This window comes from Mesorhizobium sp. WSM4833 (assembly GCF_055811095.1).
The window spans coordinates 169,150-224,057 of sequence record NZ_JBVVQG010000005.1; the positions used below are offsets into that span (position 1 = coordinate 169,150).

General features: G+C 63.6%; 58 protein-coding genes, 1 tRNA gene and 1 pseudogene (2 of these 60 only partly in view). 34 read left to right on the top strand and 26 right to left on the bottom strand.

Annotated features, from left to right (window positions below; translation table 11 throughout):
- From coaA to hisB, 9 genes are all read right to left on the bottom strand, one after another.
- On the bottom strand, positions 1–822 hold the 5' portion of the coding sequence (gene coaA / locus AC0L2D_RS11520; RefSeq protein ID WP_013528342.1) for a type I pantothenate kinase. It extends 138 nt beyond the left edge of the window; only the first 822 of its 960 coding nucleotides appear in the window; its start codon is at positions 820–822; its stop codon lies beyond the left edge, outside the window.
- A 24-nt stretch (positions 823–846) separates the two neighbouring features.
- The gene (locus AC0L2D_RS11525; protein ID WP_063170995.1) at positions 847–1,170 is read right to left on the bottom strand and encodes a phosphoribosyl-ATP diphosphatase; all 324 of its coding nucleotides are present in this window, start codon (positions 1,168–1,170) and stop codon (positions 847–849) included.
- 70 nt (positions 1,171–1,240) lie between these two features.
- Positions 1,241–2,035: an imidazole glycerol phosphate synthase subunit HisF gene (gene hisF / locus AC0L2D_RS11530; protein WP_024501998.1), complete on the bottom strand. Its 795-nt coding sequence runs from the start codon at positions 2,033–2,035 to the stop codon at positions 1,241–1,243.
- On the bottom strand, positions 2,032–2,868 hold the full coding sequence (locus AC0L2D_RS11535) for an arginase family protein (RefSeq protein WP_473541075.1): 837 nt from the start codon (positions 2,866–2,868) through the stop codon (positions 2,032–2,034). The genes hisF and AC0L2D_RS11535 overlap by 4 nt, the downstream gene beginning before the upstream one ends.
- Positions 2,865–3,608, bottom strand: coding sequence for a 1-(5-phosphoribosyl)-5-[(5-phosphoribosylamino)methylideneamino]imidazole-4-carboxamide isomerase (gene hisA, locus AC0L2D_RS11540; protein WP_013528346.1), 744 nt, complete (start codon positions 3,606–3,608; stop codon positions 2,865–2,867). Before hisA ends, AC0L2D_RS11535 begins: the two co-directional genes overlap by 4 nt.
- Positions 3,609–3,612: 4 nt before the next feature.
- On the bottom strand, positions 3,613–3,903 hold the full coding sequence (locus tag AC0L2D_RS11545; RefSeq protein ID WP_013528347.1) for a DUF1330 domain-containing protein: 291 nt from the start codon (positions 3,901–3,903) through the stop codon (positions 3,613–3,615).
- An 86-nt stretch (positions 3,904–3,989) separates the two neighbouring features.
- Positions 3,990–4,640, bottom strand: a complete 651-nt coding sequence (gene hisH / locus AC0L2D_RS11550) for an imidazole glycerol phosphate synthase subunit HisH (protein ID WP_473541077.1) — start codon at positions 4,638–4,640, stop codon at positions 3,990–3,992.
- A 23-nt stretch (positions 4,641–4,663) separates the two neighbouring features.
- A complete protein-coding gene (locus tag AC0L2D_RS11555) occupies positions 4,664–5,140 on the bottom strand; it encodes a DUF2628 domain-containing protein (protein ID WP_337123129.1) in 477 nt (158 codons plus the stop codon).
- A 4-nt stretch (positions 5,141–5,144) separates the two neighbouring features.
- The gene (gene hisB, locus AC0L2D_RS11560; RefSeq protein ID WP_063169777.1) at positions 5,145–5,744 is read right to left on the bottom strand and encodes an imidazoleglycerol-phosphate dehydratase HisB; all 600 of its coding nucleotides are present in this window, start codon (positions 5,742–5,744) and stop codon (positions 5,145–5,147) included.
- 242 nt (positions 5,745–5,986) lie between these two features.
- Here hisB and hslV point away from each other — a divergent pair, with 242 nt between their 5' ends.
- From hslV to AC0L2D_RS11590, 6 genes are all read left to right on the top strand, one after another.
- Positions 5,987–6,538, top strand: a complete 552-nt coding sequence (gene hslV / locus AC0L2D_RS11565; protein ID WP_013528351.1) for an ATP-dependent protease subunit HslV — start codon at positions 5,987–5,989, stop codon at positions 6,536–6,538.
- Complete coding sequence (locus tag AC0L2D_RS11570; protein WP_127369768.1) at positions 6,528–7,043, top strand: GNAT family N-acetyltransferase; 516 nt, start codon at positions 6,528–6,530, stop codon at positions 7,041–7,043. Before hslV ends, AC0L2D_RS11570 begins: the two co-directional genes overlap by 11 nt.
- Positions 7,040–8,200 (top strand): hypothetical protein, encoded by a 1,161-nt coding sequence (locus AC0L2D_RS11575; RefSeq protein ID WP_473541080.1) that lies wholly within the window; start codon positions 7,040–7,042, stop codon positions 8,198–8,200. Before AC0L2D_RS11570 ends, AC0L2D_RS11575 begins: the two co-directional genes overlap by 4 nt.
- 52 nt (positions 8,201–8,252) lie before the next feature.
- Entirely contained in the window at positions 8,253–8,852 is a 600-nt protein-coding gene (locus AC0L2D_RS11580) for a DUF2585 domain-containing protein (RefSeq protein WP_013528354.1), read from the top strand.
- A gap of 4 nt (positions 8,853–8,856) precedes the next feature.
- Positions 8,857–10,167: an ATP-dependent protease ATPase subunit HslU gene (gene hslU / locus AC0L2D_RS11585; protein ID WP_024502005.1), complete on the top strand. Its 1,311-nt coding sequence runs from the start codon at positions 8,857–8,859 to the stop codon at positions 10,165–10,167.
- 231 nt (positions 10,168–10,398) lie between these two features.
- Positions 10,399–11,358: a DUF1402 family protein gene (locus tag AC0L2D_RS11590; protein ID WP_473541082.1), complete on the top strand. Its 960-nt coding sequence runs from the start codon at positions 10,399–10,401 to the stop codon at positions 11,356–11,358.
- 116 nt (positions 11,359–11,474) lie between these two features.
- On the opposite strand, the gene AC0L2D_RS11595 is transcribed toward AC0L2D_RS11590, so the two are convergent.
- The 3 genes from AC0L2D_RS11595 to AC0L2D_RS11605 all read right to left on the bottom strand — a co-directional run bounded on the left by AC0L2D_RS11595 (position 11,475) and on the right by AC0L2D_RS11605 (position 14,211).
- Positions 11,475–12,713, bottom strand: a complete 1,239-nt coding sequence (locus tag AC0L2D_RS11595; protein WP_473541083.1) for an NAD(P)/FAD-dependent oxidoreductase — start codon at positions 12,711–12,713, stop codon at positions 11,475–11,477.
- Complete coding sequence (locus AC0L2D_RS11600; protein ID WP_027161041.1) at positions 12,710–13,024, bottom strand: Rieske (2Fe-2S) protein; 315 nt, start codon at positions 13,022–13,024, stop codon at positions 12,710–12,712. The genes AC0L2D_RS11595 and AC0L2D_RS11600 overlap by 4 nt, the downstream gene beginning before the upstream one ends.
- Before the next feature lie 95 nt (positions 13,025–13,119).
- Positions 13,120–14,211, bottom strand: a complete 1,092-nt coding sequence (locus tag AC0L2D_RS11605; RefSeq protein WP_473541085.1) for a fatty acid desaturase family protein — start codon at positions 14,209–14,211, stop codon at positions 13,120–13,122.
- 170 nt (positions 14,212–14,381) lie between these two features.
- Between AC0L2D_RS11605 and AC0L2D_RS11610 the strand changes: the two genes are divergently transcribed.
- From AC0L2D_RS11610 to AC0L2D_RS11640, 7 genes are all read left to right on the top strand, one after another.
- Positions 14,382–15,413, top strand: a complete 1,032-nt coding sequence (locus AC0L2D_RS11610) for a LacI family DNA-binding transcriptional regulator (protein ID WP_027161043.1) — start codon at positions 14,382–14,384, stop codon at positions 15,411–15,413.
- Positions 15,414–15,713: 300 nt separating this feature from the next.
- Positions 15,714–16,655, top strand: a complete 942-nt coding sequence (locus tag AC0L2D_RS11615) for a sugar ABC transporter substrate-binding protein (RefSeq protein ID WP_024502009.1) — start codon at positions 15,714–15,716, stop codon at positions 16,653–16,655.
- Between the two features lie 114 nt (positions 16,656–16,769).
- Positions 16,770–17,846 carry an ABC transporter permease gene (locus AC0L2D_RS11620; RefSeq protein ID WP_013528362.1) on the top strand — a complete coding sequence of 359 codons (1,077 nt, stop codon included), beginning with the start codon at positions 16,770–16,772 and terminating at the stop codon, positions 17,844–17,846.
- Positions 17,847–17,848: 2 nt separating this feature from the next.
- Positions 17,849–18,616 (top strand): ATP-binding cassette domain-containing protein, encoded by a 768-nt coding sequence (locus AC0L2D_RS11625; RefSeq protein WP_023810655.1) that lies wholly within the window; start codon positions 17,849–17,851, stop codon positions 18,614–18,616.
- A 112-nt stretch (positions 18,617–18,728) separates the two neighbouring features.
- Positions 18,729–19,721 (top strand): inositol 2-dehydrogenase, encoded by a 993-nt coding sequence (gene iolG / locus AC0L2D_RS11630; RefSeq protein WP_473541086.1) that lies wholly within the window; start codon positions 18,729–18,731, stop codon positions 19,719–19,721.
- Positions 19,722–19,897: 176 nt separating this feature from the next.
- The gene (locus tag AC0L2D_RS11635; RefSeq protein ID WP_473541087.1) at positions 19,898–20,692 is read left to right on the top strand and encodes an SDR family oxidoreductase; all 795 of its coding nucleotides are present in this window, start codon (positions 19,898–19,900) and stop codon (positions 20,690–20,692) included.
- 517 nt (positions 20,693–21,209) lie between these two features.
- A complete protein-coding gene (locus AC0L2D_RS11640; protein ID WP_473541088.1) occupies positions 21,210–22,301 on the top strand; it encodes a 3-deoxy-7-phosphoheptulonate synthase in 1,092 nt (363 codons plus the stop codon).
- A 34-nt stretch (positions 22,302–22,335) separates the two neighbouring features.
- On the opposite strand, the gene AC0L2D_RS11645 is transcribed toward AC0L2D_RS11640, so the two are convergent.
- The gene (locus AC0L2D_RS11645) at positions 22,336–22,971 is read right to left on the bottom strand and encodes a LysE family translocator (RefSeq protein ID WP_027161048.1); all 636 of its coding nucleotides are present in this window, start codon (positions 22,969–22,971) and stop codon (positions 22,336–22,338) included.
- A gap of 129 nt (positions 22,972–23,100) precedes the next feature.
- Between AC0L2D_RS11645 and AC0L2D_RS11650 the strand changes: the two genes are divergently transcribed.
- Positions 23,101–23,802, top strand: coding sequence for a helix-turn-helix transcriptional regulator (locus AC0L2D_RS11650; RefSeq protein ID WP_127370704.1), 702 nt, complete (start codon positions 23,101–23,103; stop codon positions 23,800–23,802).
- An 11-nt stretch (positions 23,803–23,813) separates the two neighbouring features.
- On the opposite strand, the gene AC0L2D_RS11655 is transcribed toward AC0L2D_RS11650, so the two are convergent.
- On the bottom strand, positions 23,814–24,923 hold the full coding sequence (locus AC0L2D_RS11655) for a Gfo/Idh/MocA family protein (protein ID WP_127367483.1): 1,110 nt from the start codon (positions 24,921–24,923) through the stop codon (positions 23,814–23,816).
- Between the two features lie 155 nt (positions 24,924–25,078).
- Between AC0L2D_RS11655 and AC0L2D_RS11660 the strand changes: the two genes are divergently transcribed.
- The 9 genes from AC0L2D_RS11660 (at position 25,079) to phnN (ending at position 34,809) form a co-directional block, all read left to right on the top strand.
- On the top strand, positions 25,079–25,924 hold the full coding sequence (locus AC0L2D_RS11660; RefSeq protein WP_024502014.1) for a MurR/RpiR family transcriptional regulator: 846 nt from the start codon (positions 25,079–25,081) through the stop codon (positions 25,922–25,924).
- Between the two features lie 141 nt (positions 25,925–26,065).
- On the top strand, positions 26,066–28,000 hold the full coding sequence (locus AC0L2D_RS11665) for a bifunctional 5-dehydro-2-deoxygluconokinase/5-dehydro-2-deoxyphosphogluconate aldolase (RefSeq protein WP_473541089.1): 1,935 nt from the start codon (positions 26,066–26,068) through the stop codon (positions 27,998–28,000).
- A 34-nt stretch (positions 28,001–28,034) separates the two neighbouring features.
- Positions 28,035–29,885: a 3D-(3,5/4)-trihydroxycyclohexane-1,2-dione acylhydrolase (decyclizing) gene (gene iolD, locus AC0L2D_RS11670; protein ID WP_064993025.1), complete on the top strand. Its 1,851-nt coding sequence runs from the start codon at positions 28,035–28,037 to the stop codon at positions 29,883–29,885.
- A 114-nt stretch (positions 29,886–29,999) separates the two neighbouring features.
- Positions 30,000–30,917, top strand: a complete 918-nt coding sequence (gene iolE / locus AC0L2D_RS11675; RefSeq protein ID WP_473541090.1) for a myo-inosose-2 dehydratase — start codon at positions 30,000–30,002, stop codon at positions 30,915–30,917.
- A gap of 58 nt (positions 30,918–30,975) precedes the next feature.
- Positions 30,976–31,194 (top strand): hypothetical protein, encoded by a 219-nt coding sequence (locus AC0L2D_RS11680; protein ID WP_027161053.1) that lies wholly within the window; start codon positions 30,976–30,978, stop codon positions 31,192–31,194.
- Between the two features lie 150 nt (positions 31,195–31,344).
- Positions 31,345–32,157, top strand: a complete 813-nt coding sequence (gene iolB, locus AC0L2D_RS11685; RefSeq protein ID WP_275953237.1) for a 5-deoxy-glucuronate isomerase — start codon at positions 31,345–31,347, stop codon at positions 32,155–32,157.
- 153 nt (positions 32,158–32,310) lie between these two features.
- On the top strand, positions 32,311–33,018 hold the full coding sequence (locus AC0L2D_RS11690) for a DUF1045 domain-containing protein (protein ID WP_013528376.1): 708 nt from the start codon (positions 32,311–32,313) through the stop codon (positions 33,016–33,018).
- Positions 33,019–33,031: 13 nt separating this feature from the next.
- A complete protein-coding gene (locus AC0L2D_RS11695) occupies positions 33,032–34,183 on the top strand; it encodes an alpha-D-ribose 1-methylphosphonate 5-triphosphate diphosphatase (protein WP_473541091.1) in 1,152 nt (383 codons plus the stop codon).
- The gene (gene phnN, locus AC0L2D_RS11700) at positions 34,180–34,809 is read left to right on the top strand and encodes a phosphonate metabolism protein/1,5-bisphosphokinase (PRPP-forming) PhnN (RefSeq protein WP_473541093.1); all 630 of its coding nucleotides are present in this window, start codon (positions 34,180–34,182) and stop codon (positions 34,807–34,809) included. Before AC0L2D_RS11695 ends, phnN begins: the two co-directional genes overlap by 4 nt.
- Positions 34,810–34,814: 5 nt before the next feature.
- Here phnN and AC0L2D_RS11705 read toward each other — a convergent pair whose 3' ends face one another.
- The 3 genes from AC0L2D_RS11705 to AC0L2D_RS11715 form a co-directional block, all read right to left on the bottom strand.
- Complete coding sequence (locus tag AC0L2D_RS11705; RefSeq protein WP_027161057.1) at positions 34,815–35,810, bottom strand: ABC transporter permease; 996 nt, start codon at positions 35,808–35,810, stop codon at positions 34,815–34,817.
- Positions 35,811–35,861: 51 nt separating this feature from the next.
- The gene (locus AC0L2D_RS11710) at positions 35,862–37,406 is read right to left on the bottom strand and encodes a sugar ABC transporter ATP-binding protein (protein ID WP_081714222.1); all 1,545 of its coding nucleotides are present in this window, start codon (positions 37,404–37,406) and stop codon (positions 35,862–35,864) included.
- Positions 37,407–37,578: 172 nt separating this feature from the next.
- A complete protein-coding gene (locus AC0L2D_RS11715; RefSeq protein ID WP_013528381.1) occupies positions 37,579–38,541 on the bottom strand; it encodes a sugar-binding protein in 963 nt (320 codons plus the stop codon).
- Between the two features lie 558 nt (positions 38,542–39,099).
- Here AC0L2D_RS11715 and AC0L2D_RS11720 point away from each other — a divergent pair.
- The 3 genes and pseudogenes from AC0L2D_RS11720 to AC0L2D_RS11730 form a co-directional block, all read left to right on the top strand.
- On the top strand, positions 39,100–40,218 hold the full coding sequence (locus AC0L2D_RS11720) for a LacI family DNA-binding transcriptional regulator (protein WP_024502024.1): 1,119 nt from the start codon (positions 39,100–39,102) through the stop codon (positions 40,216–40,218).
- Positions 40,219–41,228: 1,010 nt separating this feature from the next.
- Complete coding sequence (locus tag AC0L2D_RS11725) at positions 41,229–41,621, top strand: MAPEG family protein (RefSeq protein ID WP_013528384.1); 393 nt, start codon at positions 41,229–41,231, stop codon at positions 41,619–41,621.
- 198 nt (positions 41,622–41,819) lie between these two features.
- Positions 41,820–41,933: pseudogene (locus AC0L2D_RS11730) on the top strand (DUF899 family protein); the annotation flags it as partial.
- A 52-nt stretch (positions 41,934–41,985) separates the two neighbouring features.
- Here the strand turns inward: AC0L2D_RS11730 and AC0L2D_RS11735 are convergent.
- The 3 genes from AC0L2D_RS11735 to AC0L2D_RS11745 form a co-directional block, all read right to left on the bottom strand.
- Positions 41,986–42,062, bottom strand: a tRNA-Arg gene (locus AC0L2D_RS11735).
- Positions 42,063–42,193: 131 nt separating this feature from the next.
- Positions 42,194–43,120 (bottom strand): DUF1003 domain-containing protein, encoded by a 927-nt coding sequence (locus AC0L2D_RS11740; protein ID WP_127371143.1) that lies wholly within the window; start codon positions 43,118–43,120, stop codon positions 42,194–42,196.
- A 686-nt stretch (positions 43,121–43,806) separates the two neighbouring features.
- Complete coding sequence (locus tag AC0L2D_RS11745; RefSeq protein ID WP_473541095.1) at positions 43,807–44,697, bottom strand: D-alanyl-D-alanine carboxypeptidase family protein; 891 nt, start codon at positions 44,695–44,697, stop codon at positions 43,807–43,809.
- A gap of 216 nt (positions 44,698–44,913) precedes the next feature.
- Here AC0L2D_RS11745 and AC0L2D_RS11750 point away from each other — a divergent pair, with 216 nt between their 5' ends.
- From AC0L2D_RS11750 to AC0L2D_RS11760, 3 genes are all read left to right on the top strand, one after another.
- Positions 44,914–46,728 (top strand): methyl-accepting chemotaxis protein, encoded by a 1,815-nt coding sequence (locus AC0L2D_RS11750; RefSeq protein WP_473541096.1) that lies wholly within the window; start codon positions 44,914–44,916, stop codon positions 46,726–46,728.
- Positions 46,729–46,846: 118 nt separating this feature from the next.
- Entirely contained in the window at positions 46,847–47,947 is a 1,101-nt protein-coding gene (locus AC0L2D_RS11755; RefSeq protein WP_473541097.1) for a hypothetical protein, read from the top strand.
- Positions 47,948–48,057: 110 nt separating this feature from the next.
- Complete coding sequence (locus tag AC0L2D_RS11760; protein WP_013528389.1) at positions 48,058–48,678, top strand: nucleoside triphosphate hydrolase; 621 nt, start codon at positions 48,058–48,060, stop codon at positions 48,676–48,678.
- A 42-nt stretch (positions 48,679–48,720) separates the two neighbouring features.
- On the opposite strand, the gene AC0L2D_RS11765 is transcribed toward AC0L2D_RS11760, so the two are convergent.
- The 4 genes from AC0L2D_RS11765 to AC0L2D_RS11780 form a co-directional block, all read right to left on the bottom strand.
- On the bottom strand, positions 48,721–49,029 hold the full coding sequence (locus AC0L2D_RS11765) for a hypothetical protein (protein WP_473541098.1): 309 nt from the start codon (positions 49,027–49,029) through the stop codon (positions 48,721–48,723).
- A gap of 105 nt (positions 49,030–49,134) precedes the next feature.
- The gene (locus AC0L2D_RS11770) at positions 49,135–49,839 is read right to left on the bottom strand and encodes a glutathione S-transferase N-terminal domain-containing protein (RefSeq protein WP_473541099.1); all 705 of its coding nucleotides are present in this window, start codon (positions 49,837–49,839) and stop codon (positions 49,135–49,137) included.
- Between the two features lie 163 nt (positions 49,840–50,002).
- Positions 50,003–51,211, bottom strand: a complete 1,209-nt coding sequence (locus AC0L2D_RS11775) for a beta-ketoacyl-[acyl-carrier-protein] synthase family protein (RefSeq protein ID WP_063170976.1) — start codon at positions 51,209–51,211, stop codon at positions 50,003–50,005.
- Between the two features lie 5 nt (positions 51,212–51,216).
- The gene (locus AC0L2D_RS11780; RefSeq protein WP_013528393.1) at positions 51,217–51,471 is read right to left on the bottom strand and encodes an acyl carrier protein; all 255 of its coding nucleotides are present in this window, start codon (positions 51,469–51,471) and stop codon (positions 51,217–51,219) included.
- A 215-nt stretch (positions 51,472–51,686) separates the two neighbouring features.
- On the opposite strand from AC0L2D_RS11780, the gene AC0L2D_RS11785 reads away from it, so the two are divergent.
- From AC0L2D_RS11785 to AC0L2D_RS11805, 5 genes are read left to right on the top strand one after another with little or no spacing between them, the layout of a single operon-like run.
- Entirely contained in the window at positions 51,687–52,520 is an 834-nt protein-coding gene (locus AC0L2D_RS11785) for an urease accessory protein UreD (RefSeq protein ID WP_473541100.1), read from the top strand.
- A gap of 28 nt (positions 52,521–52,548) precedes the next feature.
- Positions 52,549–52,851, top strand: coding sequence for an urease subunit gamma (locus AC0L2D_RS11790; RefSeq protein ID WP_013528395.1), 303 nt, complete (start codon positions 52,549–52,551; stop codon positions 52,849–52,851).
- 10 nt (positions 52,852–52,861) lie between these two features.
- Entirely contained in the window at positions 52,862–53,116 is a 255-nt protein-coding gene (locus AC0L2D_RS11795; protein ID WP_027161066.1) for a DUF1272 domain-containing protein, read from the top strand.
- A 33-nt stretch (positions 53,117–53,149) separates the two neighbouring features.
- Positions 53,150–53,737 (top strand): HupE/UreJ family protein, encoded by a 588-nt coding sequence (locus AC0L2D_RS11800; RefSeq protein WP_473541102.1) that lies wholly within the window; start codon positions 53,150–53,152, stop codon positions 53,735–53,737.
- A gap of 8 nt (positions 53,738–53,745) precedes the next feature.
- Positions 53,746–54,051 carry an urease subunit beta gene (locus tag AC0L2D_RS11805; RefSeq protein ID WP_013528398.1) on the top strand — a complete coding sequence of 102 codons (306 nt, stop codon included), beginning with the start codon at positions 53,746–53,748 and terminating at the stop codon, positions 54,049–54,051.
- 20 nt (positions 54,052–54,071) lie between these two features.
- Here AC0L2D_RS11805 and AC0L2D_RS11810 read toward each other — a convergent pair whose 3' ends face one another.
- Both AC0L2D_RS11810 and AC0L2D_RS11815 read right to left on the bottom strand, forming a co-directional pair.
- Positions 54,072–54,560 (bottom strand): hypothetical protein, encoded by a 489-nt coding sequence (locus AC0L2D_RS11810; protein ID WP_473541103.1) that lies wholly within the window; start codon positions 54,558–54,560, stop codon positions 54,072–54,074.
- A 129-nt stretch (positions 54,561–54,689) separates the two neighbouring features.
- Positions 54,690–54,908: the 3' portion of a hypothetical protein gene (locus AC0L2D_RS11815; RefSeq protein WP_064992829.1), read on the bottom strand. Its footprint extends 165 nt past the window's final position; 219 of the gene's 384 nt are visible here — the last part of the coding sequence; its start codon lies off the right edge, out of view; the stop codon is at positions 54,690–54,692.

Genomic DNA, 54,908 nt, shown 5'->3' on the forward strand with positions numbered 1-54,908 from the left:
GGCGCGCGCCGAACCCTCCGACAGCTGCGAGTAGCGGTGAAAGAAGGAGTCCGGATTGCGGAAGGCGGTCTCACGCAGCCGCATGAAGCGGGAAATGTACCAGTTGTGGATCAGCTTCTCGTCGGCATCGATGTAGATGGCGAAGTCGAAGAAGTCCGACAGGAAAGGCACGATCTTGCCGTCCTGCGGCAGCTTGCCGGGCTGCAGGACATTGATGCCTTCGAAGATCAATATGTCGGGCCGGTCGATGGTGACGAACTCGCCGGGAATGACGTCATAGGTGAGGTGCGAATAGACCGGCGCGCGGACATCGGGCAGCGCCGACTTGATGCCCGACAGGAAGCGCAGCAGCGCGCCGACATCGTAGCTGTCTGGAAAACCCTTGCGCTCCATCAGGTTCTCGCGGCGCAGGACCTCGTTGGGCAGCAGGAAGCCGTCGGTGGTGATGAGATCGACCTTGGGGCTCGACGGCCAGCGCGCCAAAAGCTCCTTCAGCACGCGTGCGGTGGTCGATTTGCCGACCGCGACGGAACCGGCGATGCCGATGATGAAGGGCGTCTTGACCACGTCGACCGCGTTGAAGAAGGCCTGGCGTTGCCGGAACAGCAGCTGGCTCGCTTCGACATGAGCCGACAACAGCCGCGACAGCGACAGATAGATGCGCGTGACCTCTTCGAGATCGACCGGATCGTTGAGCGAGCGCAGGCGGCGGAATTCGTCCGCGCTCAGCGTCAGCGGCGTGTCGGCGCGGAATTGCGACCATTGCTCGGCGGAGAAGAAGCGAAACGGGGAATACTTCTCGGTCGGCGCGAGCTGATCCATCGAGATACCTGCCCTTCCTCGCGGTCAGCCCTTGGGCCGTGACGCCTTCTCGGCGATGCCCGAACGCCGGGTGCGGCCTTCAAGCTCCTTGAGCACGTCGCTCAGCGAAACCCCCGAGAGGCCGAGAACGACGAGCCAATGATATATAAGATCGGCACTTTCCGAAACGAGGGCCTGTTTGTCGCCCTTGACGGCGGCAATCACCGTCTCGACCGCTTCCTCGCCGAGTTTCTGCGCCGCCTTGTCGATGCCGCGCGCGAACAGTTTTGCCGTCCACGAGTCCGGGTCGCCGGAATGGGCGCGTTCCCTGATGGTTTCTTCAAGATCTGACAGCGAAAACTCAGCCATGGCGCCATCTATCTGCTTGTTTAGGCATGATCTTTTCCGAAAACCGGTTCCCACTTTTCGGGATCATGCTTTAGGGCCGATTATTCACAGAGTCCAGCCGCATCGGCAGCCCTGCGGCGGCCATATGCGCCTTGGCCTGCGCTATTGTGTAGGTACCGAAATGGAAGATGGACGCGGCCAGCACCGCACCGGCATGGCCGTCGCGAATGCCTTCGACCATGTGGTCGAGCGTGCCGACGCCGCCGGAAGCGATGACCGGCGCGCGCACGGCGTCTGATATCGCGCGGGTCAGCGCGATGTCGTAGCCGGCCTTGGTGCCGTCGCGATCCATCGAGGTCAGCAGGATCTCGCCGGCGCCGCGATCGACCATTTTCCGCGCGAACTCGACCGCGTCGATGCCGGTCTTTTCGCGCCCGCCATGGGTGAAGATTTCCCAGCGGTCGGCCTCACCGGTGGCGGACACTTTCTTGGCGTCGATGGCGACGACGATGCACTGGTTGCCGAACTTGTCGGCGGCCTCGGCAACGAAATCCGGGTTCTTCACCGCCGCCGTGTTGATCGACACCTTGTCGGCGCCGGCCAGCAGCAGCTTCCTGATGTCGGCGACCTGGCGCACGCCGCCGCCGACGGTCAGCGGCATGAAGCATTGTTCGGCGGTGCGTGCGATGACGTCGAAGATGGTTTCGCGATTGTCCGACGAAGCAGTGATGTCGAGGAAGCAAAGCTCGTCGGCGCCGGCCGCGTCATAGGCCTTGGCCGCCTCGACCGGATCGCCGGCGTCGACGAGATCGACGAAGTTGACGCCCTTGACGACACGGCCGTTCTTGACGTCGAGACAGGGGATGACACGGGCTTTCAGCATCAGCGGCCCTCTATCGTGGCGATGAGATCGTTCAGCAATTGACCGACCAGCGGCGGCACATCGGCCTGCGCGTCGAAAGCCGGGTCGTAGGCGGAGACGGTGATGCCGACGACCGGCACCGCAATCGCCATGGCGCAAGTGGCGTCGCGCAACTGCTCCGGGCTCGGGCCGCCCGAAGTGATATAGCGGTTGGCCTGCAACTCGCGGGGATCATGCACGTCCATGTCGAGATGCATGTGCACGCGTTTGGCGCCGGCGATCTTCAGTCTTTCGGTCGCCTGGGCCACCCCGGAGCATTCCGTCCGCACGATCGGCAATGTCTCCAGCAGCCGCTTCTCGTCCGGATCGAGATCGCGCGCGTTGACGAGCACGCAACGCGACGGATCGATCGGCTTGAAGCCGGGAATGGCCGACGCCATCGGCCTCCAGCACAGGCCAAGCACCGTCGCCAGCGCCATGCCGTCGAGAAACCCGTACGCCGATGTCTCGGGCGTGTTGAGGTCGCCATGCTGGTCGGCCCAGATGATCGCATCGGCGTCCTCGCCGGCGACCGCACCGGCTGATGTCAGGCAGTTTCCCGCAAGGACGATGGGAAACCGGCCGGCGTCACGGGCAAGGCGAACCTCGGTCGCAACCGCGTTGCAGACAGCAAAGCCGGTGGCGATCTCGCGCTCCTGGATGTCTCCGACCCTGCCGATGTCTTTCACCGTAACGTCATGGCCGGCCATGCTCAGCGCGTCGACGAGCCCGCCTGATATCAGTGCGTCCGGGCCCTGGCCCATGCCGCCATGGTAATGGCCGCTGTCGTAGGAGGCCAGGATGATGGAGATTTTCACGTCCGCGTCTCCGCCCTGCCCTGCAGGATCGCCAGGGCCTCGGCCGGATCGATGCGGCCGTCATAGAGCGCGCGCCCGGAGATCGCCCCTTCGAGCTTCTGCGCATCGGGCATGGTCATGCGCACGATGTCGGCGATCGAGGCGAGGCCGCCCGACGCGATGACCGGGATCGATACGGCATCGGCGAGATCGATGGTGGCGTCCCAGTTGATGCCGGTCAAAACGCCGTCGCGGTCGATATCGGTGTAGATGATGGCGGCGACTCCGGCGCCCTCGAATTTCCTCGCCAGTTCGACGACGCCGAGGCTCGACGCCTCGGCCCAGCCCTCGACGGCGACCTTGCCGCCCTTGGCGTCGATGCCGACGGCGACCTTGCCCGGAAACGCCTTGCAGGCCTGTCTGACTAGGTCCGGGTCACGCACCGCCACCGTGCCGAGGATGACACGGGCCAGCCCGCGATCGAGCCAGTCCTCGATCTGCGCCAGCGTGCGGATGCCGCCGCCGAGCTGCACAGGGTTCTTCGTCGCCTTGAGGATGGCGCCGACCGCCGCGCTGTTGACGCTCTGGCCCTGGAAGGCGCCGTTGAGGTCGACGACATGCAGCCATTCGAAGCCCTGTTGCTCGAAGGCCCGCGCCTGCGCTGCAGGATCATCGTTGTAGATGGTCGCGGTGGCCATGTCGCCGTGCTTCAGGCGCACGCACTGGCCGTCCTTGAGATCGATGGCGGGGAAAAGGATCATCCGTTCAGGCGCCTTCCACAATGGCGAAATGCGATGTCGAATAGAGACGTCGGAACTTCAGCGCCGCCTGGTATTCGGGCGAATGGAAGCAGGCGAGTGCGACCGCGTAGCTCTCGAACTCGATGATGACATGGCGATTGCCCGACGACCCTTCCGGGCTCGACGACTGACCGCCGCGGGTCAGGAATTTTGCGCCATATTTGTCGAAAGCCGCTTTGTTGGCGGCAATGTATAGCGGATAGTTTTCCGGATCGGTCACCTCGACCATCGCCATCCAGTAACCCTTCTTGCTCATCGGTTTCCCCTTTGCTTGAGCATGATCTCGGGACAAACGGGACCGTTTGTCCGAGAAAACCGGGGTCCACTTTTCGGGATCATGCTCTAGGGCCTCCAGCGCAGGAAATTGGTGATCAGGGCGAGGCCCAGCGCCTGGCTCTTTTCCGGGTGGAATTGCGTGCCGACGAGATTGTCGCGGGCGACGGCCGCCGTCACCGGGCCGCCATAATCGGCGACCGCCAGCACTTCGTCCGGCTTGCGCGCATCGAGGTGGTAGGAGTGCACGAAATAGGCGTGCAGCCCGTTGGTCCCGGTGGGAATGCCGGCAAACAGTGGATGCTGGCGTTTGAGTTCGATCGTGTTCCAGCCGATCTGCGGGATCTTCAGCGCCGAATCGGAAGGCATGATCTCCTTGACGTCGCCCGATATCCAGCCGAAGCCCTCGGTAATTGTCTTTTCAAGGCCGCGCTGCGACATCAGTTGCATGCCGACGCAGATGCCGAGGAAGGGCCGGCCCTTGACGATCGCGACATCCTCGACGGCTTCCCGCATGCCTTCGACGGCCTGCAGGCCGGCCGCGCAATCGGCATAGGCGCCGACGCCGGGCAGGACGATGCGATCGGCCGTGCGCACCCGCTCGGCATCGGCCGTCAGGTCGATCTGCGCCGCGATGCCGGCTTCGCGCGCGGCGCGCTCGAAGGCCTTGGTGGCCGAGCGCAGATTGCCCGAGCCGTAGTCGATGATCGCAACCCGCATATCAGCTTCTTCCCGGAATCATGTCAGTTTCTTCCCGGTATGTGGGTCAGCCCCAGCGCAATGCCCGGCTGCGCTGGCCGCGCGAAGGCAGCATCGGGGACCATGCGCGGCGCCGGCACAACCTCATCGGCAAGCGCTTCCGCCTCCAGCGCATAGCGTGTGTCGGCATCGTCGAGCCAACCGGCTTCGACCGCGCCCCACTCGTGCCAACCACGCCGGCGAAGTGCCGCGATGCGCAGGCCTTGCCCTTCCAGGCCGACATAGAGCGAAACCAGCAACGACAGCAGCGACCCGGCCAGACCAAGGCCGAGCTTCTGGCCCAGCATCGAAAGCAGGCCCATGACGACGAAGGCAAGTGCTGCTTCGATCCACAGCCGATGCCAGGCGAACCATAGCGGCGGCACCAGGAGGCCCAGCCAGGTGAAGCCATCGCGGACAAAGGCCGTCGCATCAGCCTTTTCGCTGCGGCCTGGCGGTTCCATCACGACGTAGGTGGCCATGGCCTTATCCCTTCAACGATCCCTTGGTGGAGGGAACCGCATCCGGCTGGCGCGGATCGCGTTCGAGAGCAGCGCGCAGCGCGCGCGCCACCGCCTTGAAGCAGGTCTCGGCGATGTGATGGTTGTTGGCGCCATAGTGGTTGGTGACATGCAGCGTAATGCCGGCATTTTGCGCCAGCGCCTGGAAGAACTCGCGCACCAGTTCGGTGTCGAAGGTGCCGATCTTCGGCGACGAGAAGGAAACGTTCCAGACCAGGAAGGGACGGCCGGACACATCGATCGCGGCGCGCGTCAGCGTCTCGTCCATGGCAAGGTCGATCGAGGCATAGCGCATGATGCCGCGCCGCTCGCCGAGCGCCTTGGTCAAGGCCTGGCCGAGCGCGATGCCGGTGTCCTCGACCGTGTGGTGATCGTCGATATGCAGGTCGCCCTTGGCCCTGACCGTCATGTCGATCAGGGAATGGCGCGACAGCTGGTCCAGCATATGATCGAAGAAGCCGACCCCCGTGGCGATATCCGACTTGCCGGAACCGTCGACATGGACCGACACGGAGATGTCGGTTTCCTTGGTCTTACGGCTCGCTTCGGCGGAACGGGGCGGCATCACTCTATCCTTGTCCAGAGGTTCACATCGTGACCGGCTCAGAGGCTTCAAGCGCTCGCAGGCTTGAAAACGAAAGCCTTCTAGCAGCATGATCCGGCGATTGCCAGTTGCCTCCGGCATCGGTATCGGCCTTGCCAGAGAACGATTTGCAATCACCGGCCCCATGCATACATATGGCCGATCAAAGTTACTCGTACCGCGCCAATCGCCTTATCGGGATGGCGCTGCTCGGAGCCCAAGAAATGTCCAATGAACTGACCATGCACGCCACGACCATCGTGACGGTGCGCAAGGGCAACAAGGTGGTGATCGCCGGCGACGGCCAGGTCAGCCTTGGCCAGACCATCATGAAGGGCAACGCCAAGAAGGTGCGCCGCATCGGCAAGGGCGGCAATGTGATTGCCGGTTTCGCCGGCGCCACCGCCGACGCCTTCACGCTTCTGGAGCGGCTCGAGGCCAAGCTCGAACAATATCCCGACCAGCTGACGCGCGCCTGCGTCGAGCTCGCCAAGGACTGGCGCACCGACCGCTATCTGCGCCGGCTGGAAGCGATGATGCTGGTGGCAGACAAGTCAGTCTCGCTGGCGCTGACCGGCACCGGCGACGTGCTCGAGCCCGAATTCGGCGTCATGGCCATCGGTTCGGGCGGCAATTACGCGCTGGCCGCGGCCCGCGCGCTGATGGACAGCGACAAGGATGCCGAGGAGATCGCCCGCAAGGCGATGCAGATCGCATCCGACATCTGCGTCTACACCAACAACAATTTCGTCGTCGAAACGCTCGATGCCGCCTGAAGAGGTGGTGACCTATGATTTTCGGCCGGTGACGGAGAAAGACCTGCCGATGATCGCCGGCTGGCTTGCCCAGCCGCATGTTGCAGAGTGGTGGGACGATCCGGAGACGGAAATCGCCGGGATTAGCGATCATATCGACTCGATTTCCGTCGAGCCGCTGATCGTCGAGCTCGACGGCAAGCCGATCGCCTATCTGCAGAGCTACGATCCGCATCTGGAAGACGACCACCCCTACGCCGACCAGCCGTTCGGCACGCTCGGCATCGACGTGTCGATCGGCGTGCCGGAGCTGGTCGGCCGTGGCCATGGCTCGGCGATCGTGCGCCAATTTGTCGAACAGCTTTTCGAGGAAGGTGTTCCGCGCGTCATCATCGACCCGGATCCCGCCAATGTCAGGGCGATCCGCGCCTACGAAAAGGCCGGCTTTGTTGCCTTTGACACCAGAACATCGGAGTACGGGCCAGCCCTGTTGATGGCGCGCGACGCGACGCAGGAGCCCAATTGATCAGCGCCGAAACCCTCGACAAGGCAGTCGCGAAAGGTTTGATCTCGCAGACCTTGCGCGATCAGTTGGAGGCCATGGAACGCGCGGTCGCTCTCGCCCCCGAGGCCAGGCCCGCCGATGACGAGGGTGACGAGGAAAACCTGCGGCTGGTCGGCGGCGGCAACGATCTGTTCGTCACCGTGGGAACCGTTCTGCTCAGCGCCGGCTTCTTCTTTGTCCTAACCACCTTGCTTCCAGGCCAGACATTCTGGATCGCCGGCATCCTCGCGGTTTTCGCCTGGGGGCTCGCCGAAATCGTCACGCGTCAGCACCGGATGAAGCTATCGTCGTCCGTGCTTGCCCTGATTTTCATGGCCGCCATTCTGGCCGCTCTGGCGCTGCAAGTGGAGGCCAGCTTCGGCATACGCAAGCCGGAAACCATCTGGCAGCTATTGGCGTTGCGCCAGACGGCGTCCCGGGCCGGATATCTGTTCCTGGGCGGAGGAATAATCGCGGCGGCGATCTATTTCTGGCGCTTTCGCGTCCCCATCCTTGCCGGGACCATCGCCATCGCCTTCACACTGCTTGCCTTCCTGCAAACGGCGATAATCCTGTATGACAGCGTGACAACCGGCGCGATTGCGCCGCCGCGCCTCGAGGACGTTCCCGAATTGCTTCGCGCGGCCCTTTACATGCCGCTGATCTGCGGCCTGATCGTGTTCGCAACGGGTGTCGCTTTTGACATTTACGACAGGGATCGACGCAAGATCTGGTCCGATTGCGCTTTCTGGCTGCATGTCGTCTCGGCGCCGATGCTGGTGCATCCGCTCTTTATCATGGCAACCGGCCAAAACGTCGTATTCGGACATATCGCGCCGGATGCCAATGCAACCATCATGCTGACGATTCTGATCCTTGGCTTCCTCTATGTCGCGCTGGCCATAGACCGCCGTTCGCTTCTGGTTCCTACATTGGCTTACTTCGGCTCGCTGGGCATCTATTATCTGGTGAATTCCGCCTCCGATTCGACGGGCATCCCGCCTTTTGCCTTGATCCTGGTCGTTGTTGGCGCACTGATTATTCTGTTCGGGGCCGGCTGGCAGCGTATCCGGCGGATTGTGGTCAACCCCACCTTGCCGGCGGCCGTGATCCGCCGGCTACCGCCGCTGAAGGCGTGACAGGACTTTGTGATGGTCGAGACGGCGACGCGAAACGAGGGGGAATGAACCGATGACGACACCGGCCACGGAAAACAGCTATTCGGCCTACGAAGACAGCTGGCGGATGGGGCTTCTGCTGGTGCTTGCCCTGGTCATCTTCCAGGCCGGGGCGCTCTACGGCATGGGGCGGACGCCGATCTGCACCTGCGGCTACGTCAAGCTCTGGCATGGCGTGGTGAACAGTTCGGAGAATTCCCAGCACATTTCGGACTGGTACACCTTCTCGCACATCATCCACGGCTTCCTGTTCTATGCGCTGGCGCGGTTCCTGTTCCCGCGTTCGCCGATCGGCCTGAGGCTGGCGTTCGCCGTCTTCATCGAGGGCGGCTGGGAGCTGCTGGAAAACAGCCCGTTCATCATCGACCGCTACCGCGCCGGCACGATTTCGCTCGATTACTATGGCGACAGCATCATCAATTCGGTGTCGGACACACTGGCCATGGTGCTGGGATTTGTGATGGCGCGAAGGCTACCTATATGGGTGATCGTCAGCCTCGCCATCATCTTCGAACTCGGCACCGGCTACCTCATCCGGGACAATCTGACACTCAACGTGATCATGCTGCTGCATCCGTTCGAGGCCATCAAGCAGTGGCAAAGTGGAATTTAGTGATATGAGCACATTTTCTCCCCGCGAAATCGTTTCGGAACTCGACCGCTTCATCATCGGCCAGAAGGACGCCAAGCGCGCCGTGGCCATTGCCTTGCGCAACCGCTGGCGCCGCCAGCAGCTGGAAGGCCAGATGCGCGAAGAGGTGATGCCCAAGAACATCCTGATGATCGGGCCGACCGGCGTCGGCAAGACGGAAATCTCGCGCCGCCTGGCGCGGCTGGCCGGTGCGCCCTTCGTCAAGGTCGAGGCGACCAAGTTCACCGAAGTCGGCTATGTCGGCCGCGATGTCGAGCAGATCATCCGCGACCTGGTCGAGATCGCCATCGGCCTGGTGCGCGAGAAGATGCGTGAGGACGTCAAGGCGCGCGCCCACGTCAACGCCGAGGAACGTGTGCTGGAAGCACTGGTCGGCAAGACGGCGAGCCCGGCCACCCGCGACAGTTTCCGCAAGAAGCTGCGCGACGGCGAGCTCGACGACAAGGAAATCGAGGTCGAGGTTGCCGACACCGGCAGCGGCGGCATGCCCGGATTTGAAATCCCCGGCATGCCGGGCGCCAATATCGGCGTGCTGAACATCAACGACATGCTGTCGAAGGCGATGGGCGGCAAGAAAACCAAGATGCGCAAGACGACGGTGAAGGAGTCCTACGACCTGCTGGTCAATGACGAGTCCGACAAGCTGCTCGATCAGGACGAGGTGGTGCGCCGGGCGCTCGATGCCGCGGAAAACGACGGCATCGTCTTCCTCGACGAGATCGACAAGATCGCGGCGAGATCGGACATTTCCGGCGGGCCCTCGCGCGAAGGCGTGCAGCGCGACCTGCTGCCGCTGGTCGAAGGCACCACGGTGGCGACCAAATACGGACCCTTGAAGACGGATCACATCCTGTTCATCGCCTCCGGCGCCTTCCACGTCTCGAAGCCGTCCGACCTGTTGCCGGAATTACAGGGCCGCCTGCCGATCCGCGTCGAACTGCGGGCGCTGGAGAAGGACGATTTCGTGCGCATCCTGACCGAGACCGAGGCCAGCCTGATCAAGCAGTATATCGCGCTGATGAAGACCGAGGGCGTCGAGTTGACCTTCACCGAAGACGCCATCGATTCGCTCGCCGGCATCGCCGTCGATCTCAACGCCAGCGTCGAGAACATAGGCGCCAGGCGCCTGCAGACGGTGATGGAGCGGGTGCTGGACGAAATCTCCTACGATGCGCCCGACCGCAACGGAACGAGCGTCACTATCGACGCCGCCTATGTCGAAAAGCATGTCGGCGATCTGTCCAGGAATACCGACCTGTCGCGGTTCATCCTTTAAACGACGGCGCCGAAACATTCCGGCGCCGGTCCAGGCAACATTTTCCGGCAAGCAAAATCATGTGTGGCCAGATGGTACCATCTGGCCACCTTTCGTCCTGCCGGGTGAACGGGCGCTCTCGACTCGACCAAGAGCTTTACCTAGTTTGCGCGGCAATTCTCGATCTCTTGGTTGACGCAATTCCGGAAAACCGTTTCACACTTTTCCTGGAATTGCTTGGGCGGCGGGTGCATGAAAAAACTGATCCTGGTCATTCTCGGCTTGACGCTGGCGGCGACGCTGTTCGCCGCCGAGGCAGCGACATTGGTGCCGCCGGGAAATCGCAATGCCGTGCAGCCCGACATTCCCGGCGCCTCCAGCCGGCGCACGCAGGCGACCAACACCAGCTTCCAGGCGAAGTACCGCAAGGTCTATGCCCTGCTGCAGAACGACGCCGAATTGCGCGGCAAGATCAGGAAGGCGGCGGCCGCCTACGGCATCGATCCCCTGCACATCGTCGGCGCCATCGTCGGCGAGCACACCTACAATGTCGATGCTTATGACCGGCTGCAGACCTACTATGTCAAGGCGATCTCCTATCTCTCCAGCAAGCTGTCCTTCGCCTATGACGGCGAGGACATCACCGACTTCGTCCAGCGGCCGGAATTCAAGAAATGCGCGGGGATGTCCGACAGCTACGATCTGTGGGAATGCCGCGAACAGGTGTGGAACCGTTCGTTTCGCGGCAAGTCGGTCGGCGGGACCAGCTTTCCCGACGACCGCTTCGGCGCCACCTTCTTCCAGCCTTATTATGCCGGCCAGACCTTCGGCCTCGGCCAGCTCAATCCGCTGACCGCCCTGCAGATGAGCGATCTGGTGCACAAGGTTTCGGGCCTGCCCAAGCTCGACGTCGGCGATCCCAATTCGGTCTACAAGACCATCATGGATCCCGACCTGACGCTGCCCTACGTCGCCGCGACGATCAGGAAATCGATCGATGCCTATAAAAGCATTGCCGGCTTCGACATTTCGGGCAATCCCGGGCTGACCGCCACGCTCTACAATGTCGGCAATCCGGAGCAGCGCGCTTATGAGTTGAAGGCGGAGAACGACAGGCGCCGCGCCGCCGGTGAGCCCGAAAAGCTGCCGGAAGAGAATTATTATGGTTGGCTGGTGAACGACAAACTGCCGGAGCTGAAGGCGCTGTTTTAGGGCTGAGGTTCAGAGCCTTTACCTCCGCCTTGTAGTAGGTCGGACCGAAGGTTAGGGGCGGTGCCGCACTCCCATCCCGCAGCTGCGCAGCGGCCCCCAAAAGGGGGAGCGTAGGCTCAGGCGGCCAACAACGACTTCAGCTTCACATCCTGTGATCCCAGCGCTTCCGGCGCCGGCTTGGCCCGCTTGGCGATCAGCATTTCGGCCAGCCTGATGTCGCGGGCGACCGCGTTGCCGGGGCCGATGCCGCTCGCCGCGACCAGCCTGCCGTCTTCAGCCAGATGGAAGAGGATGAAGGCGCCGTTGCCGAGATCGCGGCGCACGGTGTTTTTGCCCTCGTCGGGGAGCCCGGCGATCTGCAGGGACAAACCATACTGATCCGACCAGAACCACGGCACCGCCGCATGCGCCTCGCCGGCGCCGAGCATGTTCCTGGCCGCCAGCGCGCCCTGCTCCTGGGCGTTGCGCCAGGCTTCCAGCCGCACCCGGCGGCCGCCATAGACGGCGAGCGGAAACGAGCAGCAATCGCCGGCGGCAAAGATGTCGGGATCGCTGCTGCGCAGCTCGGCATCGACTGCAATGCCATTGTCGATCGTCAGCCCCGCTTCGGCCGCAAGCCCGGTCACCGGCACGGCGCCGATGCCGATGATCGCGAGGTCGGCTGATATCTCCCGTCCGCCGGCAAGGGTGACGCGCACCTCGTTGCCATCGTCGGCGATGGACGCGATGCCGTCGCCGCACAGGACGTCGACGCCCTCGGCGACATGCGCCTCATGGATGATTTCCGCGATCTCCGCCGGCACGCCGCGCATCAGGATTCGAGGCTGCGCCTCGATGACGGTGACCGCGGCACCGAGCTTGCGGGCCGCGGCGGCGAATTCGAGGCCGATAAAGCCGCCGCCGATGACGGCGATACGGTTGCCGGGGGTGAGATGCGCGCGAATGGCGAGCGCATCAGCGAAGGTTCTGAGATAGACGCAGCGCGGGCCCAGGCCCGGCATCGGCAGCTTGCGCGGCGTCGAACCGGTTGCCAGCAGGAGCTTGTCGTAAGGCAGGACCGATCCGTCCGACAGGCGCACAGTATGCGCCGCGCGATCGATCGCGACGGCCTGGACGGAATGGACATGCCGGATCGATTTCTCGGCCAGAATTGCGTCGCTGGCGATCGCCTTGATCCCGGGCGCATCGCTGGCCATCGCCTCCTTGGACAGAGGCGGGCGCTCATAGGGCAGATGCGGCTCGTCGCCGACCAGCGTCACCGGCCCCTGATAATCGAGGTCGCGCAGCGCCAATGCCGCCCGCCCGCCGCATTCGCCGGCGCCGATGATGAGCATTCCCCGCGCCATACCGGTCATCCGATCTGGATCAGGACCTTGCCGGCGTCGACCTTGACCGGATAGGTCTTGAGATTGACGCAGACCGGCGCACCGCGGGCGTCACCCGTCTTGTAGTTGAAGCGGCCATTGTGCTTGGGGCATTCGATGATGTCATCCATCACCAGCCCGTCGGCCAGGTGCACCTTTTCATGCGTGCAGAGGCCGTCGGTGGCAAAGAACTCGTCGTCGGGGCTGCGATAGATGGCGAAGGTGCGGCCGCCATGGTCGAAGCGCATCACATCCTCCTCGTCTATGTCGCCGGTGGCGCAGGCCTCGACCCAGTCGCTCATTCAAGTCCTCCCAAAAAAGCAAATCCAGGAAAAGTGCAGGGGTTTTCCGTCCGGAATTGCGTTAAATAAACAGTCTAGATCGGATGGAAGCACGATCATTCCGCCGCGGCGGCGACAGTGTCGTTGTGGAATTCTTCGCGATATGGCCGTGCGGTCGGCGGCAGCTCGCGCTTGAGGAAATAGTCCTCGTTGCGCAGCTGGCGCAGGAAGACCGGGATCATCTCGCGGTAGCCGGCCAGGATCGACGGTGTCGGTTCCGGCAGATCGTGCTTGATCAGTTCGTGCAGCCTCGGCAGCGCATGATAGGGCACCATCGGAAACATGTGATGCTCGACATGGTAGTTCATGTTCCAGTAGATGAAGCGGCTGATCGGGTTCATGTAGACGGTGCGGCTGTTCAGCCTGTGGTCGGTGACGTTGTCGGCGAGGCCACCATGCTGCAGCAGCCCGACCATGACATGGTGCCAGGCGCCGTAGAGCCTGGGCAGGCCGACCAGCATCAGCGGCAGGAACGAACCGGTGTAGAGCGCCAGCCCGACGGTGGCGGCATAGATCGCCGTCCAGATGCGGGCGACGCGGATCGCCTTGGGCTGTTCCTGTTCTGGAATGAAGGTCTTTTCGGCGGCGCTGACGGTGCCGGCGGCGTTGCGCAGCATATCGCTCATCGCATGCCAGGCGTCGAGCACGCCGACGAAGCCCAGCATGGCGCGAACCAGATCCGGCGGCCGCATCACCGAGATTTCCGGGTCGCGGCCGACGATGATGGTGTCGGTGTGGTGGCGCGTGTGGCTCCAGCGCCAGGTCACCGGATTGCGCATGATCATGAAGCAGGCGATCTGATAGACCGCATCGTTCATCCATTGCGTGCGGAAGGCGGTGCCGTGACCGCATTCGTGCCAGCGTGAATCCGTCGAGGAGCCGTAGAGGACGCCATAGACGAAGAAGAACGGCACGCACCACCATGTGCCCCAGAACCAGGCGCCGCCGGCCCCGCTGACGATCAGCGCGGCGAACCAGATCGCCGTATCGCGGATCGCCGGCCCGTCGGAGCGCTGCATCAGCTCTTTCATCTGCTTGCGCGGTACCTCGGTGTGATACCACTCGGCCGCCGACAGGCCGGTCTCGACGGCGAGCTTGGCGTCGCGGCCGATCAGGCTGTAGTCACGCCGGGACGGCGCAGTGGACATGATTGCCTCCCTCGGCAAAGGCATCCGCCAGAGCGAATGCCATGAAATCCCTTGGCTTCGGGCGTCAAAGTAACGCCGACTGATGATAGACTCAACATCATAAAGATAGTTTCTATCATTTCCCATCAGGATGATGTACGAAGGGCTCGAGCAAACCCGACGAGGCAAGCATGGTGAAGCGGCCGACAATATCCGATCTGGCGCGCATCTCGGGCGTCAGTGTCGCCACCGTCGACCGCGTGCTGAACAACCGGCTGCCGGTGCGCGAAGAGACAGCGCGCCGCGTCTACGAGACCGCTACCGACATCGGCTACCACGCCGCCGGCCTTATCAAGCAGCGCATGCGCCAGGAGTTGCCGGAGTACCGCCTGGGCTTCCTGCTGCTGCGGGGCAACGATGCCTTCTACGGTGACTTCGCGCGGGAACTCGAACTGGCCATCTCGCAATCGCAGCGCTTCCGCGGCGTTGCGAGCATCGATTTCGCCAGCTCCCTGGCTCCCGACGAGATCGCCTCCCAGATGCGCAGGCTGGCGGCGAAATCGAGGGCCATCGCCGTTGTCGGTCCGGACCATCCGACCCTGACAGCGGTCGTGGAAACCTTGAAGGCGAGAGGACAGCCGGTCTTTTCGGTGCTGTCCGACTTTGCCGCCGGCATCCGGGAGGGCTATATCGGCCTCGACAACCGCAAGGTCGGGCGCACCGCCGCATGGATGATCTCCAAGGCAGCCAAGCGGCCCGGCAAGGTCGCCCTCTTCGTCGGCAGCCACCGCTTCCACGGCCATGAGCTGCGCGAGATCGGCTTTCGCTCCTTCTTCCGCGAGCATGCGCCGGAGTTCAGCGTGCTTGAAACGCTGGTCAATCTGGAAGCCAACCAGGTGACCCATGACGCGATGATCGATCTTCTGGCGCGCTATCCGGATCTTGCCGGCTGCTACGTCGCCGGCGGTGGCATGGAAGGCGCGGTCTCGGCGCTGCGGGCAGCGAAGCCCGCGACCATGCCGGTGGTCGTCTGCAACGAGATCAACGCCGAGTCGCGCGCGGCGCTCGCCGACAACATCCTCACCATGGTGATCTCGACCCCGCTCGCTGCTTTATGCCGTGAGCTCGTCGACCTGATGGCGCATGCCATCGAAACCGGTGCCGCCAACGCTCCGGGCCAGACCTTTCTGCCCTTCGACATCTATCTGCCGGAAAACATCTAGCCAGCCGCCGCGCAAGGCGCCGAGGCAAATGATAGAATCCATCAGAGCGATGCGTAAATCGGCCCGCAGGCCGCGGAATCGCCCTTGACGCCCCGATGTGAAATGGAATAAATATTTCATCATCTGTATATTTTGGTTCTTTCGTTCCGGAATATCTGTTTCAAACAGAGGGTTTGACGTTCCAGCCAACGGCAAGCGTCACCCGGAATAGAAACGACATCAGGGAGAGATTCCCCGGGGAGATCGGGGATTCCGGATAAATCGGTGAAACCGGACACCAATATGTGGAGGAGAAACACAATGAAGAAATTGATTTTAGGCGTCGCCTTCGCGGCGCTGATGAGTTCATCCGCCCTGGCCGCCAAGGTTGGCGTGTCGATGGCCAAATTCGACGACAACTTCCTGACCGTGCTGCGCAACGGCATGATCGAGCAGGCCAAGGGCATGAGCGGCGTCGAGCTGCAGGTCGAGGACGCGCAGAACGACGTTGCCAAGCAGCTTGACCAGATCAAGAACTTCGCCGCTTCGGGCGTCGACGCCATCATCGTCAACCCGGTCGACACTTCGGCCACGCAGGCGATGTCGGATGCCGCCGCCGCAGCCAAGATCCCGCTGGTCTATGTCAACCGCGAGCCGGTCAATGTCGACACGCTGCCCGACAATCAGGCCTTCGTCGCCTCGAACGAAGCCGATTCCGGCACGCTCGAGACCAAGGAAGTCTGCCGCCTGTTCAAGGAAGCCGGCAAGAAGGAAGCCAATGTCTATGTGATCATGGGCGAGCTTTCCAACCAGGCCGCCGTGCAGCGCACCAAGGACATCGACGACGTGATCGCGACGCCGGATTGCAGCTTCATCAAGATCATCGACAAGCAGACGTCGAACTGGAACCGCGACGAGGCGCAGAACCTGATGACCAACTGGCTTTCGACCGGCAAGCCGTTCGATGGCGTCATCGCCAACAATGACGAAAGCGCCATCGGCGCCATCCAGGCGATGAAGGCCGGCAACATCGACATGAAGGCGGTTGTCGTCGGCGGCGTCGATGCCACCCAGGACGCGCTGGCGGCCATGCAGGCGGGCGACCTCGACGTAACCGTGTTCCAGGACGCGGCCGGCCAGGGCGCCGGCGCTCTCGATGCGGCGCTCAAGCTCTCCAAGGGCGAGAAGGTCGAGCACAAGGTCTACGTGCCCTTCCAGCTGGTGACGCCAGCCAACATCGACAAGTTCCTGAAGAAGAACTGAGCCGCCAGCGGTTCGATACGGAGCGGCGCTCTCGATCAAGACAGCGCCGCTCCCCTCTCTCCCTCAGCGCCGGCACGGCGCGAGGGCGACCGCGGCTGATGGAGGACAGAATACGTGGCACAGACATCTCATGGCGTCGGCGGCGTCGGTTATGATGCGAAGAAGCGCACATGGCCGGCCGAGTTCAATGTTTTTCTGGCACTGGTCATTCTCGTCGTCATCTTCGAACTGATCGGCCGCATCTTTCTCGGCGACAGCTTCCTGTTCAACACACGCAGCGATGTCGGCGGCATCTTCAACGAAGCGCGCCTGCAGATCATCATCCTGCAGGTGTCGATCGTCGGCATCATCGCCATCGGCGTGACACAGGTCATCATCACCGGCGGCATCGACCTGTCCTCGGGCTCGATCGTCGGCGCGACCGCCATGATCGCCATGAGCTTCGCCCAGGTGGCGACGGTCAACGGCAACCCCAATCCCAAGGCGATGTTCCTGGCGCAAGGCTGGACCGACCTGCCTGTCATCGTGCCGCTGCTGGTGGCGATCGCCTGCGGCCTCTTCGCCGGCCTGGTCAATGGCGCGCTGATCGCCTACACGCGCATTCCGCCGTTCATCGCCACGCTCGGCATGATGGTGACCGCGCGCGGCATCGCCAAATGGTGGTCCAAGGGCCAGCCGATCTCGTTTCCCACCGAGAGTTTCGCCAGCATCGGCAAAGGCCTGATGCCGGTCGTCATCTTCCTGTCGCTGGCCATCCTGTTCCAGCTGATCATGACCTATACGAGGTACGGCAAGCACTGTTACGCGATCGGCTCCAACGAGGACGCCGCGCGCATGTCCGGCATCAAGATCGCCAATCACAAGATCCTGGTCTACGTCATCGCCGGCATTCTCGCCGCGCTCGCCGCCGTGGTGCTGAGCTCCAAGAACCTGACCGCGCAGTCCGGCATGGGCGTGATGTACGAACTCGACGCCATCGCCATGGCGGTCATCGGCGGGGTCTCGCTGTCGGGCGGCCGCGGCTCGATCATCGGCACGGTGATCGGCTCGCTGATCTTCGGCGTCATCATCTCCGGCTTCACCTTCCTGCGCCTCGACGCCTACTACCAGGAGATGGTCAAGGGCGTGATCATCGTCGGTGCGGTGGTTCTCGACCAGTGGCGCCAACGCCTGCGGGCAATGAGGGCATGACCATGTCAGACATCGTCCTGAAGACCGAAAACCTGACCAAGCGCTATGGCGGCGTGCATGCGCTGGAAGGCGCGAACTTCGAGCTGCGCAAGGGCGAGCATGTCGCCATCATGGGCGACAACGGCGCCGGCAAATCGACCTTCGTGCGCCAGATCACCGGCGTCGAGCAGCGCACCAGCGGCCAGATCTGGTTCGACGGCAAGGAAGTGAACTTTGCCGGGCCGATCGAGGCCCGCACGGCGGGCATCGAGACCGTGTTCCAGAATCTGGCGCTGGCCGACGATCTCGACGTGCCGTCGAACCTGTTCCTCGGCCGCGAGAAGGTTTTGTTCAACCTCGGCCCGTTCTCGATCCTCGACCGCAAATACATGCGCAAGGCAACCGAGGCGGCATTGGTCCGCACGGCGGTGAAGATCCCCAATCTGTCCAACACCATCCGCCACATGTCAGGCGGTCAGCGCCAGTGCGTGGCGATCGCCCGGACCGCGACCTTCGCCTCCAAGCTGATCATCATGGACGAGCCTACCGCCGCCCTTGGCGTGCAGGAGACCGCCCAGGTCGAAAACATCGTGCGTACGCTGAAGGACAATGGCGAGCCGCTGATCCTGATCAGCCACAATATGCGCCAGGTGTTCGATCTCTGCGACCGTATCGTCGTGTTCCGGCGCGGCCGCATCGTCGCCAATCTGCGCAAGGAGAACACCGACGGAAACGATATCGTCTCCTACATCACCGGCGCCAAGACCGGGGAGGCGGAACTCGCGGCCTAAAACAGGATGGTCATCCTGTTTTCTGGCGCGCTCGAAAAATAGCCTTGCCACCTTTCCCCAAAAGCAAGGTGCGGACAACTCTCTCCAACCCATTCCCCCAGAGGAAATACCCATGACCGTTCGCTTCGCTCTCCTCGGTGCCGGCCGCATCGGCAAGGTCCACGCCCGTGCCGTCGGCTCCAATCCGCAGGCCAAACTGGTTGCGGTTGCCGATGCGTTCGAGAAGGCGGCCACCGAACTGGCCAGCGCCTATGGCGCGGAGGTGCGCAGCATCGAGGACATCGAGAAAGCCGGAGATATCGACGCCGTCATCATCTGCACGCCGACCGACACCCATGCCGATCTGATCGAGCGCTTCGCCAAGGCCGGCAAGGCGATCTTCTGCGAGAAGCCGATCGACCTCGACGTCAAGCGCGTCGAGAAATGCCTGGCCGTGGTCGAGAAGACCAAGGCGACGCTGATGGTCGGCTTCAACAGGCGCTTCGATCCGCACTTCGCCGCCGTGCGCAAGGCGATCGACGACGGCGCCATCGGCACCGTCGAGATGGTCACCATCACCTCGCGCGATCCCGGCGCGCCGCCGATCGACTACATCAAGCGTTCGGGCGGCATTTTTCGCGACATGACCATCCATGATTTCGACATGGCGCGCTTCCTGCTCGGCGAAGAGGTCGTGGCGGTCAGCGCCCATGCCTCGGTGCTGGTCGACAAGAAGATTGGTGATGCCGGCGATTTCGATAGCGTCAGTGTCATCCTCGAAACCGCTTCCGGCAAGCAGGCCGTCATCTCCAACTCGCGCCGCGCCACCTATGGCTACGACCAGCGCATCGAGGTGCACGGCTCGAAAGGCATGGTCGCGGCCGAGAACCAGCGCCCGGTGTCGATCGAGCTGGCCAACGAGAAGGGCTATACCCGCCCGCCGCTGCACGACTTCTTCATGACCCGCTATCTCGACGCCTATGCCAATGAGATCGCTGCTTTCATCGCCGCAGCGACGTTAGGCAAGAAGGCCGCGCCGAGCGGCGCGGACGGACTGGTGGCGCTGAAACTGGCCGACGCAGCGCTGAAATCAGCGACGACCGGCAAGACCGTCCGTCTCGAATAGGTGTGTTGATATTCGGCTGAGGCCGGCCTGCAAATGGTGGCTTCCTGCGCTTCCGGTGCTCACGTACCCAAAAGTACGCTCCGCTCCGGTTCTCGGAAACCACCATTTTCGACTCGGCCTGACCCGAATCTGAAACACACCTTGGGTTATCTGGTATTGAACACAGGAGCAGAGCGATGAGCGCATCAGCCGATCGCAATTCACAGACACGCGCCATCGTCACCGGCGGCGCGCAAGGCATTGGCTTTGCCGTCGCCGAAGCCTTGGCCGATGAAGGCTGCCGGGCACTGGCGCTCATCGGCCGCTCGCAGGAGAAGGGCGACAAGGCTGTCGCCCATTTCAAGAAAGCCGGCGTCGATGCCATTTTCATCAGCGCCGATGTGTCAAAAGTGGCGGACTGCAAGCGCGCGGTCGCCACCGCGATCTCGCATTTCGGCACCATCAACGCGCTGGTCAATGCTGCTGCAACATCGGCGCGCGGTTCGCTGGTCGAAACCTCCGAAGAGTTGTTCGATACGATTTTCGATACCAATGTGCGCGGCCCGTTCTTCCTGATGCAGGGCGTGGTGGCGCATCTCCTTGAGAAGAAGGCACCCGGCTCGATGGTCAACGTGCTGTCGATGTCGGCGCATACCGGCCAGTCGTTCCTGACGCCCTATTCGACCAGCAAGGGCGCGCTGATGACGCTGACCAAGAACGTGGCCAATGCCTATCGCTACAACCGCATCCGCTGCAATGCGGTGCTGCCCGGCTGGATGGACACGGAAGGTGAGGACATCGTGCAGAAGAAGTGGCACGACGCGCCGGACGACTGGCTGGCGAAGGCCGAAGCGACGCAGCCGATGGGCCAGTTGGTCAAGCCGGACCAGCTTGCCCGTCTGATCAGCTACATGGTCAGCCCGCAGTCCGGTGTCATGACCGGGTCGCTGGTCGACTACGATCAAAGCATTGCGGGGGCGTCACCGGAGTAACGCCGGCGAGTCTCAAACGCCCATCACTTCGTCATCCACGGGCGGAGCAAGGAGCGTAGCGACGCAGCGCAGACCCGAGGATCCATGCCGCGACTTCTGAGCGTTGCTGCGGTGCGGAATTCTGCTCCGCTGCACCATTCGGCCAAAGTCACGGAATGGATCCCAGGGTCTCCGCGACGGAGCTTTGCTCCTGCTCCGCCCAGGGATGACGAAGTTTGGGTGCTTCGGCCATCCCGAATTGTCTCCGCATCAGGGCACGTGACAAGTGCCTCCGCATCGACTATATGAGCCTCATGATCAACCTGACCGCCACATATTGGTACTTTAGGAGCTCGCTGGCGGCGGGAGGATTGCGCTCGATCTGAAGATTGCAGCAACAAGATCCGAACAGCCGCCATACCTGGCGGCTTTTTTGTTTTCAGCCGGCAGGTTTCCTCTAAATCAAAGAGGAGCATGATGTCGTCCGAAAACCGCTTCACACTTTTCGGCATCATGCTCTCGACAGGAGCAGAAAGCCGTGTTGACCACCACAGACGACCTCCGGGTCAAGGAAATCCGAGAACTGAGCACACCGGACGAGGTGATGCGGGAGATACCGCGCACTTTGACGGCGACGCGCACCGTCAGCGCATCGCGCAACGCAACCCATGCCATCTTGAACGGGACCGACGACCGGCTGCTCGTCATCGTCGGCCCGTGTTCGATCCACGATCCGGTCGCGGCCGTCGACTACGCCAGCCGTCTGGCGGCGCTGCGCGAGAGCCTGTCGGACCGGCTGGAGATCGTGATGCGGGTCTATTTCGAAAAGCCGCGCACGACGGTCGGCTGGAAAGGCCTCATCAACGATCCCGACCTCGACGGCAGCTTCAACATCGACAAGGGGCTGCGGATGGCACGCAATGTGCTGTCGGCCGTCAACAATCTCGGCCTGCCGGCGGCGACCGAATTCCTCGACATGACCACCCCGCAATACATTGCCGACCTCGTCGCCTGGGGCGCGATCGGCGCGCGCACGACCGAGAGCCAGATCCACCGCGAACTGGCCTCGGGCCTCTCCTGCCCGGTCGGCTTCAAGAACGGCACCGACGGCAATCTGCGCATAGCCGCCGAGGCGGTGAAATCCGCCGCGCAGCCGCATCATTTCATGGCGGTGACCAAGGGCGGGCGCAGCGGCATCGCCACGACCGCGGGCAATGAGGACTGCCACGTTATCCTGCGCGGCGGCGTTCAGCCGAACTATGACACGGCGAGCGTCGAAGCCGCCGCTGTGGAACTCGCCCGCATCGGCGTTGCGCCCCGTCTGATGATCGATGTCAACCACGCCAACTCGGCCAAGAAGCCCGAGAACCAGCCCAAGGTGGCGGCAGATGTCGCCGGCCAGGTCGCGGCAGGCGACGAGCGCATCATCGGCCTGATGATCGAGAGCAATCTCGTCGCCGGCCGGCAGGACGTGGTGCCGGGCAAGCCGCTGGTCTATGGCCAGAGCATCACCGATGGCTGCATCGACTGGGCGACCACCGAGACCGTGCTGCACGGTCTTGCCGGCGCCGTCGAGTGGCGCCGCTCGGCACGCCGCGCCATGATCGAGAACCGGCAGGGAGCTGCCTGACAGGGCATAGGGAAGTGGGCGGCGGTGACCGGGATTACGCCGCCCTTAATCCTTCCCATGCCGTGAACACCGATACGGCAAAGAGCAGCAGTCCGGCCGCCCGGCCGGCAAAAATGGTCGCCCGCGGATTGGCGATCAGAAGGTTGCGGCTGCGGCCGGCCGTGATAGCCAGCCCGCCATAGATCGCAGCCTGCGTCACCACGGTCAGCAGCCCCATGACCGTCGCCTGCATCCAGATCGGACCGTAGTCCGGTTTCAGGAACTGCGGGTAGACGGCAAGCACGAACAGGTATGCCTTCGGGTTGATCAGGCAGGTCACAAACCCCTGGCGAAACGCCTTCCATGCGGAACGGCTGCCGGCAGGCCCCTCCTGACCGACGATGATGGAACTGCGCATCAGCGTGATGCCTATGAAGGCCATGTAGGCGGCGCCGGCAAGCAGCAGCGGCTTGAACAGGATCGGCACGAAATGCATCAGCAGGCCGACGCCGATGGCGCCGTTCAGCGTGTGCACCATGCCGCCGACCATGATGCCGCCGGTCGCGGCAAGGCCTCGGTCGCGGCCGCCGGTCAGTGCATTGGCAAGCACGAAGAGCATGTCCATGCCCGGAACGGCGATGATGCCGAACAGCAGGATAAAGAAAAGCCAGAGATTTTCCGCATAGCCCATGTCAGTTGCCTGCCGCCTCGCTCCGCCAAACCGCAGCGGAACCTGTTGATTTTCAATTCGATAGGCGCTCCTATAGGTCAGCCCAACTGACGATGGTGTGTCAGTTGTGATGGAAACCGGGCGAAAAAAATGCGCAAGGCGTCGCGCCTGTTCGAGATCATCCAGATCCTGCGGCTGGCGCGGCAGCCGGTGACGGCGGCGACGATTGCCGAGCGGCTGGAAGTGACGGTGCGCTCGATCTATCGCGACATCGCAGCGCTGCAGGCGATGCGCGTGCCTATCGAAGGGGGCCGCGGCATCGGCTACATCCTGCGCCCCGGCTTCGACCTGCCGCCGCTGATGTTTTCGATCGAGGAGATGGAGGCGATCGTCCTGTCGCTGGCGCTGCTGGAGCGCACCGGCGACAGCGAGCTCAAGCAGGCGGCCAAGCGCGTCAGCGCCAAGATCGCCGGCGCGGTGCCGCCGCCCTTGCGCCAGGTATTCGACGCCAATGCGCTGCATGCGTGGGGGTTCGCCGCGCCTTCGACCGGCGCGATCGACCTTGCGCTGGTGCGACGCGCCATCCGCGACGAGGAAAAGCTCGACCTCTCCTATCGAGACGAAATGGGCCGCGCCTCCGAGCGCCTCATCCGCCCGATCGCGCTCATCTACTACGCCGAAACCGCCAACATCGTCGCCTGGTGCGAGCTGCGCCAGGCGATCCGCAATTTCCGCAGCGACCGGATCGCGGATTGCCAGGCGACCGGGTTACGCTTCAAGGGCGAAGGCGACCGCTTGCGGCAGGTCTGGGTGAATGGATGGGAGACGAACGTCGCTGCCACGGTCGTCTGAGCGGGCTTATATCACCGTACGTCCACCCAGCGCTTTTCCTCGAACGAGCGCGCCATCGCGTGCACCGTGCGCTCGATCTCCAGCCCTTCGGCAAACTCGATGAGCCGCGCCGGCTTGCCTTCAAGCCGCGTCAGCAATTCGTGGCACTCGATGATCTTGAGATCGTTGAAGCCGAGGCCATGGCCTGGCGCCGGCACGAAGAGGTCATAGGGCTTGTGGTGCGGCGCCACCAGGATGGTACGGTAGCCCTGTTCGGTCGGCCGGTCTGATGTGAGATAGAGCTGGAATTCGTTCGATCGTTCCTGGTCGAACAGGATCGACCCTTTAGAGCCGAAGATCTGCACGGCGATGCGGCCCTTGCGGCCCCAGGCCGAGCGGTTGACCAGCAGCGTGCCGGCAATGCCGTTTTCCAGATGCATCAGCACGCTGGCGATGTCGTAGGTCTCCACCGCGCGACGACCGCCGCTGGCCAGCTTGCGATCGGCATAGGGTTTGGCCATGTCGCAGATGACACTGGCGACGCGGCCGAACAGGGCTGAGACCAGAGACAGCGGATGCACGGCGAAATCGTCGAGCGCGCCATAGCCGGAAGCTGCTTCGTGCTTCCAGAAGAACAGCGCTTCGGGGTCGGCCATGAAGTCCTCGTCCATCTCGATGCGCAGATGGTTGACCTCGCCGATGATCTTCTCGTCGAGCAGCGCGCCGATGTGACGGATGGCCGGGCTCTGGATGTAGTTGTAGCCGAGCGCCGCGACCTTGCCGGACTTTTTCGCCGCAGCCGCCATCGCCTCGGCCTCGGCAAAGCTCGGCGCCATCGGCTTTTCGCACCACAGATGCTTGCCTGCCTGAAGAACCGCGATGGCCATTTCCGGATGGAACTGGTTGGGCGTGGTCAGCGAGACGATGTCGACTTCGGGATCGTTGACGACGGCGCGCCAGTCGCCCGACGCCTTGGCGAAACCGAACTCGCCCGCCTTGCGCCGGGCAAGCTCTTCATTGACCTCGCCGAGATGGACCAGCCGTGGCTTGGCCACGTCGGGAAAGACAGCGCTGACGGCACTCCATGCGATGGCGTGACACTTGCCCATGAAACCCGTACCGATGAGACCGACGCCGACCATTTTCCGTTTCTCCACTGCTTGAAGCGCTGCGTGGATGAATTAGTCCATTTTCTCCTGAAATGGAATGTCTGCCTCATTTTTTATGGTGTTCTTGCGCAGGCTCGCTATGATGAGGCACAGAGGACGCTTCACGCATGAGCCTGGACAGAGCGACGATGGACGAACGGGTACCTCGCGATTTCGAGACGCTGCGCACCACCATCCTGGAGCGGCGCGAAAGCCTGCCGAAGCGCATCGCCCAGATCGCTGCCCATGCGCTCGACAATCCCGACGATATCGCCTTCGGCACCGCCGCCAGCATCGCCGCTTCGGCGGGCGTGCAGCCTTCGACCCTGATCCGATTTGCCCAGCAGCTTGGCTTCGATGGTTTCACCAGCCTGCAGCAGGTGTTTCGCGAGCGGCTGCGCGAGCGCAACTCATCCTATGACGAAAGGCTGCAGGCGCTGCGCGTCAAGGCTGAGGGAGGCGCCGGCCACCGGGCGATCTTCGACGGCTTCGTCGCCGCCGCCTCGACCTCGCTCAACGATATCTCGCGCACGCTGGACGAAGCGCATCTGGAAGACGCTATTTCCCTGCTGGCAAAGGCGGAAACCATCTATGTGCTGGCCAAGCGGCGCTCCTATCCGGTGGCGTCCTACATCGCCTATGCACTGGGCAAGCTGAAGATCCGCAACCAGCTGATCGAATCGGCGGCCGGGCTGAATGCCGAGATGATCGGCTTCGCCACGCCGGCGGATGCCGTCATCGCCATCTCCTTCTCGCCCTACGCGCCCGCCACGATCGAGGAGGCGCGCAGCATTTCGGAACAGGGCGTGCCGATCGTCGCCATCACCGACAGCTCGTTTTCGCCGCTCGCCCAGTTCGCCAAGGTCTGGTTCGAGGTTGCCGAGGCCGATTTCGCCGGCTTCCGCTCACTGTCGGCGACAATGGCGCTGGCCATGGCACTGACCGTCGGCGTCGGCGAGAAGCGGCGCGATACGGGCCGCAAGCGCAAGGCCTGATCCACCGCCGAAAAGGTACTTTTCACCGAAGGAATGCTCATTCCATATTGACTATGGATTGGAATTATTATTTCATATTCCCGGCGCCACGCTGCCGCTCGCGCGTGTACCCCAACACAACAAGGCCGACGGGAGGTTCCAATGAGCGAAGCCGTGGACGCTGAATACGCGCCGCTCGACGTGATCACCATCGGTCGCGCTTCCGTCGACCTTTACGGCCAGCAGATCGGCTCGCGGCTGGAGGACATCACCTCCTTCGCCAAATCGGTCGGCGGCTGCCCGGCCAACATCTCGGTCGGCACCGCCAGGCTCGGCCTGCGCTCGGCGCTGCTCACCCGCGTCGGCGACGAGCAGATGGGCCGCTTCATCCGCGAGCAGCTGACGCGTGAAGGCGTCAATGTCGACGGGCTCAAGACCGACAAGGAACGGCTGACCGCGCTGGTGCTGCTGTCGGTCGAGGACGAAGGCGTCTCGCCGATGATCTTCTATCGCTCGGACTGCGCCGACATGGCGCTGGCGCCGGAAGACATCGATGAGGCCTTCATCGCCTCGGCGCGCTCGATCGTCGTCACCGGCACGCATTTTTCCAGGCCCAACAGCGATGCCGCGCAGCGCAAGGCGATCCGCATCATGAAGGCCAAGGGCGGCAAGGTGGTGTTCGACATCGACTACCGGCCGAACCTGTGGGGTCTCGCCGGCCATGCCGAAGGGTTCGAGCGCTATGTGAAATCGGACCGCGTCTCGGCCCAGCTGAAGACGGTGCTGCCCGACTGCGACCTCATCGTCGGCACCGAGGAAGAGATCATGATCGCGTCGGGCGCCGATGATTGCCTGAGCGCCTTGAAGACGATCCGCTCGCTGTCGTCCGCCACCATCGTCCTGAAGCGCGGCGCGATGGGCTGCATCGTCTATGACGGACCGATCAGCGACGATCTCGAGGACGGCGTCGTCGGCAAGGGGTTTCCGATCGAGATCTACAATGTGCTCGGCGCCGGCGACGCCTTCATGTCGGGCTTCCTGCGCGGCTGGCTGGGCGGCGAAGACCATGCGACGGCGGCGACCTGGGCCAATGCCTGCGGCGCCTTCGCCGTTTCGCGGCTGCTCTGCGCGCCGGAATATCCGACCTTCGAGGAGCTGCGGTTCTTCCTCAAGAACGGCAGCAGGCATCTCGCCTTGCGCAAGGACGAGGCGATCAACCACATCCATTGGGCAACGACGCGCCGGCGCGACATTCCCTCGATGATGGCGCTCGCCTGCGACCACCGTGTGCAGCTCGAGGATGTGGCGGGGAAGGCAGGTGCCGATCCCGCACGCATCCAGGATTTCAAGGTGCTGGCGGTCAAGGCGGCGGCGAAGGTTGCCGCCGGCCGCGACGGCTACGGCATGCTGATCGACGAGAAACACGGCCGCAAGGCGATGTTCGAATTCGCCAGGCATTCCTTCGCCTGGCTCGGGCGGCCGGTGGAGCTGCCGGGTTCGCGGCCGCTGCGCTTCGAATTCTCGCAGGACATCGGCTCGCAGCTCACCGAGTGGCCGGTCGACCATTGCATCAAATGCCTGTGCTTCTATCATCCCGACGATCCGGCCGCGCTCAAGGACGAACAGCAGCAGAAGTTGCGCGCGCTGTTCGAAGCCGCGCGGAAGGTAGGCAGGGAGCTTCTCATCGAGATCATTGCCGGCAAGCATGGCAAGCTCGACGACACGACGGTCCCACGCGCGCTGGAGGAACTCTATGCGCTCGGCATCAAGCCGGACTGGTGGAAGCTCGAGCCGCAGGCGTCGAGCGGCGCCTGGGCGAAGATCGAGGCCGTGATCCTGAAGCACGACCCCTGGTGCCGCGGCGTCGTGCTGCTGGGCCTGGAAGCGCCGCAGGACGAGCTGGAAGCGGCGTTCGCCGCCACCGCCAAGGCACCCATCGTCAAGGGCTTCGCCGTCGGCCGCACCATCTTCGTCCATGCGGCCGAACAATGGCTGGCCGGCAAGATGTCGGACGACGAGGCGATCGCCGACATGGCGCAGCGCTTCGAACAGTTGACGGATGCGTGGCTTGCCGCGCGCGGCCGCAAGGCGGCATAAGAAGGCGCGGAACAGGACTGCGGAGGAAAACATCATGAGCAAGACAATCCGCCTGACGATGGCGCAGGCGCTGACCCGCTTCCTGTCGCGCCAGATGACTGAGATCGACGGTAGCAAAGTCCCGATCTTCGGCGGCGTCTGGGCGATCTTCGGCCACGGCAATGTCGCCGGCATCGGCGAGGCGCTCTATCAGGTGCGCGACGAACTGCCGACCTTTCGCGCCCACAACGAACAGGCGATGGCGCATGCGGCAATCGCCTACGCCAAGGCCAATTTCCGCCGCCGCTTCATGGCCGCGACCTCTTCGATCGGCCCCGGCGCGCTCAACATGGTGACGGCGGCGGCGCTCGCCCATGTAAACAGGTTGCCCGTCCTGTTTTTGCCAGGCGATGTCTTCGCCAACCGCATCCCCGACCCGGTGCTGCAGCAGGCCGAGGATTTTTCCGACGGCACGGCGACGGTCAACGACTGCTTCCGTCCGGTTTCGCGCTATTTCGACCGCATCACCCGGCCGGAGCAGATCATTCCTGCGCTGAGCCGCGCCATGGCCGTGCTGACCGATCCGGCCGAATGCGGCCCGGTGACGCTGTCGCTCTGCCAGGACGTCCAGGCCGAGGCCTATGACTATCCCGAGAGTTTTTTCGCGGAGCGGGTCTGGCACCAGCGCCGGCCGCGCCCGGATCGCCAGGAACTGGCGGCCGCGGTCGCCGCGCTCAAGGGTGCAAAAAAGCCGTTGGTGATCGCCGGCGGTGGCGTCCTCTATTCGCAGGCGTCGGACGAACTGGCGAAATTCGCCGAGGGCGCCGGCATTCCTGTCTGCGAGACGCAAGGCGGCAAATCCTCGCTGCCGGACGACCACCCGCTCAACATGGCGGCGGTCGGCGTCACCGGCACTTCTGCCGCCAACCGGCTGGCTGAGGAAGCCGATGTCGTGCTGGCCATCGGCACGCGCCTGCAGGATTTCACCACCGGTTCGTGGGCGCTGTTCAAGAATTCGGGCAAGACCATCATCGGGCTCAACGTGCAGCCCTTCGATGCCGGCAAGCACCGCGCCCTGCCACTGGTGGCCGATGCGGCCGAGGGCCTGGGGGAACTCGGTGCTGCGCTGAAGGGTTGGGAGGCGCCGGCAAGCTGGACCGACAATGCGTCCTCCGGCAAGAAGGCCTGGGCGGTCGAGGCGGCCAAGGTGACGGCGTCGACCAATGCCGCCTATCCGTCCGATGCGCAGGTGATCGGCGCGGTGCAGCGCGCCATGGGCTCCGGTGTGACGCTGCTGAATGCCTCCGGCGGGTTGCCGGGCGAATTGCACAAGCTTTGGCAGGCGGGCGCGCCCGGCTCGTACCATGGCGAATACGGCTTCTCGACCATGGGCTATGAGATTGCCGGCGGGCTCGGCGCCAAGATGGCGAAGCCCGGCGAGGAGATCGTCGTCATGATCGGCGACGGCTCCTACCTGATGATGAATTCGGAGATCGCCACCTCGGTGATGCTCGGCCTCAAGCTGACCATCGTGCTGCTCGACAACCGCGGTTACGGCTGCATCAACCGGCTGCAGATGGCGACCGGCGGCGCCAACTTCAACAATCTGCTGAAGGACTCGCGCCACGAGGTTCTGCCCGACATCGACTTCGCCGCGCATGCGGCGAGCATGGGGGCGATTGCCGAGAAAGTGCCGTCGATCGCCGGGCTGGAAAACGCGCTGGCACAAGCCAGGAAGAATACGCGCACCACGGTGCTCGTCATCGACACCGACCCGCTGGTTTCCACCGATGCCGGCGGTCACTGGTGGGATGTGGCGGTGCCGGAAGTGTCAGTGCGGCCGCAGGTCAACGCGGCGCGCAAGGCGTATGACGAAAAGCGGCAGATGCAGACCATCGGCGATTGATAGAGGCGCCGAAGCTCCTCCTTCTCCCTGTCTCTACACGGGGAGAAGATGCCGGCAGGCAGATGAGGGGCGGCGCCAACGAGCAAGAAACTGTTTTAGGACCGGAGTGACGACTTGAAAGCCAAACTGGGCATGTCCCCCATTGCGTGGTGGAACGACGATCTTGCGGAGCTCAGCGATGACGTGTCGCTGGAAGAATGTCTGCGCCAGTCGCGCTCGGCCGGCTTCACCGGCATGGAGATGGGCCGGCGTTTTCCCAATGACCCCGAAATCATGCTGCCGATCCTGAAGGCCGCCGACGTCACGCTGTGCGGCGGCTGGTTCTCGGGCACGCTGGTCGATGGGGAGATGGCCGACAACAAGGATCGCATCCAGCCGATGATCGACCTGTTCAAGGCGGTGAACGCGCCTTGCATCGTCTATGGCGAGGTTGGCCGTTCGATCCAGGGCGACCGCTCGAAGCCGCTGGCGACCAAGCCGAAGCTGTCGGACGACGAGATGAAAGCCTATGCGAAGCGCCTGACCGAATTTGGCGAATGGTGCGCCGAACAAGGCATGCCGCTGTCCTACCACCACCACATGGCGGCGGTGGTCGAGACCGAGCCGGAACTCGATGCCTTCATGCGCTATTCCGGAGCCGGCATTCCGCTGCTGCTCGATGCAGGCCATCTGGCATTCGCCGGCGGCGACGTGCTGCGCGCCATCGACAACCACCATACCCGGATCAGCCATGTGCATGTGAAGGACGTCCGCATGGGGGTGATCGAAAAGCTCGACCGCACGAAGCAGTCCTTCCTCGACGCGGTGGCGCTCGGCGCCTTCACCGTGCCGGGCGACGGTTCGCTGGACTTCGGCGCCATCGTGCAGCGCTTCGCCGACCATGGCTATGAGGGCTGGTTCGTGGTCGAGGCCGAGCAGGACCCGAAGAAGAACCCGCCGCTCAAGATGGCGCAAGTGGGCCACGAGGAATTGATGCGCGTCATGACGGCGGCCGGATACACGGTCGAGACGCAAGGCTTTCCAAATGTCTAGTCTCCCAATGGCTGGTGCGACGGGTTCCCGGCGAGGCCGATTGCTGTAGATTGGCCCGATGAAAGATTCCGAACACCCCTTCTTCCGGCCTTTGTGGCGGCGTGTCGCCGTCGTCGCGGTCTGCGTCATCTGGTCGATCATCGAGTTCGCCACCGGCACGCCGTTCTGGGGCATGATCGCGCTCGGCTTCGCCGGCTACGCCGTCTGGCAGTTTTTTTATCTCTACAAGCCTGCTGACGAGGCGAGGCCTCCGGTCGGGCCCGAGCCGAAGGAGTGACTGATCGCATGCGTCGGCGGTTAGCTTCCAGTGCTTCTAACTTCGTCATCCTAGGGTCTCCGCGACGGAGCTTCGCTCCTGCTAGGCCCTAGGATGACGAAGTTGAGAGGCTTCGGCCGATCTCGAAGATTTGCGATAGGAGAGACAAAAATGTCGAAGCTGCTCGTCAAAGCCGACAAGGGCCACGGTCGCGTCGCCCATGTGACGCCGAAAAGCGCCGGCTGGACCTATGTCGGTTTCGACCTGCATCGGCTGAAGCCGGGCGAGAGCGCCTCCGGCAAGACGGAGGATCGCGAAGTCTGCCTGGTGTTCGTTACCGGCAAGGGCAAGGCTTCAGCCGGCGGCAAGGATCTCGGCCTGCTCGGCGAGCGCATGTCGCCCTTCGAGGGCAAGCCGTGGTCGGTCTACGTGCCTGAGGGTTCGGACTGGTCGGTGACCGCGGACACCGAGCTGGAGCTCGCGGTCTGCTCGGCGCCGGGTCTTGGCAGCGGCCTGCCGGTTCGCGTCATCGGACCGGACGATCTCGGCCAGGAGGTGCGCGGCAAGGGCACCAACACGCGCTATGTCACTAACATATTGCCGGAGGGCAAGCCGGCCGATTCGCTGCTGGTGGTCGAGGTCATCACGCCCGGGGGGCATACGTCGAGCTATCCGCCGCACAAGCACGACCAGGACAATCTGCCCGCTGAATCCTACCTCGAGGAAACTTACTATCACCGCCTCAACCCGCCGCAGGGCTTTGCCTTCCAGCGCGTCTACACCGACGCCGACAAGAACGGTCATCGCGCGCTCGACGAAGCAATGGCGATCGAGGATGGCGATGTCGTGCTGGTACCCAGGGGTTATCACCCCTGCGCCGCCTGCCATGGCTACGACCTCTATTATCTCAACGTCATGGCAGGACCGAAGCGGACGTGGAAGTTCCACAATGCGCCCGAGCATGAATGGCTGATGAAGGCCTGATCGGTCGCTGCGTGAGCACTCGCTCCCTGGTCCAGCACGAAAAAATCGTCGGCTAATGACCCCGCCGCAGCGTTTTGTTACCTGAAAGCCAGCAAGGCTTCGTCAATTCGTCATGGAAATCACCTATGGCAGCGAAGCTGACAAGGACTTTCCATGCGCTACGCCCTCTATTTCACTCCCCGGCAGGACGAGCCACTGGCGCGGATTGCCGCCGACTGGCTGGGCCGCGACCCGTTTGGCGCCGCCACGAGGCCGGTCGAAGCGGTGGCCGACCTGTCGGCGGCGGAAGTCGCTTTCCACACCGCTTCGGCGCGCCGCTATGGTTTCCATGCGACGCTGAAAGCACCGTTCCGCCTGGCTGCCAACGAGACGGAAGTCTCGCTGCGCGCCGCACTCGACCATTTTGCCGAGGTGACGCCGGTGGTGACCATCCCCCGTCTCGTGGTCAGCCAGATCGACGGCTTCTTCGCACTGGTGCCGGAAGGGCCAGTGCCTGCGCTCAACCGGTTCGCCGATGACGTGGTGCGCGACTTCGACCGGTTTCGCGCACCGCTGAGCGAGGCGGAAATCGAGCGGCGCAGCCCGGATTCGCTGAAGCCGGCCGAGTTCCGCAATCTCTGCCAATGGGGCTACCCCTATGTCTTCGAAACCTTTCGCTTCCACATGACGCTCTCCGGCCGGGCGGGGTCACAGGAGAGCCCGCGTTTGCGCGCAGCGATCGACAGCCTGTTCGCGGAAGTGCTGCAACAGAAGGTGCTGGTGGATGCGCTGACCTTGTTTGTCGAAACCGAACCGGGTGCGCCGTTCATGGTGCTCTCGCATCACGCGCTCGGGCGCCGCCCGGCCAGAAAAACCGCCTGAAGGACTGCCTGAAATGACCGCCGAGACTGTTCTCCACAATGCCCGCATCGTGCTTGCCGACGAGATCGTCGAAGGTTCGCTGGTGCTGCGCGACGGCTTTATCGTCGGCATCGAAGCCGGCGCAAGCTCTGGTTCTAGTCGCACCGGCGAGGATATGGGCGGCGACTATATTATTCCCGGGCTGGTCGAGTTGCACACCGACCATCTCGAAGGCCATTACGCGCCGCGGCCCAAGGTGCGCTGGAATCCGATCGCCGCCGTGCTCGCCCATGACGCGCAGGTGGCAACCGCCGGCATCACCACCGTGCTGGACGCCTTGCGCGTCGGCATGGACGAAGACGCCGACCTGACATCGGCCGACATCCGCAAGCTGGCCGACGCGATCGAGGACAGTGTGAAGCAGGACCGTCTGCGCGCCGACCATTTCATCCACCTGCGCTGCGAGGTTTCGGCTCCGGACTGCCTCAGGGCTTTCGCCAATTTCGACGGCGACGAGCGGGTTAAGCTGGCATCGCTGATGGATCATGCGCCAGGCCAGCGCCAGTTCGTCAATCTCGAAACCTATGCCTACTATTACCAGCGCAAGCTGAAGCTGACCGATCGCGACTTCAAGGTGTTCTGCGAAAAGCGGATGGCCGAATCGGCGCGCAATTCGGCGCCGAACCGGGCGGTGATCGCCGCCGCCTGCCAGGAGCGCGGCATCGTGCTGGCCAGCCACGACGACGCCACATCGGGCCATGTCGACGAAGCGATCGAGCAGGGCGTGCGGGTCGCCGAATTCCCGACCACGGAAGAGGCCGCCAGGGCCTCGAAAGGGGCCGGGATGGGTGTGCTGATGGGCGCGCCAAACGTTATGCGCGGCGCCTCGCATTCGGGCAATGTCTCGGCCCGTACGCTGGCCAGCGACGGCCTGCTCGACATCCTGTCGTCCGACTACATTCCCTTCAGCCTGATCCAGTCGGCGTTCTTCCTCGGCGATGTCGTCGAAGGCATTTCCCTGCCGCAGGCCGTCGCCATGGTCTCGAAGAACCCGGCCGATGCGGTTGGCCTGACCGACCGCGGCGTCATCGAGCAGGGCCGCCGCGCCGATCTGGTGCGGGTGCGCGTCGACGACCATGTTCCGGTCGTGCGCACCGTCTGGCGGCAGGGACGCCGGGTGGCATGATGGTGTCGGCACTGATCGAGCGGGAACTTTCGGCCGAGACGTTTCCGATCCGCGATGGCGTTTTCGTCGCCGTCGTCGGCCCAAGCGGCGCCGGCAAGGACACGGTGATCGGCTACGCCCGCAACCATTTTGCCGACGAAACGCGGCTGGAGTTCGTCCGCCGGGTCATCACCAGGCCGAGCGATGCCGCAAGCGAGGATCACGACACGCTGGCCGACGCTGCCTTCGCCGAAGCCGAAGCCGATGGCGCCTTCGCCATTTCCTGGGAAGCACACGGCTTGCGCTACGGCATCCCCGCCGATGTCGACTGGTCTGTCGCCAATGGCCGTGTCGCTGTCGCCAATGTGTCGCGCGCGATCATCCCCTCCTTGCGCGAACGCTATGCCAACCTGGCCATCGTCGAGATCACTGCCTCGCCTGAAGTGCTGGCCGAGCGTCTGGCGATGCGCGGCCGGGAGTCCCGCGGCGAAGTGCTGGCGCGGCTGGCACGCAGCGCCAATGTCACTCTGTCCGGGCCCGGCGTCACCTCGATCGACAACAGCGGCCCGCGCGAAGCCGCCGGCGAACGCTTCGCCGAGGTGCTGCGCAAGGCGATGGCCTTTTCCGACATGTCGGGCCTGATCTAGGCTAGCTATTCCGCAGCCTGGCCCGCCACGCCCTTGCGGGTGGCGTCGACCATCAGCCGCCGTTCCCGGAACACGCCCCATTGCTGGTCGACCAGCACGCCGATGAGGATGACGCCGCCCATCACCGCGAAGTTGAGCGAGGACGGGATGCCGAGCAGGTTGACGAGATTCTGCAGCTCCTGCAGCAGCACCGTGCCGAGGATGACGCCGATCAGCGAGCCTTCGCCGCCGCGCAGCGAGAAGCCGCCGAGCACGGCGGCGGCGATGGCGTAGAGCTCGTAGAACTGGCCGTGGCTGGCCGGCGAGATCGAGCGCGTGTACATGGCGAAATAGATCGCCGACAGCGCCGTCAACACGCCGCAGATGACATAGGCGGCGATGACGACACGGCCGGTGCGGATGCCCGAATATTTCGCCGCCTCCTCGTTCTTGCCGATGGCGTAGAGATAGCGGCCGAACACCGAGCGGTGCAGCACCACCCACATGACGATCGAAATAACGATCAGCGCGATGAAACTGTTCGGCACGCCATAGGAGCGGCCGGCGGTGAGGAATTCGAGCTCGGGAAAATTCTGGCCGAACGCAAAACCCGCCGTGCCGTCGGCAGTGTAGAAGCGGGCGACACCGCGGTAGATCAACAGGCCGCACAAAGTGACGACGAAAGGCTGCAGCTTGAGCCTTGTGATCAGCCAGCCATGCACCAGGCCGATGATGGCGCCGAGGAACAGGATCAGCACGAAGGCCAGCGGCCAGCCCACCTCGCGCACGGCGATGAAGTCGATGAACAGCGTTCCAAGCAGCGCGACCACCGAGCCGACCGACAATTCGATGCCGCCGGTGATGATGACGAAGGCCTGGCCGATCGACAGGATGCCGAACAGGCCGATCAGGTTCGAGGTGTTGGCGAGGTTGATCGGCAGCAGGAAGCGCGGATTGATGATCGCCACGATCGCCCCGACCACCAGGATCAGGATCAGCAGGCCGAGATCTTTCTTGCTCATCGTCGTCTCCCCAATGCCTGAGCAGATCGCGCTTGCGCGACCCCGGCAAAACTACTTCGGCTGCTTGCCCACCGCCAGCAGCAGCACGTTTTCCTGGCTGAACCGGTCCTTGTCGAGAATGCCGGAGATCTGGCCCTCATGCATGACGGCGATGCGGTCGGACACGCCGATCACCTCTTCCATGTCCGACGAGATCATCAGCACGGCGACGCCGGCATCGGCCAATGCGCGCATCAGGCCGTAGATTTCCGCCTTGGCGCCGATGTCGATGCCGCGCGTCGGCTCGTCGAGGATCATCACCTTGGGGTTCATGGCCAGCCACTTGCCGAGCACGACCTTCTGCTGATTGCCGCCCGACAGCGTGCCGGTGCGCGTCTGCACCGAAGGCGCCTTGATGCCGAGATCTTTCTTCTGCTTCTCGGCGGTGGAGGTCTCGGCGCTTGAGGACACCAGGGAGCGGCGCGCATGCGCGGGCAGATTGGGCAGCGAAATGTTCTGAGCGATCGACAGGTCGAGCAGGATACCGGTCAGCTTGCGGTCTTCCGGCACCAGGAAGATGCCGTGCGCGACGGCGTCGGCCGCGGAAGCCAGCGCAAGCGGCTTGCCGTCGAGTTCCAGCGCGCCGCCGAGCTTCGAATCGATGCCGAAGAACACCCGCGCCAGCTCGGTGCGGCCGGAACCGACAAGACCGGCGAGGCCGAGGATTTCGCCGCGCCTGACGTCGAGATCGACCGGGCGGCCGGGATAGGCAGGGGTGCGGATGGCCTTGGCCGCAAGTGCTACGGCGCCGGGCGCACGCGCCGCTTCCGAGGCCTTCTCGCGCTCCTTCAGCATGCGGCCGATCATCAGCTTGACCATCTGGTCGTGGCCGATATCGCTCTTCGGCAAAGTGCCGGCCAGCATGCCGTCGCGCAGCACCACGACGCGGTCGGCGACGCGCTCGACCTCGTGCAGGCGGTGCGAGATGAAGATGACGCTGATGCCGTCGGCCTTCAGCGCCTTGATGACGTCGAGCAATTTGTCGGTCTCGGCGAGCGGCAGGCTCGATGTCGGCTCGTCGAGGATGACCAGCCGCGCCTCGATCGACAGCGCCTTGGCGATCTCGACCATCTGCTGCTGCGCCAGCGACAGGGTCGCGACCGGCGTGTCGGCGGAAAAATTGGCGCCGACGCGCTTCAAAAGCGGCGCCACCATGGTGCGCAGCTTGGCGCGGTCGACGAGCTTGAGCGGCCCGGCGCGCAACGGCTCGCGGCCGAAGAAGATGTTGGCGGCGACGTCCAGATTTTCGAACAGGTTGAGTTCCTGGTGGACGAAGGCGATGCCCGATCCCAGGCTGGCTTCGACGGAGAGCCTGTCATGCGCGGTGCCGTCGACGGTGATCGTGCCGCTGTCGGGCCTGGTGACGCCGCCAAGGATCTTCATCAACGTCGATTTGCCGGCGCCGTTTTCGCCGACAAGGCCGATGACCTCGCCCGGCCTGACCTCCATGGAGAAGCCGTCGAGCGCGACGACGCCCGGATAGGTCTTGCGCACGTTCTCAAGGCTGAGGAACGGGGCGGTCACGGATGCAGCAATGGATGTGTCGGAATAATTCATCATGCCTGACAGCGATTGGCGGGCCAATTTCTGAGCATGATCTTTTCCGAGAACCGGCTTCCACTTTTCGGGATCATGCTCTTGGCTTTTGGCAGACTGACGATCCTCGCGGTGTTCGTCAATGCGAGCAGCCGGCCCAAGCGACGTTGAGCCGGCTGAACTGCTTCAAGTCTTAGTTTCCGGCCATCGCCTTCAGATTGGCGGCGTAGGCGTCGACGTCATCCTTGCCGATGATCTTGGTCGGGATGATGATGAGGTTGCCTTCCGGGATGCCCGACTTGTCGCCCTTGAGATAGGCAGCCATCAGTTTCATGCCCTGATAGGCCCATTCGAAGGGCTGCTGCACGACGGTGGCGGCAATGGTGCCTTCCTTGACGCCGCCCAGCGTGATCGGATCGTCATCGAAGCCGACGACGGTGATCGAGCCGAGCTTGCCGGCATCGCGCAGCGCTTCATAGATGCGCGGCGTGTTGTAGGAGTAGAAGCCGACCATGCAGGTGACGTCGGGGCTGGCGACCAGCGCGTCCTCGACGTTCTTCTTGGCGCGCGCCTGGTCGATGTCGTCGCCGCGCACGTCGATCAGCTCGATCTTGGTGCCGGCCAGGCCGTCCTTCATGCCCTGGATGCGCTCCTTGGCATTGTCGGCGCCGAGCAGGCCGACGAAGCCGAGGCACTTGCCGCCATTGGGCATCGCCTTCTTGGCGATTTCGGCCGCCTGCTTGCCGGCATCGACGTTGGACGAGCCGATATAGGCGACGCGCTTGGTCTGCGGCGCGTCCGAGTCGGTGGTGAACAGCGCGGTTTCCGAGGCGATCTTATTCAACCCATCGGTCGAGGTCTTGGGATCGACGGCCGAGACCATGATGCCCTTGACGCCGGCCGTCACCAGATCGTCCATCAGCCGCTGCTGGATGGCGACCGAGGACTGTTCGGGATATTTGAGCTCGAGCGTGTAGTCGGGCAGTTCGCCCTGCGCCTTCTTGACGCCGGCTTCGGCGGCCTTCCAGAAATCGGAAGCGCCGTTGACCACGAAGGCCAGCGTCGGCTTGTCGTCGGCGCGCGCGATTGCCGTGGCCGACAGGCCAAGCAGCAGCGCGGTCGCGGCTACGGATGCATTGCGTATCAAGGATTTCATGTTCAACCTCCCGTTTGGCTCAGTCGTTGGACCGGCCGATCTTGCACTGACCTGATTTGCCGTTTGCAGCGTGGACGCCCTCCTCCTCAAAGGGGTTCCCGGCACCGAAAGAATGGCGTCGTTCCAGCCACGACAGCGACCTTAGAGACTCATCCTTCATTCGTAAATAGTCCGATTTGTCTGACATATCACATATCCGAGACAAGGCTTGCGGAGATAGGATCCGCTCGCCACCGGGCCATTTTTCGTACTCTCCCGTCGCCCCGGACGTGACCGGCCGGATGCGACGATTGACGGTACAGCGCATTTTTGTATTAGTAAACAGTATTAGTTCCGAGCCAATGCCAGCGGTTTCGCGGTGTGCCCGCCGGCGTGCCGCCCTCACCGCTGGGCAGCCGCCCAGGCCTTTTGTTAATTGAGCTTTCGCTTGTATGGAGATGCGTGGCGGATGGACCTCCGGCATACTAATAGTTATAAACGAGCTTGACGTTATTCCGATAAATCGACGGCGTCACGCCACCTTGCCGGCCTGACCGGCCAGCCAGACTGGGATTTGCCATGAGCGAGACGACGGATCGGGCCAGCGACACGGCGAGGCGGCGCAAGGCGCCCGCCAAGGGCGCCAAGGGCCGCGTCACCATGATCGATATCGCCAGGGCCGCTGGCTGCTCGCAGGCGACCGTGTCCTTCGTGCTCAACAATTCGCCAGGGATCAAGCTGTCGCAGCAGACCCGCGAACGGGTGATCGAGGCCGCACGGACGCTTGGCTACACCGCGCCCGCTTTCGAGGCGCTTCACCCGGCATTGCCTGCCTTCGAGGGGCCCGCCTTCGAAGGGCTGGACGGGGTGATCGGCTTTGCCGTCGACCAGCTCGCCACCAGCCCCGAAGCCGTGGTCGCCATCGAGGGCGCGCGCCAGGCCTCGTGGAATGCCGGCAACGTGCTTCTGGTGGCGCAGACGCTGGGCGATTCCGTCATGGAGCCGCGCGCCATTTCAGCGCTGACCAAGCGGGGCATTTCGGCGCTGATCTACATGACCATCTTCACCCGCGAGATCACGGCGCCCGACTATCTCTACGGCCTCGACATCCCGGTGATCCTGCTCAACTGCTACACGGCGGACTACGCCTTCCCTGCCGTGGTGCCGAGCGAGATCGCCGGCGGCCAGAGCTCGACCCGCCATTTGATCAGCCACGGCCACCGCCGCATCGCCACCATCACCGGCGAGCCGTGGATGCAGGCGGCACAGGACCGGCTGAAGGGCTACCGCCGCGCGCTCGCCACGGCCGACATTCCGTTCGATCCCGAGCTGGTGGTCGAGGGCGACTGGTCGGCCAGCGCCGGCTATGCCGCCACCGTCAAGCTGCTGGCACTCAGGGACAAGCCCACCGCCATCTTCTGTCAGAACGACCGCACCGCGATCGGCTGCTACGAAGCGCTGAAGGAAGCCGGCCTGCACATTCCGCAAGATATTTCCGTGGTCGGCTACGACGACGAGGAAATCGCCAGGCATCTGTTCCCGCCGCTGACGACCTCGATCCTGCCGCACATGGCGATGGGCCAATGGGCGATCGAACAGCTGGAAGCGCCGGCGGCGCCTGGGCGCGGGCGGTACCCGATCACGAAGCTGGAGTGCCCGCTGGTGGAGCGGGAGAGTGTGCGGGGAGTGGTAGGGTAACGCGACTCGGCGGGCCCGCGCTGGCTTACCTTCGACCGTTAGGGAAACCTGACCAGTGGGACGAAGAGCTGATGGCGGCAATGCAGACAATTCTTGCGCGGAAGGGGGTCAAGGTCGAAGCCCGAGACATTCATTCCCATTGGTGCAACAGACCGGCACGGTTGCGAATTTGGGGTTGGACACGCCGTGCCGGCCAGTGCTGGACACCCCAGCCCGATTACGCTACCGGCACAACAGGAATCCAGCAATTAAGCCTGATGGTCTAGATCGCGAGTACAGAGCCTGTTCTCGCGCTTCAGGGGGCCTTTTTACCACGGGCATTACTTCTCCTCCGGGCAGTCCAGCAGCTTCGCATGGCGATGCATTTCTTCGCACCCGTCCGACAAGGCCGGGCTTGAACCATTCCGCTTTGTCTTTCTTCAGGCCTTCGGCACTGGTCCGCTAACGTGCCCTGCACGCGGTCCCACAGGCAGTTGCGTCTGCCGAACTTGAAATTGACGTTGGCGGTGCCGACTTGCGGAATCGGCTGTCGTTTCCTGGAGAAAGCAAAAAGCCCGCCACCTTTCGGCAGCGGGCTTTCCAAAACTGTAACTCTCTTGGTTAATCGATAATCCCGGATGAGCTGGGCGAAGCCGTCACTGACGACAGTCGCTCACGCTTCGTGAAAACGGGCTTCTGATAGATTTTCTTCATCGACATTCCCCTTTGCCAATAATGTGTCACTCTTTGCCTTCCGCCGGGCAGCGTGTCAATCGCGCAACAAAATGCCGCCACCTTTCGGCAGCAGGCCGGTCACGGCGGTATGTCGATGGCCGTCACCGCCTCCACGGAAGGGACGCTGATGGCATTCCAACTTGCCCATCGTTTTCGGATGATTAACAAAAAGGGCAATTATGTAACTGACAAACCCGGCTCTTATTGGCGCTGGCTGTCAGGAAAGATCTGCCTGCGCCTTGCCCTTGCCGATAACCTTTGCTTGCCTACTGTCCCGACCATGAGAGGAGGCAAACATGGAACGGCTTTACCCGGTAGCTCTCGTGACGCTGTTTTGTAGCTTGATGATATTCGGAATGGCGGTGACGGTCGCGAGAACCCATAAGAAGACTGGCATACTGGCGCCCGCAATGACCGGCGACCCGCTCCTTGAACGAACCATCCGGGCACATGCCAACGCGGTGGAATGGTTTCCTATCTTTATGCCGTCGATGTGGCTGTTCGCGATCTACTGGAATGCCGCGTGGGCTTCCGGCCTTGGGCTGCTCTGGATGATAGGTCGGATTGCATATTTCGTAGGGTATCGCACCGCGCCCTTGAAGCGCTATCCCGGCTTCTTCGTCCAGTCGATTGCAGCTTTCGCGCTGCTTTTTGGCGCTCTGGGCCGGATCATCTATCTGATGCTCTAGGCGCTCCCCAGCCGCGGGAGAACGGCACGGTACCTCATAAGTGGAGATAGGGTGCACCCACTCCGGTCGGTGTCGGGTCGGTAACATTGCTGGACGCGTTCGAGGGGCGCCAAATGCTCATCGCCTACTATTACATGTGGTTCGACGGCTGGCCGGCAGCCGAGCAATGAGGGGTGCACCTTCTTCACGACGCAGGTGGCCCATTCGCGGGCTCGCGACACCCTCGCCGCCGAACGCTGGCGGTTGCCCTGGCTGGCGGTTGAGAAGAATTATGCCTTTGAAGGGCTGAAGGGCCGCGTGAGCCTGCTCGACCGCAAAGCTGCCCACGACAAACGCAGTGCCCCGAAACGGTCCCAGAAATAATTGGCGCACCCGACAGGATTCGAACCTGTGACCTCTGCCTTCGGAGGGCAGCGCTCTATCCAGCTGAGCTACGGGTGCTTTCCGGAATCCGGAAAACGAACCAGCCGGTGAACCGGCAAGTCACGGCTTCTTAGCGGAAGCCGGGGCGGGCTTCAACGGGCAATTGGAGATTGGCGTAGCGACTTGGCTCGATGCGTCCGGGCTGCGGCCTATGAGGTTTCCGCCCCCGCCTTCACCGTCCGCCTTCCACGCACCGCCCGCTTCGGCTTCTTAGCGCCCGCCAGTTCGTGCATCGCGTCCAGCTGCATCTGCTGCATTTCGGCCAGGCGCGTCCATTGGCGCGAGATGAGGTAGTCGAGCTTTTCGTGCAGATGGCGCACTTCGAGCTCGGCCTTGAGGTTGACGCGGTAGTCGTTGAAGGAGCGCAGGCGGTCCTTGGACTCCTGCCGCCGCTGGCTCATCATGATGATCGGCGCCTGGATGGCGGCAATGCAGGAGAGCAGCAGGTTGAGCAGGATGAAGGGATAGGGATCGAAAGCGGCGCTCATGCCGGCGACCAGATTGATGCCGATCCACACCAGAAGCACGCTGCCGAACGAGATCAGGAACCACCAGCTGCCGCCGAAGGCCGCCATGTTGTCGGAGACGCGGTCGGCGAAGGTGCGGTGCTCCTCGAATTCTTCTTCCGAGTTTTCGGAAATCGTGTCCTGCCTGGCGATCGATTCGACCACCTGACGGTCGAGCTCGGAGAATTCGCCGTGCTCCTGCTGCAGCAACTCCTCCATGTAGCGCATGCGGTAGCGGCCGAGCTCGGCGCGGCTGATGCGGGCGCCCGCCGGCAGGTCGGGATGGTCCGAGCGGATGCGGTCAGCGAGGCTCGGGCGCAGCGTGTCGATGCGCACCAGATCGCGCTTGCGGAATTTGCGGCCCGATATCGCCGACGGCTTTTTCTTCGGCTTGCCACGGTGGGCGCCTGGACCAGCGGGGTCGGAGTCCGGCACTTCGGGCGTGTCGAAGTGTTCGTCCGATACCGGATCGGCCTCCAGCTCACCGACGATCGGCGCCTCGAAATACTCGCCGCCGTCATCGTTCTGATTGTCTGCCGCCTGTTCGGGCGTTTTGGGGACGGTGCTCATGGTGGGCTCCTGAGGGTGCTGGGCGACGATAGACAGAGGTGGCGGCGCATAGCCAGCGCCGGGCACGGATTTCGCAGGCCGGACAAGTGTTTTTGATCGGAGAAGGCGATGTGGCTGGCGGCGGCTCGCCTCTCAGGGCGGGTGGAGACGTTCCAGATTGGCCGGAGCGGGAAGAACTTGCCCGATGTTTGCGCCAATCACCCCCCGCTGTCCTGCCGGACATCTCCCCCTCAAGGGGGGAGATTGGCTGTTGTCCCGGCTTTCGCCAATTTCCACCGTCACAGGAGTGAGCGGAGCGCCGAAGCTGCCAATCTCCCCCCGGGTTGAGGAGCGGTCCGCGCAGCGGGCGGAAAGCCAATTGCTTGGCTTTCCGAGCAACGAATATCCGGCAGGACAGAGGGGGGCGCTGTCCCGCCAACGTGCACAAGGTTCTGCAGGGCGGCGGGCAACAAAAAACCCGCCTTGCGGGCGGGTCACGTTTCCAGTCGATCAATTGGCGCGACTCAGCACCATACCGAAAATAGTAGCATAGCTGCCCTCAGAGTCAAGAAAAAATTCCTATCGACATCCATCCCCGCGCAGCCAAGCGCGATGCTTGCTACCGGCAGCTCGCCCTTCGCAGGCTCAGGGCGTTCGTCGTTCAAAAAGCCAAGCAATTGGCTTTTGTCCGCTACGCGGACCACTCCTCACTGTTCCGCGAACATCAGCCTGGTCTTGGCGCCGTCCGTGGTCGGCGACAGGCTGCGCTGGATCAGCGCTTCGACATGGTCGTTGCGCTGGCGGGCTGAGTCGGCGCCCATCACCACGACGATCAAATTGCGGCCGTCGGCATTGTAGGAGGTGACGATGTTGAAGCCGGACGCCCTGATGTAGCCGGTCTTGATGCCGTCGACGCCGCGCACGCGGCCGAGCATGTCGTTGTGGCCGCGCACCAGCCGGCCGCGGAACATGAAGTCGCTTTCGGAGAAATAGTGGAACTGCTGGGGAAAGCGCTGATGCAGCGCCATGCCGAGCACCGCCATGTCGCGCGCCGTCGTCATCTGGCCATCGTCGGGCAGGCCCGACGCGTTGCGGAAGGTGGTGCTGGTCATGCCGAGCTGGCGCGCCTTGGATGTCATCATGGCGGCGAACTGATCCTCCGAGCCGCCGAGATATTCGCCGACCGCCACCGCCACGTCATTGGCCGATTTGACGACGATGGCGCGGATCGCGGAATCGACGTCGATGCTTTCGCCGCGCCGGAAGCGCATCTTGGTCGGCGGCTGCGAGGCGGCATGGTCCGAAACCGGGATCTGCGTCTGCTTGCTGACGCGGCCGGACTCCAGCGCCTCGAACAAAAGATACAGCGTCATCATCTTGGTCAGCGAGGCGGGGTAGCGCTGCGCCGTCGAGCTGACCTCGAACAGCTGCTTGCCGGTCCTGGCGTCAACCACGATGGCCGCATATTTCTGCGCCGGCGCCGGCACGGCCAGCACCGAGTCCGGCGGCGTCGTGGTCGAGCAGCCGGCCAGCAGCACCAGCAGGGCTAGTGCCGCAAAAACTCTCTGGATGAGCGGAAGGGGACGCAGGTAGGACAAGGGCTGGACTGTTCTGGGTCGGCTGTTGCTGAGATGAGACGACGCTAACGTAACGCGGCTGTTGCGTCCATTTGGTTAATGCCGGTTAGCCCCAGGATTGTCGAGCCGCGCAAGCTTGGCATCCGCCGCGAAAACGCCGGTTTTCCCGTGTCTTTGCTTGCCAAGGCCGCGTTTCCCGTGGGAAGGGGCGTGGTATCGAGGGCTTGGGGGCTTGGCATGACGAACATCGGGGCCGGGGGCGCTGCGCCCTCGCTTATCAGGGCATCACTCAGCCGCACCGGCAAATGGGCCGGCAGCGTCGCCTTTGTCGGGGGTGCCGTATCCGACATCCTCAATCCGCTGGCGCCGTTCGCCGCCTATGTCGCGCTGGTCGCCGCGGTCGCCGCAATCATCATCGCCATTGCCATCGTGCTCCGGCTGGTGCTGGCGGCCAAGGCGCTGCCGGCCTTGATCTTCGCCACCAGTGCGGCGGCCGTCGCCGGCGGCGTCTACGGCCTGCAGCAGCAGACCAACGCCCAGCACGGGGTGATCGCCAGCCTGGTGCCGGCCATTGCCGGGTTGCAGCAGTCGATGGGCATCGTTACCGAGAAAGTTGCGAAGATCGAGCAGACCGTCACGCAGACGCAAAAGACGGTGGAGGCGGTCAAGCAGTCGACCGACACGGTGGCGAAAAAGACCGACGAGATCGCGTCCGTCCAGCAGCAGCAGACTGAGCGGACGGCGGAAGTGCAGAAGACCACCGACGAGGTGAAGAAGGAGACCGAGACGCTGGTCGCCGGCCAGGCGCAGCAGCAGGCCCAGACCGAGAAGCTGCAAGCGACGACCGTGCAGATCGCCGCCTCGATCGACATCATCGCCAAGGGCTTTGCCGCCTTGGCCGCGCAGGGCGGGGCGATCGCCGAGCCGAAGCGGCCGGACGAGTTCTACCACAATGCCCGAGTCTACGAGTTGTCCGGCGACATGCTCAATGCGCGGCGCTCCTACCTCGCCTTTGCCGGCTTCGACGTCGACGCCATCGACCCCTATACGCGCTTTGCCACGCTGCTTCGGGTGCAGGACGGCAAGGCCGGCGCGCGCGAGGTGTTCGGCGCGTTTGCCGACAAGGGCAAGGCGCTGTCGATCAAGCTCGTGCATATCCAGCAGTTCGACGACGCCCAGCGCCTGGACAAGCTCAACGCCTTCATATCAGCCAATCCGGATTTCGCGCCGGCCTATTTCCTGTTGGCGCAGGAGTTTTCCGAAGACCGCCTCGGCGCCCAGACGCTGGCCGACAAGCGCAACGAGGCCAAGGCGCTGACCAAGTTCACGTCCTACGAACAGGATGGCGGGTTGCTCAAATATTTCGTCGACCAGACGCAGTTGGCCGACTGGCTGGACCGCAGCCGCAGCCGGCTGGCGGCGCTTGGCGACGTGCTCGACCCCGCCCGCTTCGTGCCTTCGCTGACGCCGATGCGCTCCAACCAGGGCTGGTCGATGACCATCTCGCTGCCCGAGCCGGCGACCGCCATCTCCTGGCGCATGGGCGACAGCGGTCCGTTCACCGACACCGGTTTCCTGGCCATGAACGACCAGACGACCGGCAAGCCGATGGCCAATCCGAGCTTCGAGATGCCCGACAGCACGGTGGCGGGGATCATTGCGATCAAATATCTCGACATCAGGGGCCGCGAGACCGGCCCGTTCGACATCCGCTTCGACCCCGAGACAGCGCTTCAGCAAGGCAACAAGCAGATCCTCGACCAGTTCTGGACCTCGTGGATCGCCTTCGATGCCAGCGGCAACCACGGCCTGGTCTATTTCACCCAGATGCTGTCCTACCGCTGCGCCATCAAACAGGTGCATTACAGCTTGAACGGCGCGGCACTCGACAAAGAGATCAAGATGCCGCCTTGCGACAAGAAGGACCCCTACGCCATCCCCTACGACTACCAGCCCTATTTCAAGGTCGCCGACAGCGTGAAATCGATGTCGGTGCAGGTTACCTACACCGACGACACCAAGTCGCCGGTGCGGGAATACAAGCGACAGTAGCTCACCCTCCCCTTTGTGGGGAAGGTGAAAGGGCGCTGATGCAAAATGCCTGTCGCGGCGCTTGCGCAACCGCCGCCGAACGGTTCAGTTTGCGCCTTCAGAATCGGTGACAGCGCAAATGACCATCCACACCATCAAGGCCAGAGGCATTTCGGTTTCGCTCGACCTCACGGTCGGCCACATCGCCGACATGGTCGTCGAGGGCGATGGGCGGCAGCTGAAGCCGCTGCATCGCGCGCGCTGGGTCGATGCGAACGAGACGCTGCCGAAAGACCTGCCGGAAGGCACGGTTCGGCTGTCCGGCGATTTCCTCTGCGCGCCGTTTTCGCGCAGCGATGTCGAGGAAGCGCCGCTGCATGGCTGGACGGCCAACAGTGCCTGGGATGTCGTCGAAAGTGTCGCGACCGACGATGGCTGGCGCGCCGTCTATCGCCTGCGGCACGAGGTGATGGGCGCTTCGGTCGACAAGATCCTGACGCTGCGCGACGGCCATCCCTTCCTCTACCAGGAGCATGCGTTTTCCGGCGGCCATGGTGCGATCTCGATCGCCCATCACCCGATGACGGCCATGACCGGCGGCGGCAGGCTGGCCTTTTCGCCCAAACGTTTTGCCGCGACGCTGGACGATCCGCTGGAGCCCGATCCCGCACGCGGCCGCTTCATGCTCGCCTATCCGGCTCGCTCCACCGATCTCGGTCATTTTCCCGCCGCTGGCGGCGGCACGCTCGACCTGACGGAATACCGCATGGATGACCGCCGCGAGGATTTCATCACGCTGGTCGAAGCCGACCATGGCGGGCCGGGATGGACCGCGCTTGCACGACAGGCCGAGGACGATCTGGTGCTGGTGCTGAAGAACCCGGCCGAACTGCCAATCACCATGCTGTGGTTCAGCAATGGCGGGCGCGACTACGCCCCATGGAGCGGCCGCCACCTTGGCGTGCTCGGCATCGAGGATGGCCGCGCTGCCGTCGGCCATGCCGCCTCGATCGGCGACAACTGGCTGAAGCGCGAAGGGGTGGCGACCGCTTTTGCGCTGGGCGAAGGCCAAAGCGTGTCCTTTCGCCACGTCATCGGCGTCCTGCCGCTGTCGGGCGGCGAGCCGCCGCGGGACGTCACGACGGCGGATGGCCGCATGCGGCTGCAAGCCGGTGGTTCGACGCGGGAGGTTCCCTTCGACAGCGATTTCCTGCGCATTGGCCAGCCGCTGGCCTCGTAGGTGTGATTGCGCGGCCGCAGGGTTTGAAATTTCCGTGAACTGTCGCCAAGATGTGGCCGAAATCATCATGCGGAACATGGTGGATCTGAAGCTCTGCCAGAGAGGCTCTCATGTCCGAAATCGCCCATCTCGCCGCCACCATCTTCAAGCGTGCCGGCAAGGCAAACCGCTTCATCGTCGCCATTGCCGGTCCACCGGGCGCCGGCAAGTCGACGCTGTCGGCAAGGCTGCATGAACTGCTGCCCGAAGGTGCAGCGGAGGTCGTACCGATGGACGGCTTCCACTATGACGACGCCGTGCTCGAGCGGCGCGGTCTGCGCGCGCGCAAGGGCGCGCCGGAAACCTTCGACTTTGCCGGTTTTGAGGCCTTGCTGAAGCGTATCCGTGCCGGTGAACCCGACATCGCCATTCCGGTCTTCGACCGCAGCATGGAACTGTCGCGCGCCGCAGCCTCGATCGTCGCCACAGAAACCAAGTTCATCCTGGTCGAGGGCAATTACCTGCTGCTCGACGAAGAGCCGTGGTCGCGGCTGGCGCCGCTGTTCGATTTCTCGATCTTCGTCGACGTGCCGCGAAACGAGCTCGAGCGCCGCCTGATGGAGCGCTGGCACGAGCATGGCCGCTCCGATGAAGATGCGCGCGCCTGGATCGCTTCCAACGACCTGCCCAACATCGAGCGCGTGCTCGCGCGGCGCAGTGCCGCCGATCTGGTGATCGGCCTTTCCGCTTGATTCGACGGATTGTGCAAGGGGAACCTTAAGACTTTCAGGCCGTTATCCCGACACGACAATTGTGCCAAAAGAGGGATTCGGTCCAATGGCAACCAAGGCAAAAAAGCCTGCGCCCGCCAAGGGCAAGGCGACCCAATCCAAAACCGGCGCCGGCCCGGCGATGACAGCCCGTTCAAAGGACGCCAAGCCGGCTTTCGGCAAGGCAGCGCCGAAGAAAGTGGTGCCGACCGCAGCGAAAGCCGCGCCAAAAGCCCCAAAGCCGAAGAAGCCCGCGAGTTCCAGCGACTCCTTAGGCGGCAGTGCGATGCGCACGGCCAAGGCCACGGCCAACGTCGCTGCCGGCGCGGTCATGGTCGCCGCCCGAGGTGCTGCGTCGCTCGCTGCTTCCGTCATGGGCAAAGGCGGTTCGAAAGCTAAAGCGAAGGCGAAATAGCCGCACTTCGGAGGCTGGTTTTTCTATCCCTTGGCCGGGACGGTCAGGCCTTTTTGCACCGCCGGCCGCGCCAGGCCGCGCTCCAGCCATGTTCCCAGATGGGCGAAATCGTCAAAGCCGACGAGTTCGCGCGCTTCGTAGAATCCGATCAGGTTGCGCACCCAACCGAGCAGCGAGATGTCGGCGATGGTGTAGTCATTGCCCATGATCCACTTGCGCCCTTTCAGCCGGCCGTCGAGCACGCCGAGCAGTCGCTTTGACTCGTCGCGATAGCGCTCCAGAGGGCGTTTGTCGGCGATCTCGCGGCCGGCGAATTTGTGGAAGAAGCCGACCTGGCCGAACATTGGCCCGACCGAGGCCATCTGGAAGAACACCCACTGGATGGTCTCGTAGCGGCGCGCGCCATCAATGGGCATGAGCAGGCCGGTCTTTTCAGCGAGGTAGAGCAGGATGGCGCCGGATTCGAACAGGCCGATCGGCTTGCCGTCCGGGCCGTTGGGATCGATGATCGCCGGTATCTTGCCGTTGGGATTGAGCGACAGGAATTCCGGTGTCCAGCTTTCGTTCTGGCCGATGTTGACCCAATGCGGCTCGTAAGGAAGGCCGAGTTCCTCCAGGGCGATCGATATCTTCACCCCGTTCGGCGTTGTCGCCGAATAGAGCTGGAGCTGGTCCGGATGCTTGGCCGGCCAACGCGTTGCGATCGGAAAGGCGGACAGGTCTGCCATGGAAACTCCTGGATGAGGATTCGCGCCGAGCGGCGCGGTTTTGGCGGGTCGGCCAAGGATTAGACGCGGCGCACGGCACGATCAATATGGCGGCGAAGGGTTTCATCGAGCACGGACAGTCAACGGAATGGCCGGCCTGGGGCAGATCCGCCCGCCCCTTAGATCAGACAGCCTTGAAGGCCAGCACGGCATTGGTGCCGCCGAACGCGAAGCCGTTGCTGATCGCGGCGCGCACCTTGCGCTCGCGCGGCACATTCGGCGTGACGTCGAGGTCGCAATCGGGATCGGCCTCACGAAAATTGGCCGTCGGCGGCACGATGCCTTCGCGGATCGCCATCACGCAGGCGATCATCTCCAGCGCACCCGATGCGCCGAGGCAATGGGCGTGCATCGACTTGGTCGACGACACCGAAAGCTTGTAGGCATGGTCGCCGAAGACGCGCTTGATCGCTGCCGTCTCGATCTGGTCGTTGGCCTTGGTGCCGGTGCCATGGGCGTTGAGGTAGTCGACATCCTCGGGATTGAAGCCGGCATCGGCGAGGCAGGCGCGCATGGCCGCCGTCGGCCCTTCGACGGTCGGCGCGACAATGTCGGAGGCATCGGCGGAGAGGCCGGCGCCGGCGACCTCGGCAAGGATGGTGGCGCCGCGCGCCATGGCGTGCTCGTACGTCTCCAGGACCGCCATGCCGGCGCCCTCGCCGAGCGACAGTCCCTGGCGGTCGGCCGAAAATGGCCGGCAGGTGTCGGGCGCCAGCACGCGCAGTGCTTCCCAGCCCTTCAGGATGCCCCAGACCAGCGGCGCATCGGTGCCGCCGGCGACCATCACGTCGGCGCGGCCAAGCCTGATCTGGTCGACGGCCGAGGCGATGGCGTGGTTGGACGATGAGCAGGCCGAGGTGACGCCGAAGACCGGGCCGCGCAGGCCCAGATTCATGCTGACATGGCCGGAGGCCGCGCTTGGCATGACCTTTGGCACGGTGAAGATGCCGGCGCGGTTCTTGCCCTCGACCAGGATGGCGCGATAGCTCTCCTCGATCGCCTCCCAGCCGCAGACGCCGACACCGACGACGGTGCCCATCCGATAAGTGGTGGCTTCATTCGAAACCAGGCCGGCGTGCTGCATGGCTTCCCTGGCTGCGATCGTCGCCAGCAGGCTGAAGCGGTCCATCGACACGGTCTGCTTGCGGTCGATGCCGTGATCGGGAAGCGTCTTGATTTCGCAGCCGACCTTGACCTTCAAATCATGCAGTTGGGGACTTGTGATCTGGCCGATGGCCGAGCGGCCGGCGCGCATCTCATTCCAGATCGCGGGCGCGCTGGTGCCGAGCCCGCAAATGCCGCCCATGCCGGTGATGACAACGCGCTGCCGCATTCAGTTCAGGCTTTTTTCGCGATCAGCGCGCGCACAGCTTCGACCATGTCGCCGACGTTCTTCAGATTGCTCCAGGCGTCGACCGTGTTCATCTCGATCTCGATGCCATACTCTTCCTCAAGATCGAAGATAATCTCCGTCAGCTCGAGCGAATGGATGCCAAGCGAGGTCAATTCGGTGGTGGTGGTGATTTCTTCGCCGCCCGGCTCGGCATGAGCCTTGATCTTCGCGATGATATCCGTTGCCAGCTGGTCGGCCATTCGGTTCCTTCCCCACTATCTCGCGTTTCCCGACGCCGACTGAGCAGCGCCCCTTTTTCTCCTGGTATCAAGCCGCCGTCGTCGTTTAATACCCCCGCCAAGCGCAGCATGACCGTACCAAGGTGGTTCCCTCTATAGAAACCGAAACGTTGTCAAGCAACAAGCTATATCGAACTCCATATCGACAAAGCCGCCGGAGTGCTTAACGTGCAGGCATGGATATGGCCGAACATGGCGGGATTTCGACGCAGCGCGTTGCGGGCGTGGCGCGGCTTTCCTGTGCGCTCAGTGAGGGCCGCACGCGCCTGCGGCGCCTCTATCAGGACGGCGCCGCCAAGATAAGAATGCCGGCCGTCTCGGCCGATCCGCTCGAAGCGGTGCTGATCAACACCGCCGGCGGAATGACGGGCGGCGACCGTATCGCCTGGGACGTGGATGTCGGCGCGGCCGCTTCGGCATCGATCACCACGCAGGCCTGCGAGAAGATCTACCGGGCGTCATCCGACCATGCCGAAGTGCGGGTCAATTTGTCGGTAGGCGAAAACGGCCGCATCGCCTGGCTGCCGCAGGAAACCATCGTCTTCGACAGGGCGGCCTTTGCCCGTACGCTCGACGTCGAGCTTGCCGTCGGCGCCGAGGCGCTGGTGCTGGAAGCCGCCGTCTTCGGCCGCCTGGCGATGGGCGAACGCGCCACGCAGGGCAACTTCCATGACCGCTGGCGTGTGCGTCAGGATGGCGCCCTCGTTCATGCCGAGGATTTCCGCATCGGACCCGATATCGCCGCAACGCTCGATCGCCCGGCGGTTGCCGGCGGCGCGATCGCGGTGGCGACATTGCTTCTGGTATCGCCACGCGCCGAAGCCCTGCTCGATCCGGTTCTGGAGATCGTCGGCGACCAGGGCAGCGCCAGCGCCTGGTGCGTGAAGAAATCTGGCAAGCTTCTTGCGAGGCTCTACGCCGGGGATGGCTACCGACTGCGCCAGCGGCTGGTTCCACTCGTCGAATTGCTCAACGGAAGGGCGGGGTTGCCCAAATTATGGTCACTATAGGCCTGCCTCTACCAATCCAGGGAAACGCATGAACCTGACGCCGAGGGAAAAGGACAAGCTGCTGATCGCCATGGCGGCGATGGTGGCGCGCAAGCGGCTCGAACGCGGCGTCAAGCTCAACCATCCGGAAGCGATTGCGCTGATCACCGATTTCGTCGTCGAAGGCGCCCGCGACGGCCGTCCGGTCGCCGAACTGATGGAAGCCGGCGCTCATGTCGTCAGCCGCGCGCAAGTCATGGAAGGCATCGCCGAGATGATCCATGACGTGCAGGTCGAGGCGACGTTTCCCGACGGCACCAAGCTGGTGACCGTGCACGAACCGATCCGTTGAGGAGGACAGAATGCTGGAGCTGCGTCCCAACTGCGAATGCTGCGACAAGGACCTGCCGCCCGAGGCGACGGATGCGCTGATCTGCACCTTCGAGTGCACCTTTTGCGCCGGATGCGTGGAACAGGTGTTGGGCGGCATCTGCCCCAATTGCGGCGGTGGTTTTTCGGCGCGGCCGATCCGCCCGGCAGCGATGCTGAAGAAATATCCGGCGTCGAGCAAACGCGTTCTCAAGGCCGAAGGCTGCGGCCCCCGCAAGGCGGCGTGAACACCAGACCGAGCAAAACGAAAGGCAAACAGAATGATATCCGCCAAACGCCTCTGCCTGTCGGCGATCCTGCTGCTGGCCGCCGCCCTGCCGGCCCATGCCCATGTCGGCCTGGGTACCACCTCCTCCTTCACGGCCGGCTTCATGCACCCGCTCTCCGGCCTCGATCACATGACGGTGATGATCGCGGTCGGGCTGTGGGCGGCGCTCAAGGGCGGCAAGGCGGTTCTTGCCTGGCCGGCTGCCTTTGTCGGCGTCATGCTGGTCGGCGGCGCGCTGGGCATGCTGCATATGCCGCTGCCCTTCGTCGAACCGGGCATACTGGCATCGGTCGTGACACTCGGACTGCTGGTGGCGCTGGCGATCGATCTGCCGGTCTCGGCCGGCGTCGCCATCATCGGCCTGTTCGCACTTTTCCACGGCCACGCGCATGGCACCGAGGTGCCGGAGAATGCCGGCGGGCTTGAATACATGGCCGGCTTTGCCATCGCCACGCTGTTGCTGCATGCCACCGGCATCGCCGCCGGTCTCGGTCTCGGCATCCGGTTTCGTGGCCTGGCCCGCGCTGCCGGTGCCGCCTGCGCGGCGATCGGCATCGGTCTCGCCTTCGGCATCGTGTGAGGGTGACCATGATCCCCGGTGAAATCATCACGGTGGGCGGCGACATCGAGCTCAACAAGGGCCTGCAGACCGTCACCCTGAAAGTCGCCAACAGCGGCGACCGGCCGATCCAGGTCGGCAGCCACTACCATTTCTTCGAAACCAATGAGGGGCTGAAATTCGACCGCGAACGGGCGCGTGGCATGCGCCTCGACATTGCCGCGGGCACGGCCATGCGCTTCGAGCCGGGCCAGGAGCGCGACGTCACGCTGGTGCCGCTCGGCGGGAAGCGCGAGGTCTACGGATTTCAGCAGAAGGTGATGGGCAAGCTGTGAGATCTTCCGGCGCGCTCAGCTCAGTTCGATGGCTTGGCCGCGGCGTAGATGACGATCTTTCCGGGATTGTCGAATTCGACGGCGAGGACATCCTGCGCCTGCACGCGCCGCGATTCGATGGCGTTGAACAGCAGCGCGTTGGCCTCGATCTCCTTGCGCAGCTCCGTAATGTCGTCCTGATGCTGCTTGACCTTGGCCTCGATCTCCGGCGGCGGGCCGCCTTCGCTGCGCGCGGCGTCGGTGAGGAACACGATGTCGACCTTGTCGAGCTTGGATGTCTTGCGCACCGTGCCGATGTTTTCACGCGTGCGGTCGATCGCCGTGTTGACGTTGCCGGCCTCAGTGTTGGCCTTGGCCTCTTCCTGCTTGACCTGCGAGCCAACGATGCGATTGACGGTCTCCGTGCTTTCCAGTCCTTGCGCCTTCAGTCCGGCAGCAGGACCAGCCGCCGCCAGGAACGCCATGGCGGCGACTGCCTGCATTCTGGTCGAGAAAGAAGTGATCGCCATCGCTCGCTCCTGAGAGAAATCGTTTCGGGGCGCGGGTTAGCGCGAAAAGAACAAAACGAATCCGGCCCGGCGAAGGTTCCTTTCCCGATGCGGCCGGCCGGCCGGATGCCGGCCCGCCATGCCGTGGCGTCAGCTCGCCTTCTTGGTGATCAGGGTCAGTGCGCCATTGGGTTCCATACTGGCTGCGACCACCTGCGCCGAGGTCATTCCCTTGGCTTCGAGCGCCGACTTGACCTTGGGTGTGGCGTCGATCGAGCTGCGCAGTTTCTTCAAGCCGTCATCGCCGCGCTGGGCGATCACCTGGTTGACCTGCGTCTGGGTGTCCTTTGGCAGCTCCGTGATGTCGAC

Coding starts and splice junctions, on each gene's coding strand:
- AC0L2D_RS11525 (WP_063170995.1), bottom strand. CDS start 1,170: ATGGCTGAGTTTTCGCTGTCAGATCTTGAAGAAACCATCAGGGAACGC.
- hisA (WP_013528346.1), bottom strand. CDS start 3,608: ATGATCCTTTTCCCCGCCATCGATCTCAAGGACGGCCAGTGCGTGCGC.
- AC0L2D_RS11545 (WP_013528347.1), bottom strand. CDS start 3,903: ATGAGCAAGAAGGGTTACTGGATGGCGATGGTCGAGGTGACCGATCCG.
- hisH (WP_473541077.1), bottom strand. CDS start 4,640: ATGCGGGTTGCGATCATCGACTACGGCTCGGGCAATCTGCGCTCGGCC.
- AC0L2D_RS11555 (WP_337123129.1), bottom strand. CDS start 5,140: ATGGCCACCTACGTCGTGATGGAACCGCCAGGCCGCAGCGAAAAGGCT.
- hisB (WP_063169777.1), bottom strand. CDS start 5,744: ATGCCGCCCCGTTCCGCCGAAGCGAGCCGTAAGACCAAGGAAACCGAC.
- hslV (WP_013528351.1), top strand. CDS start 5,987: ATGTCCAATGAACTGACCATGCACGCCACGACCATCGTGACGGTGCGC.
- AC0L2D_RS11570 (WP_127369768.1), top strand. CDS start 6,528: ATGCCGCCTGAAGAGGTGGTGACCTATGATTTTCGGCCGGTGACGGAG.
- AC0L2D_RS11580 (WP_013528354.1), top strand. CDS start 8,253: ATGACGACACCGGCCACGGAAAACAGCTATTCGGCCTACGAAGACAGC.
- hslU (WP_024502005.1), top strand. CDS start 8,857: ATGAGCACATTTTCTCCCCGCGAAATCGTTTCGGAACTCGACCGCTTC.
- AC0L2D_RS11590 (WP_473541082.1), top strand. CDS start 10,399: ATGAAAAAACTGATCCTGGTCATTCTCGGCTTGACGCTGGCGGCGACG.
- AC0L2D_RS11595 (WP_473541083.1), bottom strand. CDS start 12,713: ATGACCGGTATGGCGCGGGGAATGCTCATCATCGGCGCCGGCGAATGC.
- AC0L2D_RS11600 (WP_027161041.1), bottom strand. CDS start 13,024: ATGAGCGACTGGGTCGAGGCCTGCGCCACCGGCGACATAGACGAGGAG.
- AC0L2D_RS11605 (WP_473541085.1), bottom strand. CDS start 14,211: ATGTCCACTGCGCCGTCCCGGCGTGACTACAGCCTGATCGGCCGCGAC.
- AC0L2D_RS11610 (WP_027161043.1), top strand. CDS start 14,382: ATGGTGAAGCGGCCGACAATATCCGATCTGGCGCGCATCTCGGGCGTC.
- AC0L2D_RS11615 (WP_024502009.1), top strand. CDS start 15,714: ATGAAGAAATTGATTTTAGGCGTCGCCTTCGCGGCGCTGATGAGTTCA.
- AC0L2D_RS11625 (WP_023810655.1), top strand. CDS start 17,849: ATGTCAGACATCGTCCTGAAGACCGAAAACCTGACCAAGCGCTATGGC.
- iolG (WP_473541086.1), top strand. CDS start 18,729: ATGACCGTTCGCTTCGCTCTCCTCGGTGCCGGCCGCATCGGCAAGGTC.
- AC0L2D_RS11635 (WP_473541087.1), top strand. CDS start 19,898: ATGAGCGCATCAGCCGATCGCAATTCACAGACACGCGCCATCGTCACC.
- AC0L2D_RS11645 (WP_027161048.1), bottom strand. CDS start 22,971: ATGGGCTATGCGGAAAATCTCTGGCTTTTCTTTATCCTGCTGTTCGGC.
- AC0L2D_RS11650 (WP_127370704.1), top strand. CDS start 23,101: ATGCGCAAGGCGTCGCGCCTGTTCGAGATCATCCAGATCCTGCGGCTG.
- AC0L2D_RS11655 (WP_127367483.1), bottom strand. CDS start 24,923: ATGGTCGGCGTCGGTCTCATCGGTACGGGTTTCATGGGCAAGTGTCAC.
- AC0L2D_RS11660 (WP_024502014.1), top strand. CDS start 25,079: ATGGACGAACGGGTACCTCGCGATTTCGAGACGCTGCGCACCACCATC.
- AC0L2D_RS11665 (WP_473541089.1), top strand. CDS start 26,066: ATGAGCGAAGCCGTGGACGCTGAATACGCGCCGCTCGACGTGATCACC.
- iolD (WP_064993025.1), top strand. CDS start 28,035: ATGAGCAAGACAATCCGCCTGACGATGGCGCAGGCGCTGACCCGCTTC.
- AC0L2D_RS11680 (WP_027161053.1), top strand. CDS start 30,976: ATGAAAGATTCCGAACACCCCTTCTTCCGGCCTTTGTGGCGGCGTGTC.
- iolB (WP_275953237.1), top strand. CDS start 31,345: ATGTCGAAGCTGCTCGTCAAAGCCGACAAGGGCCACGGTCGCGTCGCC.
- AC0L2D_RS11690 (WP_013528376.1), top strand. CDS start 32,311: ATGCGCTACGCCCTCTATTTCACTCCCCGGCAGGACGAGCCACTGGCG.
- AC0L2D_RS11695 (WP_473541091.1), top strand. CDS start 33,032: ATGACCGCCGAGACTGTTCTCCACAATGCCCGCATCGTGCTTGCCGAC.
- phnN (WP_473541093.1), top strand. CDS start 34,180: ATGATGGTGTCGGCACTGATCGAGCGGGAACTTTCGGCCGAGACGTTT.
- AC0L2D_RS11705 (WP_027161057.1), bottom strand. CDS start 35,810: ATGAGCAAGAAAGATCTCGGCCTGCTGATCCTGATCCTGGTGGTCGGG.
- AC0L2D_RS11710 (WP_081714222.1), bottom strand. CDS start 37,406: ATGAATTATTCCGACACATCCATTGCTGCATCCGTGACCGCCCCGTTC.
- AC0L2D_RS11715 (WP_013528381.1), bottom strand. CDS start 38,541: ATGAAATCCTTGATACGCAATGCATCCGTAGCCGCGACCGCGCTGCTG.
- AC0L2D_RS11720 (WP_024502024.1), top strand. CDS start 39,100: ATGAGCGAGACGACGGATCGGGCCAGCGACACGGCGAGGCGGCGCAAG.
- AC0L2D_RS11725 (WP_013528384.1), top strand. CDS start 41,229: ATGGAACGGCTTTACCCGGTAGCTCTCGTGACGCTGTTTTGTAGCTTG.
- AC0L2D_RS11740 (WP_127371143.1), bottom strand. CDS start 43,120: ATGAGCACCGTCCCCAAAACGCCCGAACAGGCGGCAGACAATCAGAAC.
- AC0L2D_RS11750 (WP_473541096.1), top strand. CDS start 44,914: ATGACGAACATCGGGGCCGGGGGCGCTGCGCCCTCGCTTATCAGGGCA.
- AC0L2D_RS11755 (WP_473541097.1), top strand. CDS start 46,847: ATGACCATCCACACCATCAAGGCCAGAGGCATTTCGGTTTCGCTCGAC.
- AC0L2D_RS11760 (WP_013528389.1), top strand. CDS start 48,058: ATGTCCGAAATCGCCCATCTCGCCGCCACCATCTTCAAGCGTGCCGGC.
- AC0L2D_RS11765 (WP_473541098.1), bottom strand. CDS start 49,029: ATGACCGCGCCGGCAGCGACGTTGGCCGTGGCCTTGGCCGTGCGCATC.
- AC0L2D_RS11770 (WP_473541099.1), bottom strand. CDS start 49,839: ATGGCAGACCTGTCCGCCTTTCCGATCGCAACGCGTTGGCCGGCCAAG.
- AC0L2D_RS11775 (WP_063170976.1), bottom strand. CDS start 51,211: ATGCGGCAGCGCGTTGTCATCACCGGCATGGGCGGCATTTGCGGGCTC.
- AC0L2D_RS11780 (WP_013528393.1), bottom strand. CDS start 51,471: ATGGCCGACCAGCTGGCAACGGATATCATCGCGAAGATCAAGGCTCAT.
- AC0L2D_RS11785 (WP_473541100.1), top strand. CDS start 51,687: ATGGATATGGCCGAACATGGCGGGATTTCGACGCAGCGCGTTGCGGGC.
- AC0L2D_RS11790 (WP_013528395.1), top strand. CDS start 52,549: ATGAACCTGACGCCGAGGGAAAAGGACAAGCTGCTGATCGCCATGGCG.
- AC0L2D_RS11795 (WP_027161066.1), top strand. CDS start 52,862: ATGCTGGAGCTGCGTCCCAACTGCGAATGCTGCGACAAGGACCTGCCG.
- AC0L2D_RS11800 (WP_473541102.1), top strand. CDS start 53,150: ATGATATCCGCCAAACGCCTCTGCCTGTCGGCGATCCTGCTGCTGGCC.
- AC0L2D_RS11805 (WP_013528398.1), top strand. CDS start 53,746: ATGATCCCCGGTGAAATCATCACGGTGGGCGGCGACATCGAGCTCAAC.
- AC0L2D_RS11810 (WP_473541103.1), bottom strand. CDS start 54,560: ATGGCGATCACTTCTTTCTCGACCAGAATGCAGGCAGTCGCCGCCATG.